Origin of the sequence: Okeania sp. SIO2B3 (genome assembly GCF_010672525.1) — a bacterium.
In the GTDB taxonomy this organism is placed as follows: domain Bacteria; phylum Cyanobacteriota; class Cyanobacteriia; order Cyanobacteriales; family Microcoleaceae; genus Okeania.
On sequence record NZ_JAAHGH010000022.1, the window covers coordinates 1 to 57,671 of the forward strand.

Genomic DNA, 57,671 nt, shown 5'->3' on the forward strand with positions numbered 1-57,671 from the left:
AGCATTCCTGTGCAAAACCCCCTAACTCTAGTTTTCAAGGTGCAAACGCTACAAGTTAGGTAGCTATAGGTTTTTAGAGCGGTTGAATACCTTTGCGCTTTTATAAGTATAACATAAAGTTGCCCTAAAAGGGCAAGGCTTTAAACCCAATTTTTCGGTAAAAGACTTAAACTTTTGCTTTCTTGGAATAGACTGGCTATCTAACCATAATTTATCAAAAATATGTCAACTTTATATAAAGCGATCGGCGAAAAAGTAAAAATTGCTGATTGCTTTGTTTTATCTATGAATGTATTAAGTAGGTATTTCAACAATTAATAATTAATTATTAATTATTAACAGTTATCTCTCCTTAAAAAGAAGATGATTGATGCGGAGCGTGAAAATTTTTTTTCTCTTGGTCGATTGGATCTGGCGCAGGTTTTCTCGCCATCCCACCCTACGGGAAGCTCCAAAGTTCGGCTGCTTTTCTCCTTTAAAGGAGAGACTTTAAAACTTAATTATTTGGTAAAATTATTTGCATAGCAGAATCAAGAAGGAAAAATCTTACATTGTCTGAGTTTTAAGCTTTTTATTTGCCCTAACCTTTCCTTCGACTGATATATATTTACAACTATTGACAAATCCTTTTTACTAAAGCAATTTAAAAAAAACCAATGTATATGTCTAGAGAGAAATTGAGCATGGAAATAATTAGTAGTTAATAACTGCATTTTTAGAAATACAATATATTGCTGGTTTATGATGTACAGACAATCATAATTTTAATGGAAGAATATTGTTATTCTGCCGTTGGACTTCACTTACTTGAAAAGTTTTGTATTTGATGTTCTGCTCCAAATTAGTTGAAAAAAATGAATAATTAATAATTAATAGATTGAATGTATCAGGAAATATAAAAAAGAAAATGGGTAATAGGGAACGGAGGAGTGTTCTTTTCACAGAACTACTTTCTATCTGTCAACTTAGAATTCTGAATACCGATACACTAATGTGTAATTCGGATTTCAATCCTTAGACTCCTTCCTACTTTTATATGAATCTTGAGCCATAATCTTTTAATACTTATTTGATTGGGCAAATAGTCTCTAAAATTTACGCAGTTCCGACTATAGGAGGCTAACTAATAACTGATAACTGTTAACGTTTGCGTAGCATTCCGTAGGAAAGTTCCTCCGGAGGAGGCTAACTGAAATGACCTTCCCTTAAAAACTATAGGATCGAATAAAATGATTTTTTTCTGTTTTTCCTTGATGCGTAGAAGCTTTAAGTCTTAATTATTGGATAATTTTTTTCTTCTAGCAAAAATTCGCGTATTATCTCCTTCTATTTCCTATTACCTCAAACATCTAATTTTCTATTCATATATCAAATGTAAATACTATTTTAGGCGAAAAATATGATATGCTGATCTAAAAATATAATAAACCATACTGGAAAATAGCAATTATACCAACTAACTAACTCTCATACCAAGAATTCTATCTTCTTAAAAATTATAGATGTAATTCACTTGAGAATTAAGTTGAATCAAGTGAACAATTCTCCACAAATTTATATATTTATAGATTTAAAATATTTTGCTTTGCCAAACCTCAAATATTTTTTGCTACATTAAATAGCCATCAACCCCAAGGCTTCCTCTTCAAAACCAACAAAATAAAAGTCTAAGAACCGAAGCCATGCGTCGAAAATCCATTTTAGGGATTATTTTATTCTTCCTAACCCTAGCATTAACTATTTTACATGGGTCACTAATAGATAAATATATACAAAATAATCAATTATCAAATCAGATAAAAGAAGGTACAATACAGCAAATTTATAATTTAGACTTAGAAAATTCTTGCTTTGATATATCCCCAGAATTTCAGTTTATAGAACCCCAAAATTTCCATAATACTCAAACTGTTATTCCTAGAAAAAATCAACCCAGACTGAAAAGTATATCAACTTCCCCACCTCAACCTACCTACGAAGCTATTGATATTTTGTGGATATTACTTTGTTCTGGGTTAGTATTTATCATGCAGCCTGGATTTATGTGTTTAGAGTCAGGACTCACCAGGTCAAAAAATAGCATTAACGTTGCAATTAAAAATTTAACTGATTTTGGTATTTCAGTTACCTGTTTTTGGAGTTTTGGATTTGCCTTTATGTTTGGGGCTTCATCTTCTGGAATAATTGGCCATAGTAAATTTTTCCTGGCAACCGATCTACAAGCTTTTGACGCGGCCTTCTTTTTATTTCAATTAATGTTCTGTGGTACAGCTACGACTATCGTTTCTGGTGCAGTAGCTGAACGGATGAAGTATTCCTCCTATCTATTTGTTGCCTCCCTAGTTTCAGGTTTAGTCTATCCCATATTTGGTCATTGGGTTTGGAATGGAGCTGATATTGGTATATTAACAGGTTGGCTTGGACATAATGGTTTTGTTGACTTTGCAGGTTCGAGTGTTGTCCATAGTATTGGTGGGTGGGTATCTCTGGCAACTTTATTAGTTATTGGTCCTCGAACAGGTAGATTTCCTCCTGGTCGTCCACCAGAAAAAATTCATGGTTCTAATTTACCCCTATCGGTTTTGGGGGCAATGCTGATTTGGTTTGGTTGGTTTGGGTTTAATGGTGGAAGTACCTTGGCATTAAACGAACAAGTAGCAGGAATTATTGTCAATACAATTCTTGCTAGTGCAGCAGGAATGATTATTACTCTTGGTATTACTTGGTATATCAGAGGAATACCCAGTGTTGAGGGACTAATTAATGGTACTCTTTCTGGTTTAGTTGGCATTACAGCAGCTTGTCATGCTGTTACGGCTTTTTCTGCTATTTTGATTGGTATTATTTCTGCCATAGTCACTATGTTGGTAGAGCAAGCTTTAGAAAAAATTCGAGTTGATGATGCTGTTGGAGCTATTCCAGTTCACCTTGGTGCAGGTATTTGGGGAACTTTAGCAGTAGCTTTTTTTGGGAAGGCAGAGGTTTTAGATACTGGTCTTAGTTTTAGCCAACAATTGACAGTTCAGCTATTAGGAATTTTGGCAGCTTTTTTATTAGGATTTTGTTTGGTATATCCAATTTTATTTATTACAAATAAACTTTATTTATTCCGAGTTTCAGAAGCGGATGAAAATATCGGTTTAAATGTTTCGGAGCATCAAGCGAAAACAGAAATATTAGACTTATTTAGAGTAATGGATTCTCAAGCTCGTACACAAGATTTAAGTTTGCGAGTACCTGTAGAACCTTTTACAGAAGTAGGTCAAATTGCCGAGCGCTACAATCAGGTAATGAATGCTTTGGAGGAAGTTACTGCGAGAAATGATGCCATTATTAAAGTGGCGACAGATGCAATTATTACTTTTACTAAACCAGAGCTAGAAATTATTAGTATAAATCCTAGTGGTGAGAAAATTTTTGCCTACAAAAATCAAGATTTAGTAGGGAAGTCTATTTATCAAATATTTGACTTTACTATTAATCCATTAACTTTGGAAAAAATGGATGCCGATTATTTATTAATGGCACCAGAAGAATTAATAGAAGAATCATTAAAACTATGGGTTAATCCCAACTTTATTGCCTATTCTACTCAGGAATTTATAGATTATTGTTATGTATTTGATTTACAAGATATTCAACCGGAAAATTGGCAATTTCCCTTTCCTAGCTTTTTGCATTTACTAGAGGAGAATTTAGTAGATAGTCAAACAGAGTCGGAGACACAAAAAAAAATTAATAAGCAAATTAAATATATAGAATTAATGATATCTAAAATTGCTTATAGTGGAAACCTTTACGAATTAGTTGGTATTCGTGCAGATGGTTCCTTATTTCCGATGGAAATTGCAGTTAGAGAAGCAAAATTTAATCAAAAAACTTTTTACACAGGAACTTTTAGAGATATTACAGATAGAAAGGAATCAGAAATAAAGCTCAAGGAAAATGAGCAAAGATTTCGGAGTTTATCGAGAGCTACCTTTGAAGGAATTATTATCCATGAACAAGAAAAAATTATGGATACAAATATTGCTGCTGCCAATATGTTTGGATATGAATTATCAGAAATGGTGGGTATGAGTGGATGGGAATTAATTGTTCCAGAATACCACGACTTAATAGTTGAAAAAATGACTTCTGGCTCAGAAAAAGCCTATGAAGTAATTGGGGTTAGAAAAGATGGTTCAACTTTTCCTTTAGAAGTTGAGTCTAAGGTTTTTTTATACAGAGGTAATCAAAATGGAGTGGCAGCTTTAAGAGATATTACTGAGCGAAAATTAGCAGAGGCGGCATTACGAGAAAGTGAGGAAAGATTTAGAGCAGTAATGGAACAAGCAGCAGATGCTTTTATTATTCACGATTTAGAAGGAAAAATTATTGATGTAAATCAAAGTACCTGTAAAAGTTTGGGATATTCTCGTCAAGAACTATTGAATTTATATGTAGAAGATATTGAAGAAAATTTTGTCTATCAAGGGTTTCCTAAAAAATGGAAAAATTTGATTCTTGGCAGACCAATGACTATAGAGGGAATTCATCGTCGCAAAAATCGTACAACTTTTCCAGTAGAGATACGTTTAGGTTTATTAAAAGCAGGCAATGGCAAATTAATCTTGGCTCTTTGTCGTGATATAACTGAACGTAAAAAAGCAGAAACAGCTTTGCTCCTAGAACGAGAAAAGTCAGAAAAATTGTTGTTAAATATTTTGCCGAAACCTATTGCTGATAGATTAAAAGAAGGTGATAGTACAATTGCAGAAGGATTTGCAGAAGTTACAGTTTTATTTGCAGATTTAGTAGGGTTTACTGAGTTAGCAGGTCGTGCAACTCCTCAAAGATTAGTTTATTGGTTAAATGAGATTTTTTCCAGGTTTGATTTACTAGCAGAAAAATATGGTTTGGAGAAAATTAAAACTATTGGAGATGCTTATATGGTTGTGGGTGGGTTGCCAGACCCAATGGAAAATCATGCTGAGGCGATCGCTCTAATGGCTATAGATATGTTGCAGGAAGTAGCCCATTTTGCTGATCAACAGGAACAAAACTTTAATATTCGTATTGGTATAAATACTGGCCCAGTCGTCGCTGGTGTTATTGGACGTAAAAAATTTATATACGATTTATGGGGTGATACTGTGAATATTGCTAGTCGTATGGAGTCTCATGGTATACCAGGTGTTATCCAAGTGACAGAAGATACCTATCAGATTTTACAGCACAAATTTTTATTTGCGGAGCGGGGATTGATTGATATTAAAGGCAAAGGTTACATGAAGGCTTATATTTTGCGGGAGAAAAAAAAGTTATAGCAAGGAAAGAGTTGCTTAGGACAGAGATTGATAATGAACCTGAGACGCCAGAAATGCTTTTTCCACTGTTCCCTGTTCCCTCCTTTATAGAACCCCTAAGTGTATCTTTAAATTTTCTCTTTTTTGTCAGTCAGGCGATCGCCAATCATCCAAAAGTAGTTTCACCCCTCAAAATTAGACAAGAAGGGAAAACTATAGATTTAACTTATCACCTCAGTAATTAAAATTATTTATTTTAATCAAACAAGTTCCGATTTTCCCCAAATTATTACAAAATATTTCACGCACTTGCGTTATTTCAGGCATTTGGTATCATAGTTTGTACATAAAGTATTGTGCCAATATTGTATTTAAAAGTAAAAGATTCTGGATTGAATCAAGCTACAAGCAAGTATTTACGTTAATATCATCCAGAATATTTACATTTTTGGCATTGGTGAATAATCTCAAAACGATAAATTTTAGACAAGCAGAAATGCTTAAAGTTTTTATGGCTATTGACAGAGAACAAGTTAATAGAGTAATAAGTTGCGACAGGCTTTTATAGTCCTAAGTTCATAATTTTTCAGTTTCCAGCAACCCTTATAGTTGTTAGGCTGGGTGAAAACGGCTTTCTGTCAGCCTTTGTATTTCAAGAAAAGAACCCATTTGGGTTCTATAATAAAAAATTGTCAGTCATTGTAAAAATTTCTGATTTGTGTGTTATATTAAAATTATGCGGATGTGGCGGAATTGGTAGACGCGCTAGATTTAGGTTCTAGTTTCTTCGGAAGTGGGGGTTCAAGTCCCTTCATCCGCATTTAATTTAAGAAGTAAGAAGGAAAAAGGCAGAAGGCTGAAAAGTCTGAAAAAAAACTTAGATTTCCTCATGTTTAATCTAAGTTGAGAAAAACGAAGCTGCTAATTAATTATAGAAAATTCAGGTACAGAAATAACTCTACGTCACTTTCTAGAAATATCAGACTTAAGACACAGTTAAAGGCATTCCATTATCACTAGATTTGAGCTTCAACAAAAAAGGAACAGCTTTCTTTACCCAAGAATGCACAGGAGTACAGGACTTTGCTGCCTCCCCAAAACAAATGTCTAACATCTCAGTATGAATAACTCCAGGGTTCAAAGGAATAGCGGCCATTCCTGACGGTAACTCTTGGGCTAAAGTACGGGTCAAACCCTCAATTGCCCATTTTGAAGCACAATAAGGTCCCATTTGTGGAGAACTAGAACGTCCCCACCCAGAACTAAAATTAACAATTATTCCACTCTTTCTAGAAATCATAGCAGGGAGAAAATGACGCATCACATTTGCCACACCCTTAATATTAATATCAATTAATTGTGAAAATTCCTCACTATCAACTTCCCAAACAGACCCTGGTTGATTAATTATAGCGGCATTATTTATTAATAAATCTGGCGGTGAATAATTACCTAATGTTTTAGCTGTCCACTCTCGCACAGATTTTTCATCTGCTACATTCACACAAGTAAACTGATGTGGATTACCATATTTAGTAGTTAATGTTTCAACAGCAGATGCAGAACGAGCACAACCGATAATAGTATGGCCTAACCTAATAAATTCATCAGTCATAGCTTTACCTAAACCACGGCTAATCCCTGTAATAACAATGACCTTTTTCATCAGTTATATATATTTTTTACTTAACTATTATTATAATTAAAATCTGTTCTAATTTAAGAAGGAAGAAGTAAGAAGGAAGAAGGAAAAAGTGGATAGGGACTCAAACCTCAACCAATTGTCAAAACCGTGTAGACGGCGGTTCAACAATTAATTATTAATTATTAATTATTAATTATTAATTATTACCGAAAAATTGTGGTTTAAAGCCTCCCCTTTTAAGGGGATAATAAAGAAAAATTTTCATCTCTTTGTCAATCCTCTTCTTTCAAGGAGAGGTAATTATTCATTATTCATTATTCATTATTCATTGTTGAACTCTCTTTGGAAAGAAGAGAATTGATTAAAAGGAATTTTTTTTCTTCTCTTGGTTGATTGGATATGGCGAGGAGACTTCGCCATCCCACCCTACGGAAAGCTGCGCTTTTCATGTCGCGTAGCGAAACGACCGCTTTTTTATCTTTTAAAGGAGAGGCTTTAAACCTTAATTATTTGGTAATTAAACCCAAAACCAAAAGATAACAATAATAAAACCCGATCTTCATTAATGGATAATGGATAATGGATAATTACCTCTGGTTAAAACCGTTACGGAATTGAATATAAGGAATATTCTCTTTTTTTTCCCCTTAAAAGGGGAGGCTTTAGAGCTAATTTATAAAGTAAATATTAATGAGGATAAATGCTTTACAGTGTCATTTCAGTTATCAGTTAGCCTCCTACGGAGGAGCTACGCTAACAGTTATCAGTGAACCTCCTACTTTAGTCGGAGGCTTGAAATACTGAGTTAAATATTTTTTCATCCCCTTAAAAGGGGAGGCTTTAAACCACAATTTTTCGGTAAGGTTTCGACACTATCTAAGCCCCCAGGGCATAATTTTCGACAAACCCATGCTATAAATCAGTTTCAACTCAGTTTACAAATCAGCTCTTAAACCAGAATTATTTAATTATTAATTATTCGGTAATTTAATAATGTTAGCCATTGACAAACAACAATTAGCAGCTTGGGTAGAAACAGCATTAACTCAAACAAAACTAGGTTATTTACCTACTTATATTCCTTCACTTGCTGAAGCTAACCCTAATAATTTTGCCATAGTTTTACAAAGTATTGAAAATCAGATTATCTCATTAGGCAATGTAGAAATAAATTTGTCTCTAATGAGTGCAATTAAACCTTTTTTGCTGTTGTATTTATTATGTGAATTTGGCAGTAATTTTGTCTTTAAAAGAGTAGGAATAGAATCTTCAGAAAAGCCTTTCAATTCTTTAGAACAACTAGAAATTGATGGTGGATGGCCAAGAAATCCAATGATTAATAGTGGAGCGATCGCTTTATCATCGTTACTACCAGGAAATACTTCTGAAGAGCGCTGTGAAAATTTTTGTTCTTGGCTAAACGAGTATGGAAAATGTCAATTATTTTTAGATACAAATATATTAGCTTCTGTTAGGTCTTTACCTAATCAGAATAATCAAGCTATAGCTGAAAAATTGGTAGAAGCGGGTTATATTCAAGACTCGAAAATTGCTCTAGATACTTATAATCAAATCTGTTGTTTATCTGGCACAACCTTTGATTTAGCTAATCTAGGAATGTTGTTAGTAAAATATCCTAATTCTGAATGGAAAAAACACTGTTGTACAGTTAAAGCACTAATGACTACTTGTGGTTTGTATGAAGCATCAAGTTGTTATGCTGTAAAAATAGGAATTCCAATTAAGTCTAGTGTAAGTGGAATTGTTTTGGGAGTAGTTCCTAGTACAGGAATAATTGTTTGTTATAGTCCTCCTCTAGATAAACAAGGAAATTCTGTAGTAGGTTTATTTCTCTTAGAACTAATTTCTCAAAATTTAAATTTAAGTGTCTTTTGCTCAAAAAAATAGTAAGCATTTCCTGCGGAATGCTGCGCAAACAGCAGTCAATTATTAGCTATCAGCTATAAACTTATTATCTTAGAAAGAGAAATTCAAAATTATGTTTGTGCAGCATTCCGCAGAAAAGAAAAAGGTCACTAGCTAACCTTAATAGTCCTGTACGTTCATGCATCTGTTTGCGTCGCATGACAAACGGAAATGCTGAATACTTATAGCTGAATTTATAGCAATGCACTCTGGCATATTTACACATTATTTTTTGTATATCTTTTCGCTTACTGCACTTAATAGCTCTAAGTTGTAAATACCTGAGCGCGCATTGCTATACAAAAAATAAGGTCTTATACCAATTTGATAAATGTTTGCTACATTTTCGCATTGCGGGGGACCCACCCCTAACCCCTCCCAGGAGGGGAAATAGGGGAGTGAGTAGGAACGTTGCATGCAACGTCCGTACAGGGAGAAGTAAAAATAAGCATAATTAACAATAACTAGCTAACAATTATCAAAAAAGTTATTTAGTCTGTGTTAATTACTTAATAATTGAAGTACAACTTAAGTATAGTATTCTTTTTTTGAATTGCTATTAAGCCTCCCCTTTTAAGGAGATAGAAAAGAAAATCCTACACTTCAACTCTCCCTATTTTAGAAGAAAGGTACGAATAATTGATCACTGAATTGACAGTAAGTTTTATCGAATATATCGTGCAGTTAGGCGGGTAAATTATTATTGTCTAAAACCCTAAATTTGATCTCTCATTGAACTGAAAAGACTATATATAAAAATCCTAAATTATTTGTGATAATTTAATTGCTTAAGTGTTTCTCATTCCCTATTCCCTAATTCCCTAAAATCTACAATATCTCACAACTCAAATAAGATTGCTGTATATCGACCAAGTCACTCCAACAACTCCGATCTAGAAAAGTGAAAAAGCTTATAGCTAAGGTGCTAATTGCTTTGTATAACTTATCTAGGCTTGAAAAGCTCATCTTGAGTCGCTCCCTAAGATCATTTTTTCAACAATAAAAACTCTCCAATTATCTTCCTTTGTTTCCTATTCCCTCAAACATTTAACTCACTGTTAATATTTTAAATCTAAATGTTGAAGTAATCTCTGCTTAATTGATTAACTGTCAATATTTTGAGCAATTTATCGGCAAATCTAAGTGGTACAAAATTTATAAGAATTAGAATTAGATTCTATTTCTGGGGATAAAATTCTCACACAACCTTGCTTATAAAGAAACTGGTCGCTATAGCTATATTTGTTCTTGACATTTGCAATGATATTAAACCTGGCCATTATTGCCATTAACTCATATTTTTTTACAGGTTTGCTAATATAACCATTAGCCCCTTGTTTCATTGCCCAATATACATCAACTTCCTCATTTTTACTAGAGCAAAAAATTACAGGTATATTCATTATTGTCGGCTCTGATTTAATTTGACGACAAACTGAATAGCCATTCATTTTTGGCATAATAATGTCTAAAAGTACTAAATCAGGACTTTCTAGTTTGATTTTTTCTAGTGCTTCTAAACCATTACTTGCCAGTATAATATTTAATCCCATTTTGGCAAGAATGTGTGAACCTAGTTTTCTGACAATTTTGCAGTCATCTACTATTAATACTGTTTTTTTAACCATGATTATATAGTGAAGCTAATGTATAGTTACCGAACTTAATTGAAGTGTAGATTTAGCACCCATGAATTGGGTTATTTAATACCAGTGTCAAAAAATATTGCTACAAAGTATGGGGTTGCTAGTAGTCAGTAGTTAGAAGCCATGGATTCATACTATTTCTTTTATATAAGACTAAAATGCCTCTATCATTTACTTAGCAGAGTTCTGTCAACTAGATAATTGTGTTTTGACAGACAGGCATTTTTATATTTGCTTCCTGTTGTCTGAGCAAGTTTATTAACAGTTTTGTACTCACTTCTACTGTAACTATCTTTTTGAAATTTGGTATAATACTTGGATTCCTGACTGTTTTCCCAATTGCAGGAGGTTAAATTAATCAATTCAGTTAATAATGAAATTTTCAACCAAGAGAATATTAAAATTATTAACCTAGTATCATAATTTTTTGGTAGAGCATAAAATTGTATTTACCTGTAATTATAATACACATTATAAGTAGAATATCAGAAGTTTTACCGAAATTTGTGAAGTTATGGTGAAGTTTTCATAGCGAGGAGTTAATTAGCTAGAAAAAATTGAGTATTGAGGCAAAAATTCAAAGTAGTTATACCAATTACCAAAAATAATGCTATACTTAAGTCCAACTTCAATACTTCAGTAATTAGTCGAATTTTATAGCAATTCCCAAGAAAGGTATTTACCTTATCTCCTCAAATCCTATACACCGCTTTTTACTTTGATTTTTTTGAGTATAAGTTTACTTAGGCAGGATTGGTATGAGATTTGAAAATTGTTTCAGCTTTTGTGGTGTGTAAGTCCGGATATAATATCTAATTAAATTTAAAATCAAAAATACTCTCCGTTAAATACATCAAGTTCTCAAGCTTTAGGAAGAAATAAAACAATTAAATTGAGGTGAAAATCACAGTAAGTATTCAGCATTTAGCTATTAGAAGTAAGCCATAAAAATGAAAGACGAATTTAGCACATTAGCCCATATAATTCTTGACTAAAAAATGTAGAGGTTGCCCGATGGGTAGTATCTAGTTTGATGTATAGCAGTGGAAGCAAAGGGCGCGGACATATCAAAAGCTTAAAACTCAGACAACGCCAGATTTTTCCTTTTCCCCTAGATAATTAAACACCTTCTTCCTTCTGCTATAGCACTACGTATTTTGGTATTTGACAATAAATTTTAGTTGTAACCCACATTAAGTAATTAGACCTTTTTGATAATTAGCACCCCAATAGCGTGTTAATTATTTAGGGTTTGCTGAAAAAGTCTTTTAGTAGGGGTAGGAGACAGGAGACAACCCACCCCTCGCCCCTCCCCTTCCCAGGAGGGGGAAACAGGAGAAATGGGAATGAGCGAGGAGACAGGAGCTAAGTTTTGTCCCAAGATTGTTCTGCTTAACTATGGGCCTAAAATACGCTCCTTTTTGAGCGTTTTAGACTGAAACAGGCGCACTTTTTCCAAGCCCAAAAAGGCACTTTTCTTTAGATGTCAATACTTTGAGATTTAATCAGCAAGCCCTATTTATATTTTTACTACGACAGGGGAAAGAATTGATGGATAAAAGTGCAATAATTGATTTTATTTTTGATGATTGGAGATGTCTATTTATGTACTTAAATATCAGGAGATGGGGAGATGGTTCTTCTGGGGGAAAATTTCCACCTTTTTCCCTATTCTATTTCTCGCTCTCCTAACTCCTGACCCCTGATACCAATTCCCAAAACTGTTGCTATACTTGAGAAGTACTTCAGTTGTCAACTAATTAACACAAGAAAAATCACAATGCAAGCTAATTTCAGCTTGCGTTAATGTTAATTATTCTTATGTTTGCCTCCCCTCCACCGGAGGGGGAGGGGTGAGGGGTGAGTCCACTCCCCCACTCCCCTATTTCCCCTCCACCGGAGGGGTTAGGGGTGGGTCCCCTATTCAACAAAATGTAGAAAAGTTTTTGAGAAATGGTATGACTCTTTTGTCAAAAACCTGTACCACCTACAAAGATACTAAATGGGTTCTATAAATTACATTCTTTCTAAAACAGAAATTCCAAGCAAAGATAATCCTAACTTTAGAGTTCTAGCAGTCAAGTCACATAATAATAATCTAGAAGTACGCGAAGGTTCTTCTGAAGTTAAAACTGGGCAATTCTCAAAAAATTGATTAAACTTTCCACTCAATTCATATAAATATTCACAAAGACGATTAGGCAATAATTCAACAGCCACCATATTTAACACTTCATTCAACAATAATAGATGTTTTCCTAACACCAACTCTTGCTCATCTTTCAAGATTATTTTGCCATCCTCTCTCAACTTTTCAAACTCAATTTCTCCCTTCCGAGCAATTCCTTTTACCCGCACATAAGCATATAACAAATAAGGAGCAGTATTTCCATTCAAAGCCAACATTTTATCAAAACTAAAAACATAATTACTATTCCGATTTTGACTCAAATCTGCATATTTCACAGCACTTAAACCAACAACTTTAGCTATATTTTCAATAAACTCATCACTCTCCGAACGACTCTCATCTTTCAGCCTCTTTTCCAAATCATTCCGTGCCCTATTTATAGCCTCATCTAATAAATCTTTTAACCTAACAGTTTCCCCAGAACGAGTCTTTAACTTCTTCCCATCTTCTCCTAATACCAAACCAAAAGAAACATGAACAACATGCACATTTTCTGGAATCCAATTAGCACGTTTTGCCACTTGCCAAACTTGAGAAAAATGATTAGCTTGACCAGCATCCGTAACGTAAATTAATCGCTTTGCACCCTCTTTTTCAATCCGATGACATAAAGCAGCTAAATCAGTAGTTGCATAATTATAACCACCATCAGATTTTTGTACAATTAACGGTAAACGCTCGCCTTCCTTATTACTAAATCCCTCTAAAAATACACATTGAGCACCATTATTTTCCTCCAATAAACTTAACTTATTTAACTCTTCAACAACCCCAGACAACATAGAATTATAAAAAGATTCTCCCCGCTCATTTAACTCAATATCAAGTAAGTCATAAATAACCTGAAATTCCCGGCGAGATTGATTACATAAAAGTTGCCAAGCATAACGACTATCCTCCGCACCAGCTTGCAAATTTACTACTTCTTCTCTCGATTTTTCCTTAAAAATTTCATCCTCATCAAACCTTTTTTTTGCCTGTCGATAAAAAGCAACTAAATCTCCTATATCTAAAACATCAGCAGTTTTTAAAGCTTCCGGAAAAGCTTCTCGTAAATAAGTAATTAACATTCCAAACTGAGTACCCCAGTCTCCCACATGATTTAACCTGAGTACATCATGTCCCTGAAATTCTAGAACCCTTGCCAAAGAATCTCCAATAATTGTTGAACGTAAATGTCCAACGTGCATTTCTTTCGCAATATTGGGACTAGAAAAATCAATGACAACTCGCTGTGGATTTTTTGTAGGGGAAATACTGAGTCGTTCATCTTTGATAATCTGTTGTAAATGAACTTCTATATATTCTGGTTTGAGGGTAATATTTATAAAGCCTGGTCCAGCAATTTCTGGAGGCTTACATATATCGTTAATGTCGAGCTTTTCGATAATTTGACTAGCGATCGCTCTTGGTTTATTCTTTAATTTCTTAGCTAAAGACATTGCTACGTTACATTGATAATCTCCAAATTTGGGATTACTAGCTGGAACGACCATTGGATCTGTATTGGCTAAATCTTGACCAAAAGCAGCAATTATAGCTTTGTCAAATTTACTTTTTAGTTGTTCAAGAATAGAATTAATCATTATGTTTAAGATTTTAAATTTCTATAGATAATAATTTTCTGCTATAAAAAAAAGCACTGATATCCGATCAACTTATCTTAAATATTTAACTAGATAAGGAATTTTGTACTTCATGCTTCTTGGGAACTGCTATATTTGGCATTGGTGATGCGTGGCTATGATTGTGCTTTAATGGCAATTGCCAAACTATTAACTGAAAAGCATTTGATATTTGGCCAAATTTAGGTTTCATAGCTTGATTCACCAAAGCCCTATACTACTATTTAAGTGCTTATGCAAAATTTGTCAGAGTAAGGTAATTTTCAAAAAAGTTTAATTTAGGTTAATTAGGCAGGCAATAATAACTAGATTTAGTATCAGATATATTTTCTGTTCCCAGATTTAGTATTTGATCTATAATAATGTTAAATTAATTGGGCACAAATACTTACCTAATATAATTTATTTCTACTTTGTAGCTAGTTTTTTAACTGTAGTATTAATGTAGTTTTTTTAAGGTATTGGATTCTGAATGTTGAATCTCCAATTGTAAAAATTCAGCTATTAGCAAATAGCATTTCCGTTTGTCATGCTGCGCAAACAGCTTTTGAGCGTAATAATATACTAAGGTTAGCTTGTTACCTTTTTCTTTCCTGGTGAATGCTGCATAAACATCATTTTGAATTCTCCTTCTAAGATAATAAATTAATAGCTGATAGCTGATAGCTGACTGCTGTTTGCGCAGCATTCCGCAGGAAATGTTTACCTCCAATTTAACTTGAAATATTGAGATTAGCAATAATTATCTGATAGTTTTGTGATTTTAATAATAAGTATAAAAAAATGATCGACAGACAATTTTAAGAAATGTTAAAATTATTGACAATCATACTTGAGGACATTAATTATGTTATCTAAGCCAACTTTTGACGATCATTCCCTAAGTGAATCTTTCTATCAAGCACTAATTAATCTCTTCTATGAATCTTTAAGTCTTTCCACTCAATCCTTATTAGGTGAGTGTAGTTTTGGCTTTGCTCCCGACTCTCTTGGAGTCAAAACTTTTTTTATTATCGCTCCTTCTATATTGGAAGCAGATCGACTAATTCAAGATATTGACAGTCTCAAAAATCGAGTAATGTCTTTAATGGGAGGAGTAGGAAAAATTGCTATTTGTGTAAATCCATTGAAAGAAACAGAGGGGACTAATTCTCAAAATTATGAAGAGGAAAAATTTAGAGATTGTGTTGATCAAGCCAGAGAAATTTTACCACAGTATATGATGTGTAAAATTTTTCCTATAGATTTATCGAATCAAAATCTAGACTAATTTTTCCATATAGTTAGATACTTTTGATATCTAAAACTTTTCAAATATTGTTTTTAGTTCAACCTCCGAAATAACTTTACCAGAAGGATTTTTAACTTTAACTTTGCCGTCGAAATAGTTAGTACCTTCATCGTTTCTACCTTCATGGTAGTAACGTGGTAACAAGATATATCTTCCTTGATAGAGAGTTTGATCGGAGGTAATCGTAAATTCTAAATCTTGATTATAAGTGTTCTTTGTATACTGTAAATGTAATCTGGTGATAAATGCTTGTTCGTAGTTCATACCCAACTCATTCAACTCTTGAGAATTTAACGGTATTGTATTACACGGGTCACAAAAACCTGTATCCCAAGCATATTCAATGACTGCAATTTCTTTGTTTGTAGCTTGAATAGTTGAAGTCAACAATTCTCGATAAAATTCGCTAAATTTCGACTCTATGTTTAGTGGTACATCAAAGTTACTAGGAATCACCACATTTTCATAATTACTAACTTCAGCACGACCAGTTTCACTCAAAAAATAAACAATGACATTTTGAGTATCCTCTGAATTAATTTTTCCTAATTGAAAAGGTAACATAATCTGAGGATAATTCTTAACAGTAAACTGAAGAGGTCTTAAATTTTGAAAACCTAGTTTTTCTTGTGCTTCTAAGTTAACCCTTACCACAAAAAAGAAAAGTTTCTTATTAATATAAGGTTTCAGATATTTAGCAGCACCCCGAGGAATTTTATACTGATTATCCCTTAACCAACTTTCCAAAGAATTCGACTCTGTTGCACTTAAAATAACAACATCATATTCTCCCACTGTAAAATTTTCAAGAACTGTTACATTTTGGCGGGGTATAACTAAATTTGAATCTTCCCTACCTCTAAGACCACCTCTAGGACCATTACCTTCAAAAAAATCATATACAACTAATCTAGGAGCAGTAAAATCATCTAAGCGTTGAAAAAGTTTTGGTGAAATAACTCTTACATCTTGCTTTTTTAGTACAACTGGTACTGGTAAAATTAGCGCAAACTCTTCAGGTTCCCCCTTATAATCAAAAGCTAAACTGTAAGTTGTTTGATTATCTTGATGAGGGATCGCCACTTGTGAGCGGTTATTAAACATTTCAGCATCAACTTTTGCCACAAAAAAGCCACAAAAACTTCTGACTTTTTTGACATCTATAGACATACAAACTAATATTAAGCTTCCTACTATAGATAATTTGATAATTTTTTTTAGCCTGAGTTTTAAAAACATACAATCAACAATTAATAATTAATAATTAATAATTAATAATTACCTCTTATTTTCAAGGAGAGGATTGATTCAAAGGAAAATTTTTTCTTGTTTATCCTTTAAATGAGAGGCTTTAAACCTTAATTATTTGGGAAATAAATATAGGATTTTTAAAATTAGTAATATACACAAATTTCGGATATTAGAGAACAGGAAAAACGACAAAGATAGAAACTAATATTCAGTTTCCAGCTCTAGAGAATTTAGTGACTTTTTTCAGTATGACTTAGTAGAATATATTAGCCAAGAAATATTAATCTAGCTTCAGATTCTTTTGACATCAAACAGTCATAGTTTCCATTTCAAATTTTTCCTCTCCCCAAAAATCAGGAAGTTTTCCAACTATTTTTCACCTCCCTTCTCTAGAGATAGAAACTAATATCCAGCTCCCCAAAAATCAGAAAATTTTCCAACTACTTTTCACCTCTCTAAAGATAGAAACTAATATTCAGCTTCCAACTCTAGAAAATTTAGTGATTTTTTTCAGTATGACTGAAGAATATATTAGCCAAGAAATATTAATCTAGCTTCACATACTTTTGACATCAAACAGTCATAGTTTCCATTTCAAATTTTTCCTCTCCCCAAAAATCAGGAAGTTTTCCAACTATTTTTCACCTCCCTTCTCTAGAGATAGAAACTAATATCCAGCTCCCCAAAAATCAGAAAATTTTCCAACTACTTTTCACCTCTCTAAAGATAGAAACTAATATTCAGCTTCCAACTCTAGAAAATTTAGTGATTTTTTTCAGTATGACTGAAGAATATATTAGCCAAGAAATATTAATCTAGCTTCACATACTTTTGACATCAAACAGTCATAGTTTCCATTTCAAATTTTTCCTCTCCCCAAAAATCAGGAAGTTTTCCAACTATTTTTCACCTCCCTTCTCTAGAGATAGAAACTAATATCCAGCTCCCCAAAAATCAGAAAATTTTCCAACTACTTTTCACCTCTCTAAAGATAGAAACTAATATTCAGCTTCCAACTCTAGAAAATTTAGTGATTTTTTTCAGTATGACTGAAGAATATATTAGCCAAGAAATATTAATCTAGCTTCACATACTTTTGACATCAAATAGTCATAGTTTCCATTTCAAATTTTTCCTCTCCCCAAAAATCATAAAATTTCCCAACTATTTTTCACCTCTCTAAAGACAGAAACTAATATTCAGCTTCCAACTCTAGAAAATTTAGTGATTTTTGTCAGTATGACTGAAGAATATATCAGCCAAAAAATATTAATCTAGCTTCACATACTTTTGACATCAAACAGTCATAGTTTCCATTTCAAATTTTTCCTCTCCCCAAAAATCGGCAAATTTCAAGAGTATTTTGGATAAAATAACACCCACTAAATCTTTTCAAGTTGCATAATTCCATATCCTAATATTCTTCATAAATTTATAACTTGTAGCAACCTGAAAATTATCTATTTTATATAAAAATAAGGAATCAGTTATGATAATTGAGGCATTTTTTGAAAGCATAGAATATGCCAGTTATCATATTCATATATACTCGTTTTTTTATTCTTCCCTGTTCCCTGTTCCCTACTTTTGGAGAATAACTATATTTTAGTCAACATTGTTAGAGGATTTTTTTCTGGTTAATAGTTGTATATGATTCAGTATTCCCTCCAACCTACTACCTATTCTTTTTTTTAGATTTACTTAACTATATCAGTCTCTTAATTATCTAGTAGAGAAGGTTAATTATTGACATTTTATAGTTTCAGTTACTCCATTACTCAAGAGTAATAAAACCATAAATGAAGAAAATCCTGATTAAACCCAAGAAATGCTAAATCAGACTTAACATTAACTACGATAATACTAAAATCTAGAAATCAAAACCTAGAACAAACCTAACATGGTACAACTAACACCTAATCCCTCATTTAGTCTAACAATTCGCCTCGAAACTCCTAACCGCACCGGAATGTTGGCCAGCGTTACCCAAGCCATCGCATCAGAAGGAGGTAATATAGGCCACATTAACTTACTAGAGCAAAGTCGCCGAATTACACTCAGAGAAATTACAGTTGATGCCTATAGTACCGAACATTCCGAGAAAATTGTCCAAGCGGTTAAAGCATTAACAGAAATAAAAGTAGTTGATGTCTATGACAGAACCTTCAATTTACATCGTGGTGGTAAAATAACAGTCCAAGGTAAAATACCACTAAAGTCCCAATCTGATCTATCAATGGCCTATACCCCAGGAGTAGGCAGAATATCCAAAGCAATTGCAGAAGACCCCGAACAAATCTATAAACTCACTATTAAACAAAATACAGTAGCCATTGTTACAGATGGTAGTGCAGTTTTAGGATTAGGTAATCTAGGTCCAGGAGGAGCCTTACCAGTAATGGAAGGTAAGGCCATGCTATTTAAAGAATTTGCTGGAGTAGATGCTTTTCCGGTCTGTCTCGCTACTCAAGACACTGATGCTATTATCGAAACAGTTAAAAATATTGCTCCTGTATTTGGAGGAGTAAACTTAGAAGATATTGCTGCCCCTCGTTGTTTTGAAATAGAAGCCAAACTACGCCAAATATTAGACATTCCAGTATTTCACGACGACCAACACGGTACTGCAATAGTTAGTTTAGCTGCATTGATTAATGCTTTAAAATTGGTCAAAAAATCTATAGAAGATATTCGTATTGTAATTAATGGAGCTGGTGCTGCAGGAATAGCGATCGCTCGTTTGTTACGCAAAGCAGGAACCAATAAAATTTGCTTATGTGACTCTAAAGGTATAGTATCAAAAGGTCGTGCAGGTTTAAACCCAGAAAAACAAGAATTTGCTGTTGAGTCTTCAGGTACTCTAGCAGACGCTTTGGTAGGTGCTGATGTATTTTTAGGTGTAAGTGCTCCAGGAGTTGTTACTCCAGAAATGGTCCGTTCTATGGCTAAAGACCCTATAGTATTTGCTATGGCTAATCCTATTCCGGAAATACAACCAGAGTTAATTACAGGGGATGTGGCAGTCATGGCCACAGGCCGCAGTGATTACCCAAATCAAATTAATAATGTTTTGGCATTTCCCGGCATATTTCGCGGTGCCTTAGATTGTCGGGCCACTACTCTCACATCTACAATGTATTTAGAAGCTGCTAGAGCGATCGCCTCATTAGTCAAAGTTTCAGACCTAGACAAAGAAAATATTATTCCTTCGGTCTTTGATACTAGGGTAGCTACTGCTGTTGCAGGTGCAGTTGCCCATGCTGCTCGTCAAGAAGGAGTAACCATTTAAAAGCTTTTGGATCTTTAAAATATAAATATCTTAAGAAGTAAACATAAAAAATGACGGGAGGAAGTACGCAGCGCCTGTTTTAACGGCTGGATGAATAACGACACGCGGGTTTTAACCCGGAGAAAAATTCTGCTATACTAGAAATAGTGAGTAAGAATAAGGTTTGTCGCCATGACATGACCGCGCTTTGCGGTGAAATTCCGGCAGACAGGAGACGGGGAAAATGCTTCCTACGACGGCTGTTTGCGCAGCATTCCGCAGGAAAAGCAAGTAGGCAGCTAGAGCAGCGAGAAGATTGCTCCAACATCTTGAGTAAAACCACTCGTGAAAGCTACAAAAAAAAAGTAAGCTCACAGCTAGAGTATAGTCTATGCCGAGGAGTTTAGGAGTCTGTTGACAGGCTTTAAGTAAATGTGGATTTATATTTGCGGTGGACTAACCACAGAATCTAGGGTGTTTCAACCCCTGGAGATGTCAAATATTGCTATCTTTGCCAAATAGTGAGTTGAGTAGTGAGACCCCAGGGTCTCATTTTTTCTTGAAATTATTTTTTCTGACTATATAGTACCACGTAAATAGGGCGCGGACATTCCTCTATGTTTTATTCTCCACTCCCTTTTCACTCAAATTTATTGTCAAACGCCAAAGAAGGTATACCATTTTGAAAAAAGAATGTTACGAATAATCAGCCTGACTTGTAAGAAATATCTAGCTATTTGTAGCAAACATTTGTCTAATGTATATATATAGCAATCCTAAATCATTTGTGATAATTTTATTGCTTCAGTGTTTCTCATTCCCAGCTTTGGTGTTCCCTATTACTTATTCCCTAAAATCTACAATATCTCACAACTCAAATCAGATTCTTATAAATATAACTGTCTAAAATGAATTGGAGAAGCTCCTTTTCAGGCTGATCGAGACGCACCTTTTTCTAACATTCTTTTTTCAAACTGGCATAAAGTATTATTGATCAAAAAAATTAAAGATATAGAAAAGTTTCAAACATACCTTAATCTGAAAAAATATAAAATATATCAGGGAACAAAGAACAGTGGAAAAACATTTCTCCTGATTCGGATCGTCTTTACTCTATGTCCGCGTCCTATTTGTCTATTGCTATATATCAAAACAAATAAATCAAATCATCAATGACAACTACAAAAAAGATTCGTCGGAAAATTCGCAAAGTTTCAATATTTGAAAGAATCATGGCAATCTTAGTCCTAGTAAATTTTATTCTAGTGCTATTTAACATGACCTATATTACCTTTCGTGATTTTTATTTTGAGCAGATCCCAATGCTCACAAAAATATATGACCCAATAAAAGGAATTGAACCTAACAGAGATACAGAAAAATATTTAACTCACCTTCAAGAGTTGAAAAATCAAATTTCTCAAGGTACTGGTTCTTTAATAGTACAAGAAGAGTTGGCAGAATTACGAGAACTTAGTGCAGAAATGATAGATCAAAATCCTTTTGCAGTTGCTAACAAAAGCGGTTCTTTAGAAAAAATAAAAAATCGGATTAGAGACCGAATTCGTAATCCCGAAGACTCAGCCAAAGAATCATTTAGAACTTTCTGGAGTGAACAATATTTAACACAAAATGAATTAACTGAAGAACTTAAATGGTTTGAAACAGAAATACAACCATTAATTGCTAAAAATTATTATCGTGGTATCGGTGAAAGTGGAGGACTAGCTGATTATTTTGGCATAATTGACTTCCCATTCATCATGATATTTGGTATTGAATTTCTAGCCAGAACATTCTTAATTAGTCGCCGTTATCCTAGTGTAAATTGGCTAGAAGCAACCCTATGGCGTTGGTATGACATTTTTCTACTATTACCATTTCTACAGATTTTACGAATAATTCCTGTAACAATTCGTCTCAATGATGCTCAAATTATAGACCTAGAAACAATCAGGGCACAAGCTAGTCGAGGTTTTCTTGCTTCTATTGCTCAAGAACTAACAGAAGTAGTAATAATGCAAGTAATTAATCAGGTGCAAAAAGATGTCAAAACAGGAGAATTAGCAAAGCAAATATTTTCCTCTCAAGAAAAAACTTATATCGATCTAAATAACATTAATGAAATCGAAGCGATCGCTACTAGATTAGTACAAGTAACTGTTTGTAAAGTCATACCTCAATTACAACCAGATATAGAAGCTTTAATCCGTTACAATGTAGAGAAAATAGTAGAAGAATCACCAGCTTTTCAGAGATTTCAGCAAATACCAGGAGTAGAAAACTTAGCAAACCAACTATCAGAAAGATTAATCAAAGAATTATCCAATCTTGCTACCGAAGGACCGCAAAATGCTTATGAAACAATTAAAATAGCAATGGCAGATCCAGTAGGAACAAAATTATCTAACCAGCTAGTTCAAAACTTCGGTAAAGCACTAAGTACAGAATTACAACAAGAACACACATTAGAAGAACTTCAATCCTTAGTATCAGCCCTTCTTGAAGAAGTAAAAATTAACTATGTGATGCGGATGAGTGACGAAGATATCGAAAAAATTTTAGAGCAAACCAGACAACTACAGCTTAAAGCTAATCAACCCCAAAATAATATAAACTAATACCGTTTCACGGAAGTCAAAAGTTAAAAGTTAAAAGTTAAAAGTTAGATTTAATAGACAGAAAACTTTGAGTTTTCAAGACTTTCAACGGATTATTTGACATAATAACTTTGAAGCTATTTGTGACATCCTTAAAAGTGAAACGGCATAACAAAATTAATTGCAATCGGAGAAAAAATCAACTTGCTGATCAATAAAAAATATGATATAAATAATTACTAGCAGTTTAATAGAACTAATAAGTAGGGAAAACCTATCCCAATTTAAACTTCTATAATAAAGATTGTAAACAAATATAGTCAGATATAGTTAAATATAGTCTTTTGTCTCCAGAAATCTGGGCAACTATTGAGATAATTTAACTTTTGCTTGCTAGAGCTAAAAAACATAGACTATCCAAGACTTATATCTACAAAATTTCCATGTTTTTACGCCATTAATTTGTGTTATTATCACTTATGTCTGCTAAGACCAGAGGATTTTAGCAACGATTATGGAGTGTTTTGCACTCGACTTTTCATAAGCATGAAAACCCCAGAGGGAATCCTAAACTCAATGTGTTTGAGCGGAACATCAGCCTTCTTTGCCAGTATACTTATGGACGGGTGAGCCGGAAAATCGCTTAACCTCACCGATGGAGAGCGTGTCTAGGATTGTCTGGATTTTTAGAAGGTGCATTACTAGATTTTATAATCCCTGGCAATTTCCTGAAAATAGTGTGATGATAGAAGTTGGAAAATAACTGACAACTGAGTATCGCGTTATTTCGCTCCCGACTTTGAGTCATCCCTAATGGTTGCCAAGTCTTGAAAAAGAAAGCGCAAAATAAATACTCATGTGAGTTGGCCATAAATAAGTCAAAAAATAGCGCTTTGGGGATTTTCCTTGAAGCATTGCGAGATACCGCCTGCGTTGATGGTTTTGCTGTCACGTTGCTATGAACGGTTTTCCCGACTTTTGCCGGGAATTGCCGGGCTTGATGTATCTGTAAAGGATTTAAGTTAATGTTAACAGTTGTTAACAGGGAGTGGGTGAAGCCCACTTTTTTTGTTGCATTTGTCCTATGAGTCATCCATTAATACCACAAATCATCAAATTTGCTACCCCTATTGCCGAGTCCCTAGGATTGGAATTAGTAGGAGCAGTATTTCATACAAATCAGCATCCTCCAGTGCTGCGTTTGGACATTCGGAACCTTCATCAAGACACAGGTTTAGATGATTGTGAACGGATGAGCTATGCCATAGAAGAACCACTAGACGCAGCAAATATCATTTCTGAACCATATCTACTAGAAATATCCAGTCCTGGTATTTCTAAATTTTTAGATAATGACCGAGATTTTATTGCCTTTAAAGGGTTTAGCGTTACTGTTAATACCTCCGAACCCTATAAAGGTAAAAATCAATGGACGGGACAACTGGTTGGTCGCGATCAAACAGCAATTTACATTAACCAAAAAGGACGACAAGTAACTATTCCACGCCCTCTAATTATAACTGTTGAATTACAGGAAGGAAAGTAATTAAAAGAGACTAGAAAATATCAAAGGACAAATATTAATTACGGTCTTAAATTTCTTGTTTGATTGCTTGTCAGATTTAGACTTTTTTGAAGAAGGTTGTAGTTAAAAAAATTACCGTGCCATCTCACAATAAATATTAACTTCGGCCTCCTTCTTTACTTGTTGTTTCAATTCTCAAAGTCTCAACTCTCGAAAAAACAAAAAATACTTCACTTGAATACCTAAATTATTAACATCCTAATCTCACCAGGATGAAAAACACTCGCCTCGAAGCACAAAAATTTAGAAAAATAGAGGATAAAAAATTATGTCAATGGTCAATTTGCCTGGTCTTAAAGATATGATCGAAGGTATTAGTAAAGAGCGCAATTTACCAAAACAGGCAGTTCAAACTGCTTTACGTGAAGCTCTATTAAAAGGATATGAACGCTACCGACGCACTCAACGTCTAGATGGAATTCATTTCACAGATGATTACTTTGACAACTTTGAAGTAGAGTTGGATGTAGAAGAAGAAGGATTTCGGGTGTTGGCCACTAAAACCATTGTTGAAGAAGTAACCAATCAAGACCACCACATAGCTCTGCAAGAAGTTATAGAAGTAGCTCCAGAGGCCCAGTTAAATGATACCGTATTCTTAGACGTCACACCAGAACAAAATGAATTTGGTCGCATGGCCGCTATCCAGACCAAACAAGTATTAGCTCAAAAACTACGGGATCAGCAGCGCAAGATGATTCAAGAAGAATTTCAAGATTTAGAAGGCGAAGTTCTTCAAGCCAAAGTCCTAAGATTTGAAAGACAATCAATTATATTATCTGCAAGTAGTGGTTTTGGTAGACCAGAAGTAGAAGCTGAACTACCTAAGCGAGAACAATTACCCAACGATAACTACCGTGCTAATGCCACATTCAAAGTTTATCTCAAGCGAGTATGTGAAGGCTCAACCCGTGGGCCTCAATTACTTGTATCCAGAGCTGATGCTGGTTTAGTAGTTTATTTATTTGCCAATGAAGTCCCAGAAATTGAAGATGAGATAGTCAGAATTGTAGCAGTAGCTAGGGAAGCAAATCCACCATCCCGATATGTTGGCCCTCGGACTAAAATTGCAGTCGATACTCTAGAAAGAGATGTAGATCCTGTCGGAGCGTGCATTGGCGCTAGAGGGTCGAGAATTCAGGTAGTTGTGAATGAACTGAGGGGAGAAAAAATAGATGTGATTCGCTGGTCTCCAGATCCTGCCACTTATATTTCCAATTCTCTGAGTCCAGCTAGAGTAGACGAAGTTCGTTTAATTGATCCAGAGGAAAGGAGAGCCCATATTTTGGTATCTGAGGATCAACTTAGTTTGGCTATAGGTAAGGAAGGACAAAATGTGCGTCTGGCCGCTCGCCTAACTGGCTGGAAAATTGATATTAAGGACACTGATAAATACGATCATGCTGAAGAAGATAGCAAAATTGCAGCGGAAGTTTCTCATCGACAAGCATTAGCTGAACAAGAAGAAGCTGAACAAGCATTAGCTGAACAGGAAGAAGCTAAACAAGCATTAGCTGAACAAGAAGAAAACGATACTGAGGAATTAGAGTTAGAGAGTACAGATTTTGACGATACTGAGGAATTAGAGTTAGAGAGTACAGATTTTGACGATCCAGATAATTATTCTGAAGTTGATGAAGCTGAATATCCTGTGGAATTAACTTAAATGTTAAGGATTATAATTTCAGAGATACAGTTAATTATTTACAATTAAAATCATTTCGGTTTGCCAGTTCAAAAAGCACTTCTTCATAGATTTGTATGGTATTAAAAAAATCAAGCTGTAATACCAAATTCATTTCTAAGTTGCATAGAATAATATTTTAATCAGAGTTGACTGTAGATGAAGACAGACAAGTTAATAAATCAGGACTTACCCATGCAACTCCCTTGAAAACGCCATATGTAGGGGTGTTAACGATAGTTATGCCAAGCAAATGCCATTTGCGTTCCGCAGAGCTGCCAAATTGCGCCCTCACTAGATTTGGTGTCCGTGCGTAAGTCCTGTAAATTTTATAATTCTGTGCAGCTTTACATAAAATTGGTATAAAACCTAAAACCTAAAACCTAATTCTGTGCAACATCACATAAAATTAGTATAAGTTGTTAACTATTGCTAATTAAGAAGTTATCTGGATTTTGCTATACCAGGGGCGATCGATGTTTGTTTGTTAAAAATACTTAGGGTGTTGATAGTGGTCAGTAGTCACCAAGGTAGGTCTTATACCATTTCTCAAAAACTTTTCTACATTTTCTTGAGCAGGAGACCCACCCCTAGCCCCTCCCCCTCCCAGGAGGGGAAGTAGAGGAGTGGGGGAGTGGGGGAGTAAACCAACCCCTAGCCCCTCCCCCTCCCAGGAGGGGAAATAAACATAAGGATAATTAACATTAACTTGACTCAAATTAACAAAAAAATTATTCTACCTGTTTTAATCACTTAATAACTGAAGTGTTACCTAAGTATAGTATTAATGCATGGGAATTGGTATTAAGCATTTCTGGGAATGAGGCTTGATTTTTAGCTCTTTTAGGACTTACGCAGATACGCTATATATAGCGCTCAATACTATTGTCCAATAGTTAATCAACTTTATAGATAGTGCCTTTGCGTAAGTCCTGTCTTTGATACATGATGGGTAAAGTGTCTTACTTCACTTTGATTATTTGTATAGCAGAAGGAAGAAGGAAAGACCGAAAGACCGAAAAATTTTGCGTTGTCTGAGTTTTAAGATTTTGATATATCCCAGCCCTTTCCTTCGAGTGCTATCACATTCTTGATGAAAATTGGTATTGTACCAATTTTCATAATTAACTTATCCACAAACCGCTATGATTACAATTCATTTAATCTACTATCATAGAATTAAATAATTAAAAGCTTTTATTCAGATAAAATGTTGACTTTAGATTGATAAAAGTAACTACTCTTAGTATTAATTTATGCAATAATTTCTTGGCATATATCAAAATTAGATATTTTCAGTAAAATGTCATTATGTTTAATTAATCAATGGGATTTAATGAAGATTAAAATAAAGAACTTTTATGATTATGATATCAAATCCGTCTAATTGCACATATATCAAATTGAGACCAATAGGTCATAGGGAATAATAAAATTTCTAGCAATACTAAACGTTTAAGGGTTTAGCATCCCCTACCAACTACTAACTACTAATACCAAATTCATTTCTAAGTTGCATAGAATAATATTTTAATTAGAGTTGACTGTAAATCCAGATAGACAAGTTAATAAATTTCATAATTCCGCGCCACCGCGCCACCCAATACCTAACACCATTAGGTGTGCAATCTCACATGAAATTGGTATAACTACTGACTTTTGATATAATTTTAAATTTGAAACATCAGAGAATCAAAATTTTTAAGTAAAAACATTAAGAAAAATATCTATAAATATATTAGTTAAAATTTGCTAATTTATTCTGAAAAAAATAACAACTAATTGAGTAAAAATTTAATTAACGAAAAAGTAAAAATGAAGCCAAATTACCGTCGGTGTGTTAGTTGTAAAAAACTTGCTCCTAAAGAAGATTTTTTGCGAGTTATTCGTCTTAAAAAATCTTCTACCATTAAATTAGATCAAGGAGAAGGACGTTCAGCCTACATTTGTCCACAAACAGAATGTTTTCAAATTGCTCGTAAAAAGAATAAATTAGGGCGTTCACTTAAAACTTATGTATCACCAGAAATATATCAAGCATTATGGCAAAGATTGAAAGATTCTTCATCCAAAAATACACAAAATGACCGCTGAAAATATTCGTAGAACAGAATAATATTTGCATTATCCATAAACGAACTCTAAATTACTAAATAAATCAAATACCACAATTAATTTTGTGTATCTTCTCTAGCAGTTAGATATTTCATGTCTAAAATTAATATCTGCCTATAAGTTACTAAACTATAGTGCATTTTAATTTGAGATAGCTGAATCTCTTGTGAAACAGTATGCCCATTTTCAAACTAAATGCTGAATAGCTTAAGACAGCATTCAGACCGCAGAAAAATTATAAATCCTGCTAAGATAGAGATTCCAAGGACAATAAATGTCTGAGGAAACTTAAATTATGATTGAAATAAATATATCTATAAAGTCAAACCCTTGACTTAAGTACCATAAAGATTATCTGTATAAAAAATAACAAAATTTTATGAATAAAATTGCTTAAAACTTTAAACTTATATGTATAATTTTTAACCTATTACCAAAAGATAAAGTCTAGTTAATAAATGGAGCAAGTAGACTTTCAGGGAACTACTCTGAAATACTCATTTCTCCAATCTAAATAGTGATGGGTTTTAACTAAAAATATAAACTTAATCAAGACAGTAGCTAAAAAGTTCATAAACTCAAAGCAGTAAAAATAAAAAAAAAGCTTTTAAGTAGCTAAACTGAGCCTAAAGCTAGTATGATTGTAGTGTAGTCGTTAAATCAACATTATGACAATGTAAAACTATAGATTTGTAAAAAAGAGGGTAGAGTGGATGAACAACGGAAAAGTAAGAATTTACGAATTATCAAAGGAATTGAATTTGGATAACAAAGAGATATTAGCAGTTTGTGAACAACTCAACATATCTGTAAAGAGTCACAGTAGTACTATTACAGAACCAGAAGCAGAACTAATCCGCAAAACAGCAGAAAGCTTACCCCACTCTCCCAGTAGGTCTGCTGTTCCAGAAAAAAGTAACTCTCAAAATCAAGAGTCAACTTCTAATAACGAGGGTAAAAAACAGCAGATATTAGAAATACGCAAACCAAGACCAAAACCATTAGAAGAAAGATCTAAACTCAAAAATCAAACCCAAACCAATAATAATAACGTTCAATTAGTGGCAACTCCTCCAAAACCTCCAGCACCAGAAGCATTAGACCGGCAAATTAAACCTATTAGTAAACCAAGACCAAACCTATCTCCAAAGCTAGAGGGAGAAAAAGGTAAATCTGTATCAGAAGTAGATAAAAACTCTACAGATATAGGTCTGGACATATCATTAGAAAACACTGTCACGGAAGTCCCCCAGTTAGTAGGACCACCTGTAAGACCAGCACCTCCTAGCAGAAATCGAAATCTACAAAGTCCCTCTACAACAAAGCCTAGTCCAAAAAATAAGAAAATAAAGCCCGAAGGTAAAAAAAGAAAAGATAGAGAAGAAAAACCTTCTCAAAAACCTGCAATTATTAATAAAAAGGAAAACAAAGATACTTCTCAAAAAGAAAGTGTAAAACTAGCTATTCCAGGCTCTGAAACTTCAAGTCAGTCAAAACAAAAACATCGAGATAGACCTACAGTTAAAGCAAAGCAAGTTCAAGAATTACCAAAACCTCAGCTTGCACCAAAACCGAGACTAAAAACATCAGTTGATTCTCCAACAGAGACAGATATTGATTTAGATATAACAGAAGAAAAAGAGCCAGAAGAAAAAGTAATAGAATTAGATTATAATGAGATAGAAAAACCAAGACGAAAAATAATATCCCCAACTAAGACTTCATCAGCGAAATTAAAGAAAAGTCCAACTTGGGAAGAAGAAGAAGAAGATCCAAGCGAAATTTCTCAGAAAAATGCAAAAGCTAGTGCCAAAGCTAAACGTCTTCGCCCAAAACCACTGCTGGAAGATGATGATGAAGATTTAGAAGAACTTTTAAATAAGCCAGAACCAGTAACAATGAGCTTATCTTTAGCTCGCCCACCAAAACCAAACAGTAGTCCTGGCAAAACTAAGTCCAATTCTGGTAACAACGCTCCCAGCATCAAAAAGAAATCTAGTAAATCACAGCAATCTGCCAAGTCTGAAATTGCTGAACAAAATCAATCTGTTGAAGCTAAACCTTTAGAAAAGCTAGTAATCAATTCGAGCATGACAGTTCAAGAATTAGCAACAGCTTTGGCAGTAGCAGAAACAGAAATTATTAAAAGACTGTTTATCAAAGGTATAGCAGTCAATATTACAGAAAGCTTAGATATTGCCACCATAGAAATGGTAGCAGAAGAAGAAGGAATTCCTGTAGAAGCCCTAGAAGAAGAATCAGCAGCGAAGAAAACCACTGAAATGCTAGAAGATGCCGATCTAGAAAAGCTGGAACGTCGTCCACCAGTAGTAACAATTATGGGACACGTCGATCATGGAAAAACCAGTCTTCTAGATTCAATCCGTGCAACTAAAGTAGCAGCAGGGGAAGCAGGCGGTATTACTCAACATATTGGAGCTTATCATGTTGATGTTGAACATGAAGGCAAGATGCAACAAGTAGTATTCTTAGATACTCCTGGTCACGAAGCTTTCACTGCAATGCGAGCAAGAGGAACAAGAGTTACAGATGTCGCAGTGCTAGTTGTGGCAGCAGATGATGGGGTACAACCACAGACGATAGAAGCTATTAGCCATGCGAAAGCTGCGGGAGTACCACTTATAGTAGCAATTAACAAGGTCGATAAAGAAGAAGCCAACCCAGATCGTGTTAAGCAAGAATTGATGGAACATGGCTTAGTTCCTGAAGAATGGGGTGGTGACGCTATTATGGTTCCAGTTAGTGCGCTCCAGAAACAGAATTTGGATAGCTTACTAGAAATGATTCTGTTAGTGTCCGAGGTAGAAGACTTACAAGCGAACCCAGAACGTTTGGCCAAAGGCACCATAATTGAAGCTCACTTAGATAAAGCTAGAGGACCAGTAGCTAGTTTGTTAGTACAAAATGGAACTTTGAGAGTAGGAGATATTGTAGTTGCTGGTTCTGTCTACGGAAAAGTGCGGGCAATGATTGACGATCGAGGCAACCGGGTGGAAGAAGCTAGTCCATCCTTTGCGGTAGAAGTTCTTGGTCTCAGAGATGTACCTCAAGCTGGTGATGAGTTTGATGTGTTTGAAAATGAAAAAGATGCTTCATCAATTGCTACAGACAGAGCAGATGCTCAAAGAGAATCCCGTATCATGCGTAGGACAACTCTTGGTGCTGTTTCAGCTCGTGCCCAAGCAGGAGACCTCAAAGAACTAAACTTGATACTCAAAGCAGATGTTCAAGGTTCTCTTGAAGCTATTGTTGCAGCTCTGCGACAACTACCTCAAAGAGAGGTCCAACTAAGGCTATTATTTTCTGGAGCGGGAGAAGTAACAGAAACAGATATTGATTTAGCAGCTGCTAGTGAAGCTGTGATTATTGGCTTTAATACAACTATGGCATCAGGAGCACGTCAAGCAGCGGATGCCGCAGGAGTAGATGTGCGGGAATACAACGTCATATACAAACTCTTGGATGATATTCAAGGAGCAATGGAAGGTCTATTAGACCCTGAGTTAGTAGAGGAGCCATTAGGTGAAGTAGAAGTACGTGCTGTGTTTACGATTAATCGTGGTGCTGTGGCAGGTTGCTATGTACTTTCTGGCAAGGTTATCCGTAACTGTAAGGTGCGAGTACGTCGCAAAGGAGAAGTTATTCACCAAGGTATACTGGACTCACTAAGGCGTATTAAGGATGATGTCAAAGAAGTCAACGCAGGTTATGAATGTGGTATTAGCTTAGACAACTTTAGTAATTGGGCTGAAGGTGATATAGTTGAAAGCTACCAAATGGTAACTAAGCGCCGAAAACTGTCTGTTTAAAATACTCATTATCAGGCAGAAGTAATATCCCTGTTTTGTAACTCTCTGGTTTTTCCTATTATTTGAACTTCCACCGAAAGAAGCTATAGAACCCCAAATTGGTTCTATTTAAAAATAGAGTGGCAGATGGGTGGATGGGGAGATGGGGTATATTGAATTATTTTCAATTTGCCTCTATCCCACGGACGACTCTATGCTTCAAAATTGTCATCAAGGTCAAGATACCACTGATGGGTTCTATAACAAGAAATACAAAGTTTGACGATCAAATTTTGGCAATTTCATAGCTCTCAGGAATTTCTAGAAAGAAAAAAGCTGGCGATCGCCTGATATACAAAAGCTCTATAATTTAGAAATTACCGAATAATTAATAATTAATAATAATTAAATAATTCGCGCCTTGAGGCCTCCCCTTTTAAGCTATCCCTTATAAGGAACTCCTGAAAACCTTGTGGGGAGAAGGGGAGAAGGGAGAAATAGTCAATAAAGCTTGGCAAAACTACTTAACTTATCCAAAATTAATGTACTTTTAAATACATTTTTTCTCAGGAAAAAGCCTTTTGAAAAGAAAAACATAATTTGTCTATAATGTCAAGTGTTATGTCAAGAAAGATCTTTATAAAGCATAGCCTTTTAAAGGGAAAAAAAGCGGTCGTTTGCTTTTGCTTCGCAAAACTGGCGTAACGCAACGCTGACGCGAAACGCGACAGCGGAACGGAGTTCTATCTTCGGAGCTTCCCGTAGAGTGGGATGGCGAGGTCTCCTCGCGGGGTGACCATCGACCAAGAGAAGAAATAATATTTCCTGATATTCAATTCTGTAACGGTTAAAACCCGAGGTCATTATCAATTATCCATGCTCAATTATCAATTAATGAAAAGAGTTTTCGGAGAGTTACAAAAAAGGGTTATATCAAGTCACATTAATTAACCCGCATATAGGGATTTTGTATGGAATATCCCTATGGGTTAAGAAAAGCAATGTTTATTACAATTGTTGAATCAGACATGATATTACTAGCAAATAATTTGAGAAATAGGTAGGCATTAAACCTACCTATCTTAATTTTTAAATAAATTAAAGATGAGGCGTTGCTGATGTGTGGGTATGATTTGTATTTTTGTGTGATTGCTAAACTATTGAATAACAAATATTTGAGATTCTTCCATTTTTATTTTCATACCTTAATTCAGCAACTCCAAAGATTATACCTAAAAGTCAAGATTTGATGACATATATAGTCCTAGACTAATACCTGGTTTGTGAATAGTAAGCTATCTTTAAAGAAGTAGAAGCTATAAATCTCAGGAACTTTATCATTAACTCAGGTAAGTATTATGAATAAATTTAATGTTACCTCTTGGAATAATAATTCAGCCAAAGTAATTACAAAAAATGAATCAGAATCTCGAATGTGGGATGGTTTGAAGCAAGCGATCGCTGTAAGTTCAGGTTTTCAGAGATGGCAATTAGAGCGTCAGATGAATGAAGGTCAGCAGCAAAATATATCCTTAGATCGGCAAGTTAGTATATATTTACGGGAAACTCTAGAAACACTAGCTTATTAATAACAGTAGTCTATATTACAAATCTTCTTTTTCGTTTTTTACAGTAGTTTTTGACTTGATGAGATACAAAGTTTCATTACTTTTAAAGACAGGGAATTGATAGTAAGATTAAGCCGTATCTTAAACCATCCCAAAAAGTGCTGTAATTTTACCAGAATTCTGAGAACAACTCAAATTACAAAACGCCTAGTCCTAAATATATTAGGACTAGGCGTTTTGCTTTTAAAAAAGGTTTTTTATATTTAGGGCCTTTATGTGAACTGACCCCACTTAAATATTTAAGGTCTTTATTTTGAGCCGACCTCAATTTATACTCATGTACTATTTAATAGCAACTTGACAGGGATCGGCGATTTCGTAATGTTTTCTTTATTTTTTTGTATTTTTATAGCAAAATATATATCAATACTACACAATTTAAACTTTTGTTATTTAGATGAAGAGGATCGATTACTGGCCTTTTGCTCCAAACGAAACAGGACAATCATCAGGACTACAATTCCGACTTGTAAAGCAAAATTAGGGAAAGCAGAACCGATATTCTGGCCTGCAATAATTTTTGCTAAAAAAATAAAAGCTCCGATGAAACCAGAAGCTCCGAAAGCTATGTATATAAATTGTCGTAGTCCTCGATAAGGTGCATCCAGTTCACCTTTGAGGCGAGCATATTTTTCTGGGCTAAGTTTAGTTTGAGAAGAGTTATTATTTGAGTTTGGAGTTGACATAGTGTTTTATACCAATTTGATAAATATTTGCTACAAATAACTAGGTTATTTCTTAGGAGTCAGGACTCAGGACTCAGGATGAAAGTAGGAATTATCTGGGGATATTCCAGCATTTTATATTTGCATTGAATTAAAGTAGAAAGTGCGATAACTTTATAACCGGATTTGATCAAAATAATATGGGTCGCGCAACCCTACCTTTTAAGGCGATCAGGTTTTTTGGAGCGAAGCTCAAATCCCCTACTTGCCCTCCACGGTCGGAGTCCGCGGGTGGGTTAACTTCTGAGTGTAATGAAGTGTGTCTTACATTCTGGAGGGGCTGTGTACGGAATTACTTCCGCACAGTAGGGGCCCCGTAGGAGACCTCAGAATTACACACTCGCTTCTGACTTCTGACTTCTGACTTAGTTAAATCACTACTGGATTTATACCTTTTTGACCTAAAAACTTCTCCCTATATATATAGATTTAAGTACTTTTTTTGCCTGATTTTTGTCTAAGTCCTATTAGTAGTTGGTAGTTGGTAGTTAATATTTATAAAACAGAATCAATTCCAGCCAAATATTTACAACTTACTCAATGAATAAAAACCTCTATATTAGAAGTATTAACAATAATTTTTAACTTACCTTTGTAGCAACAACAATATTGTCTGAAGTAAACCAACCACAACACCTAGAATACCTCCCAAATTAACAATAGCTTGCAACTCATTTTTGACAATTACATTGACAGCTACTTCCAAGTCTTCAGGAGAAGTACCCTTAACACGGTCAATAATTACTTGGTCAATATTTAAAATTGGAATTGCTTGAGCCACAATATTTTCTAAATCCCGCTCTAAATAACGTTCTAAAACCAAAGCTAATTCTTGACTCACCAGCTCTAGAGAACTATTCATTATAGATGAAGCTTGTAAACGATTAATAATTAAATCAGCAATATGTTCCCAATCTATAGATAAACTTAAACCTTGGATTAAATCAGCACCGCGTTCTTGCAAGTATAGACGTACACTATCTCGCATTGTATTTCTTAACTGGCGTACTGTAGAAACAGGTAAATTTTGCATGGAAAGATTTTGTAACCATTCCTGAATTCTTTCTCTAACACCTAATGCTCTAATTAATTCTTTTAAGCGTTGATTAGTTAATTCTCTCTCATCTAAACAAAAAGTTCTTAATCTAATTAAAGTATTACGTAGTCCGAACAAATTAGCTACTACCCAATAAGTACCACTAGCTTTTTCGCGAAAGCCTTCATCAATAATTGAAATATTTTGATCCGTGAGAAAATCAATTAAGGTCTGCCTTAATATATCTGGTGGTAGTACAACTTTAAGCAACCAATCTGATAGTTGAATTGCCTGCATTTCTGTTAGCTGAAACTCTAGCAATACTTGGTCAAAAATTTGGTTGAGTTGAGCTTCCAAAAAATCTTCTCTTTTTGCCCAAACTTTGAGAAGTCTTGGTAAAGATTGACCTAATAAATCCCGTAGGATATTTGCTAGAATTTTAGCAGTTTTCTTACTTGTATCGATTTTAAATTGTTCTAAAGACATTTGTAGCAGCCAAAGAATAGCTGCCTCCATTCGCTCCGTTTCCAACAAACGACGTGCTAAATTCTGCAACTCTGAAGGAGTTAACAAAGAACCCATTATAGTATCAGCAACTCGCTTTGCTAAACGTTCTTGGTTAGCAGGAATTAAGCCAGGAGTAAAGGGTAGCTTTTGCCCAAAAGTATAGTAAGGACGATAGGGGCGAAATAGCATTTTAATCGCTATATCATTAGTGAAATACCCAATAATTCCGCCTGCGATTGGTGGTACAAAATAAAGCCAGATATTAAACAACTTTAATTATTTCAGACTATCTACTTTTGAAAAAACTAATAACTAATTATAAGATTATAAGTTGACAAAATTATTTTGTAATTACTAATATTCCCATCATACCCCCAGCAATAGGGTAATGTTTGGCATTGACAAATCCTGCTTGATATGCTATTTTAACTTGCTCTATCCCAGTGGGAAATTTTGTCAGACTTGGACTAATATAAGCATATTCCTTAGTTAACTCCAAATTACGAGCTACAGGAACTACTATTGTATCCAGATACCACTGTTGAAAACTTCTTACTAAAGAAGCACTAGGGCGGTGCATATCCAGAATCGCTGCCTTAGAATTGGGCTTAAGGACTCGATATAACTCTTGTAAACAATGAGGAATATCCAAGACATTACGCAAACCATATCCCATGGTAGCACAATCGAAATAATTATCGGCAAAGGGCAAATTCAAAGCATCTGCTTCTACCCAGTTAATAGGACTAACCTGACCAAATAAAGGTGATTTGCGATTACGAGCGATCGCCAATTGTTGTACAGAAAAATCTAGTCCATACACTAGACCTTGACTACCCGCACATTTGGCCAGCATCCAAGCCAAATCTCCACTACCACAACATAAATCCAAGCAGGTATCACCATCATTAGCTTCGCTCCACATTACAGCCATTTGCTTCCAGATTTTATGTAGTCCCAGACTTAGTGCATCGTTAAGTTGGTCATAAACTGGGGCAATTCTGTTAAATATGGCCTGAACCTCTGTGGAGTTATTAATCATAAGTAGCAGTTTTAATTTTTACATCTTTAATAGTAAGTTTATAGATACTTTTGCTTAATGGCATGAGACAGCTATGCTAAGTGCAGAAGTTATAGCCACTTTAGTAAAGTTGTAGAGAGAAACAGAGCTAGGAACGTAAATTTATCGGAATACAAATATTTGGTTTACCTAAAATTACTTATCAATTAAAATTTATCTTTTCTTTTGCAGGTTTAATACCCCACCGTCAACAGAGGTGCTGAAAATTGTTTGGGGTGATAGGACACGAAGTAAGCGATCGTTGACTATTCAGAAGCAATTTTTCCTTCTGCCTTCTGCCTTCTGCCTTCTTCAAAGTATGCCTGAAGCTATGCAAAACTATTCAAAACCAATGCTAGTAGTTGAGTACAGATATTAATTGTATCAAGTTTTTCTGGACGTATCTTACTGGGTTGTTGCCATTGTAAGGAGATCAAGGCCACAAGTTTTTGCCGATAGGAAATTGGAATGACAATATGAGTATTTATTCCTGAAGTTTGATAATTTGCCACATTAGAAAGCTCAGTATCTGCTGATACGTCCATCACTGCTTGTAACTTTTGAGAGGCGATCGCTTCAATTGCGAGAGGATCGTTAGCCAACCAATTGTCCACTTGGCCTACATTACTGTTAACTCCTTGAATCGAAGTTAGAGCATTATCTTCAATCAATTGCAAAATACATACATCAGAAGAAAAAGCCTCGCTGTAGACAGACGCAATTTTCTCTAAAGCTTGCTCTATTGTCTCAGAATTTTGAGAGATATTAATCACATTGCTCAATAATTCCAATTGAGTTTGAGCTTTTAGCAATTCTTCAGTACGTTGATTCAAAAGTTCATAAGTGTGTGCCGCCTTTTGTACAACTTTTTTTAGTTCATTAGGGTCCCAAGGCTTAGTAATATACTTATATACTTGTCCAGAATTAATTGCTTCCACCAAATCTTCAATATCAGTAAATCCTGTGAGAATAATTCTGATAGTATTAGGAAATTCGGGCAACGTTTTACTTAAGAACTCTGTACCCTTCATTTCTGGCATTCTTTGATCGGAGATAATGACAGCCACCTCTCCCTCTGATGCCAAAATTTCTAAAGCCTGAATCCCACTTTCAGCTTTTAGTACACTAAAATCTCGTCTGAAGGTGCGGTAGAGCAAGTCCAAGTTATCTGGTTCATCATCTACCACTAGCATTTTAGGCTTTTTTCTTTTAGTTAAGCTCATCAGTTGGCTTTTTATGCTATCTAACTGTTGAGGAATTGCTTCCATTCAAACAAACCTCTGCAATTGTAACCCGAAAGTAACATAATACTAATTCAATTTTCGACATCTTCCCCATACTTTTAAAACTTATTTATGCCAAGGATAGGTTAAACACAAAGCTGATGTAATTGGATACTTAAGAGTTTCCTCTTAATTTTATTATCTTATCCAGTCTTAACTAGGCCAGGCATAAGAAAAGCCCAACTTTCATCAGAAGCAATTTGTTTCATGTCCACTTAGTGGCATAATATTAACAGATTGTGGTGTTGTTTTGCGAATAGGCATTATCCATGAAATACTACTTTAACTACATTATCATCTAACAACCGTCTATCTTAAAAGTTGTCAGCATTCAACCGAAACCTTGTATAGCCAAAAATTAGGTGTTGCTGAAATGTAATGGTAAGTAGCTGAAGGTAAAATTGAAAAACTTATGTTTTGCGTTGATACTTAATTTAAAAATCATTACCATTCAGCAACGCCAAAAATTGTTCCACTTGATTTTTGGTCTTATATCCCAGAAATAAATTAACTTATGGCCTTATATCCCTAGCTGATATATTTTTAGGTAGCATGGTCAAAGGCTTATCCATTCATTTAAAATAAAAAAAGTGCGCCCTCAACTATGATCGAAACACCAGAAAATTCCCCTAACTCTCAAGAAAAATCAACAAACCCAGTAGAGATAGAAAACTTAATTGGTTTGCTACGTCGCAAAGAAAGTAATTGGGTAGAGTGGGGACAAGCTTGTGCAAAACTACAAAAAGCTGGATATACTTCCCAGCAAATATTTGAAGCAACAGGATTTGAGCCTGTACAGCAAAATCAGGTGATAGTAGGATCTCAAGTATACACAAGTATTGTCAATGCCAAAACCGAAAAAAATGTGGAGTTGCAAAGTGGAACAGATTTTTTATCACGCTTTGAGAGATCGGGCAGTGATATTCTTTACGAATTGAGAATTTTAACTCAAGAGCAAAGAGTTATAGCAACTGAGTTTATAGTTGAGCATAATCTTGATGTTGATGATGCTAAAGACTTAGCAAAGGCCATTAAGGAATTTGCTCGGATGAGAACAATTCCAGAAGGATTTTCTGATCGCCCTGGAGATATAGTAGCTTATCAATGTTGGAAACTAGCTAGGCAACAAAACGACTTACAGCAACGGTCTCGTCTTATTGCTAAAGGTCTTAAATTAGCTAATTCTCAAACAGCTAGAAAACAACTTGAACAGTTGCTAACTGATTTTACTATTGTTTCCCAGAGACCAGCACCCCGTCTGCCAATTTATCGAATGGAGTCAGAAGAAGAGCTACCCCGTGTTTTACCAGTGGTGGGAAAATTACCCCTTAACACGGAAGATTTAAAAGCTGTACCTATAGTTGAGGAGGTGGGGTCTCATGGAATAGTAAAGTTTTCTGGTGGAACAGGTGCTTGGGTAGGGATACCTGGATGGCGAGTTGTTATGCAAGCAGAAGATCCTGTAGCAGTTATTGAAAATAGCGATCGCTTGCCTACTCCAATACCAGGAGCAACTGAGGAAGTTTTGTTAATTATTGATAGGTCTCAACGTGAATGGCATGAGGATGGTTATTTTATCATAGACCAAGCTGGGAAGATAGAGATGCAGTGCTTTGATGAATTACCTAATATACCTCTACTTGGACGGGTTTTGTTAGTATTAAGACCTAAAAAGATTCTCGATCAAGAATTTGTGAAAGACCTTTTACAATTTGAGGAATAATAGTTCACTGAAAGGGAGCAGGGAGTGGGGAGATGGGGAGATGGGGAGGCACACAAGGATTTGCCACGGATACAGGGATATAGGGATTAATGATGGGGAGATGGTGAAGAAGGAGGCAAATTTCCGCCTTTTTCCCTATTCTATATTCTCTAGCTCCTGACTCGGTTCTCCTGATGACTTACTCCTTTGCCAAAAACCCGTACTGCGGTCTAATAGACATCTCCAAAAATTAAAAATCAAATCAATTCTTATCCATAAATTATCAATTATTTCTTTCTGTTGCCTGTTGCCTGTTGCCTGTTGCCTCTTTTCTGGAGATGTCTAATATTCCAAATTGTTTCTATAGAAGAGTAGAAAAAAAGATTAAATATCGGGACTTTGATATTTTTGAGGGCAAAAATAGCTGAAAAGCATACAGAGCAAGGGAAATATCTCAAAAGGCTCAAATAGCTAAAATCTAGATATATCAAGCAACAAGCTGATTTGACGTTAAATTTTTTCTATGTAAGCTTTTTAGGGAATTTTTCAGGTGTTTTTGAATAAAGTCCCGATATTTACAATATCTCCGTGCTAGAAAATTTTCTACTTAAGGCAGAAAATACAGATTTAATATATAACTACCTGGCGTGAATTTGGTACTATCTAAATGACAAATGCTATATATAAATTTTTGCTCCTGCTTACTTCTTTCTTTATGCACAAATTATGAGCAAAACAACAGATAAAAAGTTTACTCCTCCTCTGATGAATTTACCTTTGGTAGATTCGCCATTTTTTGAAGAAATTTTTAGCCAGTTAACTTTAGACAAAGAAACAAAAAAACTTGTCAAACAATTTGCCGAACAAGGATATATAATCATCGACGACTTAGGCATAGAAAATATTGCAGAAACTACAGACAGAATAGTCAAAGACTTAACTCCCATATATGGAGACAAAGGCAAAGTAGAATCAGCTTGGATTTATCACGACCGAATTCAGGATGCTTGGACATTCAATCAAGATGTCAAAAAAATTGCCACTTCTCCCAAAATTATTAACTTATTAAAAATACTTTATCAGCGAGAACCAATCCCATTTCAAACTTTAAATTTTAAGTTTGGTACTCAACAATCTACTCATAGTGACAGTATACATTTTAGTTCAATGCCAGCTAGATTTATGTGTGGAGTTTGGATAGCTCTTGAAGATATAGATGCAAATAATGGTCCGCTACATTATTATCCTGGCAGTCATAAATTACCAATGTTTGATTTAAACGACTTAGGAATTACAGGTAGTTATCAAAATAAACCTTATGATGTTTATCCTATATATGAAGAGTTTTTACAGTCATTAATTGAACATAATGGTTTAAAAAAAGTAGAACTTTATGTTAAGAAAGGGCAAGCTTTAATTTGGGCTGCAAATTTACTACATGGAGGTAGTCCAGTTTTAGATAAAAACCGCACCAGATATAGTCAAGTAACGCATTATTATTTCTCTGACTGTATGTATTATATTCCTTTACTTTCAGACCCATTTTTACATAGAATTCATCTGAAAGAAGTGAGAAATATTATGACAGAAAAGGTCGTCGATCATATTTATAATGGTGAGAAAATTGAGGTTAATCCCGAACAGTATGAAATAGAAAGATTAAAATATGAACTGTTACAATTTCAAGAGGAATTAGAAAAATTACGACCTATGGCAATGGAATCTCAAGATGAACTGAGTGTATTAAAACCTCAACTTCAAACAGTTGAGTCAGAATTAGAAAAGTTACGTAGTCAGTTATATGATTATCAAACAAAATTTCAATTATCAGAAGCTCAAAATCAGTCAATTGAGACAGAATTAAAAAGACTAAGAACTCAGTTATATCAATCTGAATTATAGTAAATTCAGCAGTCAGCATTCAGCTATTAGCTATCAGCTTCTTATTTTAGAAGGAGAATTCAAAATGTATATTTGCACAGCATTCCGCAGAAAAGAAAAAAGTAACAAACTAACCTTAGTAAGTTAGTTTTGTACATTACAAAACCTGGCAAGAGTAGCATGAACCAGGAAATGCTGAATGTTAATAGTTTAATGCTTACGAATTATAATTCTAGTTTTTCTCAGTTGAGTAATATAATGCCCGGATAATTAGTGATAAAAAAAACTGCCTTCTCCTTAATATCTTAAAACCTCCTCTTATTTCCTCCTGAATACTGACTCGTTAGTCGTTTATTTATAACTGTTCAACCGGGCATGATATTAAATAAATTTCCTAAATTCGTACAAAATTACCGTTAATATGAGAGCGATCGCTAGGTTCTAAATAACCTAAATTATTCATCTTCAGTATAATTTTCTCCTTACTTTCAGCAACTGTTTCTAAGTCAGTTAGACATTCAACTTCAGGATGAGGAGGTGCTTCATAAGGTAAGTCAATGCCAGTAAATTCTTTAATTTTTCCAGCTCTGGCAAGTTGATAAAGTCCTTTTTTATCTCGTGCTTCGCAAACTTTTAAAGGTGCATTCACATATACTTCCATAAAATTACCAATTCTTTTTCTAACCTCAGCCCGAACTTGATTATAAGGAGAAATAGCAGAGACTAAAACAATTACACCATTACGAGTTAAAAGATGAGCTAAAAACCCAATTCTGCGGATATTTTCATCTCGGTCTACTTTACTAAAACCCAAACTTTTACCAAGGTCTTGACGAACAACAGTACTATCAAGAACTTCTACCGTATAACCAAGCGATCGCAACTCTTCTGCCACAGCTAAACTCAGAGTAGTTTTACCAGCACAGCTTAAACCAGTAAACCATACTGTTAGACCAGTTTGATTGATTTTTTCCATTCACAACATACCTATAAAAAACAAAGTTTAAATCCCAAATAAAAATAGGAATTTTAGGAATTTAAAGTTTCATCATTATTCTTGACTTGAAATATTTACTATGATATCATAAATGTTTAGCTTGCCACAAGTTAAAATAGTGTAAAATTTAACATCTCAATCAGTTATCAAAGCCATATTGAAAGAGTAAAAATTATTTTAAATTCCTCATAGCATCACCAATTTAACCCAATGTCGCAAGAATTCCCCATCCCTCTATAGAGTGAGGATGAATTATGACCAGTGGATAATCTGCAGGAGCGACCACTCTCAGCAAATCTTGTGCCATAATAATTTGTTGTCAACCTGAGTTTTTTTGCCCTATCTATTTTGTACAGAGCCATCAAAGTCAGAATCTACCCATCAGCCGAACAATCCCAAAAACTAACTCAAGTTATGGGGTGTGCTAGATGGTGGTGGAATTATGCCTTAAACCTGTGCAATGAAACTTATCAACAAACAGGCAAGAGATTAAGCCAAGTTGCTCTCAATCAAGTTTTGCCCAAACTAAAAAAATCTGAAGAAACTGCATGGTTGAAAGAATGTTATTCTCAAGTTTTGCAGTCAACGACCCTGAACCTAACCAAGGCATTTAAGAACTTTTTTGAAAAAAGGGCTAAGTACCCGAGATTCAAATCTTATCATGGGAAGCAATCCTGTCAATATCCTCAAAACACATCTGTAGTTGACAATGGAGTGAAAATCCCTCAAGTAGGGGTAATTAAAGCCTCAATTCATAGATTGTTTGACGGTCAATTAAAAACTGTAACTATTACTAAAACACCCACAGGAAAGTATTATGCATCATTGTTATTCGACACTGAACAAGAAACTCCTGAGATTGTGTTAACTGGTAAGGTTGTTGGTATAGATCTGGGGTTAAAAGATTTCTGTATTACCCATGATGGAGAAAAAACATCTAAATATGGTAATCCGAGGCACCTCAAGAAACATGAGCGAAACTTAGCAAGAAAACAAGCGAAATTAGCTCGTAAGAAAAAAGGAAGTATTTCAAGACAAAAAGCACGCCAGCTAGTGGCTAGGGTTTACGAACGTATTAGTAATGCCCGTCAAGACTTTCTACATAAATTATCAAGAAAAATCGTCAATGATAATCAGGTAGTGGTCGTTGAGAACTTGAATATCAAGGGTATGGTTTGTAATCATAAGCTAGCTAAAGTAATATCTGATGTCGGATGGGGGATGTTTGTCAATTTCCTTGAGTATAAACTACAACAAAAAGGTGGTTTGTTAATAGAAATTGACAGATGGTTTCCTAGTTCTAAAACTTGCTGTAATTGTCTCTACCAAATGTCAGAAATGCCATTAGAGATGAGAGAGTGGACTTGTCCGAATTGTGGCACACACCATGATAGGGATGAAAATGCCAGCAAGAATATCAGAATAGAAGGCATCAGACAATTATCAGTCTTGGGAACCAGGACTGCTGCTGAAGGAGGGGAAGTAAGACCAAAAGCTGGGCGTAAGTCCGTCTTGAGGCACTCCCCTGTGAGTTCAGAAGCCCCAACTTTAGCGTAGCAAGTTGGGGTAGTTCACTCTCCGCAATTTAACTCATGTAAATGGAAAATATCAGACATCTTCGTAGTTGGTTACGCATATCTCGCCAACCTAAGTATCGTTGGCTTTGGTTTGTAGCTGCAGCACTGATCTATGTAAGTATTCTCCTGTTTCCAATAGCAGGAATAGAAAAAGAGGCAAAAGGAGCTTTAGCAGTATTTGGAGTAACAGCTTTCCTGTGGGCAACGAATACCTTACCAGTAGCAGTCACAGGCTTAATGGTCTTATTTTTAATCCCCCTAAGTGGTAGTATGTCTGCCACAGAAACTTATGCTTATTTCGGCAACAAAGCAGTATTTTTCGTATTAGGAGCATTTATTTTAGCCAGTCCTATTCAACGTTCAGGACTGAGTACCCGTCTAGCACTAACAGTAGTTTCCCGTTTTGGCAAGACCCAGAATACTTTAATTGCCTCTATTTTAATTCTTTCCGCTGTAATGTCTTTTGTGATTAGTTCCTATGCTGTTACGGCAATGTTATTTCCAGTGGTGATAGAAGTTATACAAGCAGCAGGAGCTAAACCCGGTGGACGTTTTGGACTAGCAGCATTCTTAGCTTTAGGGTGGGGTTGCGGTATTGGTGGTATTGCAACTTTACTTGGAGGTGCCAGAGCACCACTAGCATTAGGAGTTCTTCGCAGCACCACTAATGGAGAATACGATGTCAGTTTTGTGGAATGGTTTATCTGGTCTATTCCTTTAGTCATATTACTGTTGACAGTGGCTTATTTTATCTTACTCCAAATAGGAAAAGGTACAGTTGTGTCTTTACCAAACGCCCTAAAATTTCTCAAAATTAGGTCAAAAAGTCTGGGAGGAATTTCACCAAGAGAAATTGGTACATTAGTATTAGTGACAGGGATAGTTTTATTGTGGATTTTTCGAGGAACAGTTTGGGGACTAGATACAATAGCTTTTTTTGGGGTGATGTGTAGCTTCATTTTTGGGTTAGCAAGTTGGCAAGAAGTAGAAGAAGATGTTAACTGGGGTATTTTTTTGATGTATGGTAGTGCTATTGCTCTAAGTGCAGTATTAAGAGATACGGGGGCAGCACAAGCATTAGCAGAGAGCTTATTGGGATCGTGGATTAATTCTGGTTTAATTTGTTTTGTAGCAATGGTGTTGATTATTACCATATTGACAGAAGGAATGAGTAATGCTGCTGCTGTGGCAGTCTTGATGCCAGTTGGACTTGCTTTAGCAGCTAAATATGGCATAGACCCTAGAGCAATGACATTGGGTATTACTCTGCCATCAGGTCTGGCTTTTCTTTTGCCAGTAAGTACCCCAGTAATGGCCATTATTATTGGTAGTGGTTATGTGTCGCCTGCTGAAGCTTTTAAGCGTGGCTTATTGCTAAAATTAGTAGGGACTTTGATATTCTTGGCAATGGCGAAATTTTATTGGCCTTTATTTGGGCTGGGGGTTTGAACAATTAATAATTAATAATTAATAATTAATAATTAATTATTACCTCTCCTTGAAAAGAAGAGGATTGACTAAAAGGAAAATTTTTTCTTGTTTCTCCTTGAAAGGAGAGGCTTTAAACCTTAATTATTCGGTAAGATATGAATATTTGGTTAGTAGTTGCAAATCCCTATGCTTACGATAAAGCAATGGGGAAAGGAATCTCAGAAGCTCAACAAAATCAAGCTAAATTGAGAGTTGTATTTTTTATTAATAATAATTCAATTAATGATGTTATTGGGGAACTGGGACAAACTGGTTGGTTAGGGTCTAATCCTTTGCATAAACTTCAAAACTCTATGTTGGATGGTTATCGCGCTCTAGCTAATGATGTTTTGAAACGGGTAAAACGTAAAGCTAAAGAAAAAGAAGTAGAATTAGACATTCAGGAAGTAATAGAAAGACCTAGTTTAGAAGAATATTTGTTTGAGCTTGTAGAGGAAGATGCAATAAAAATTATTGTTGCTGGTCCTCAGTTACTTACTGCCAAAATTGGCCACTTACCGAGTATAGCAGAGTATATTGAGGAAGATTAGGAACAATATCATTTCAGTTATCAGTTATCAGTTATCAGTTATCAGTTATCAGTTATCAGTACTTCTGCAATAAGGAGGCTTAAAGTCTGGAATATTCTCTTTTTTTATCCCCTGAAAAAGGGAGGCTTGAGAGCAAAATTTTCTGTCATCAATTCTTGTAGTTTGTTATTTATTTGTTTATTGAAGTTCTAAAAATATTTATCTCATCAAGTTAAAAATTGGTGTAGGTAATTTCAGTTATCAGTTATCAGTCATCAGTCATCAGTACCTCTGCAATAAGGAGGCTTGACATAAGGAATATTCTCTTTTTTTATTTCCTTAAAAGGGGAGGCTTGAGACCAAAAATTTTCGGTCAATAATATATTCAAATAATCAGTTATATCAGAAGGAAGAAGGAAAAATCTGGCGTTGTTTTAGTTTTAAGCTTTTGAGATGTCTGCACCCTTTACTTCAACTGCTATATCAAAAAACATAGCTTCTTGCTGATGAATAATCTCCCTCCAGATTTTCTATTACTCACTATTTTAGATAAAATTATTTATCTGAATTGAGCGACAAAATATATATTTTTCTGTTTTTTTTCCTGATTCCTCGCATACAAACAATCTTGACGAAAGAAGTGAATCTGATAGTACAAGTTAAACATAAATTTCAAAGTTTTGAAGAATATTTATCATACAGTAATAATTCAGAAAAACTCTGTAAATTATTTAATGGTGAATTAATTGAAATTCCTCAAGAATCAGGTTTAAATGTTGAAATTGCTACTTTCTTGTTGCTGAAATTTGCCTTACTTTTAGGTCATCGTCAAGTACGGGGTCAAGGATTAGAATTAGAGGTTAGAGGTGAGCCGAAAAACCGTTATCCCGATCTGACTATAATCCGAGAAGAACATATTCAACAATTATTAAAGCGGAATACAATTCGCCTTTCTATGTCTCCTCCTTTATTAGTTGTTGAAGTTGTTAGTCCTGGAGAAATACAAAGAGAGAGAGATTATATTGCGAAGAGAATTCAATATCAAGATTGTGGTATTCCTGAATATTGGATTGTTGACCCTGAAAATCAAACTCTTCTAATATTAGAATTAATTGGCAAAAATTATACAGAAGTCGGTAGTTTTTCTGGTAATGATTTAGTATTATCTCCTAGATTTAGAACGCTTAATTTGAAAGTTTCCGCAATTTTTGATGGTTGAAGAAGGAAGGATTCATTAATTGATAATGGATAATTACCTCTGGTTAAAACCAAGAGAAGAAAACATTTTATTTATAGCGGTTTTCACTCATGTTGACTACAGTAAAAATTATAGATATACCTAAAGTTTAATAAGCTACAGAAATAGTTGTATTCTATGTTAATGAAAACCGCTATAAGCGTCAATCATCTTCTTTTCAAGGAGAGGTAATGATTAATTATTAATTATTAATTAGGGCTTGCTGATTAAATATAAAAGTCTTTACATATCAAAGTTTTAGCCTTTTTAAGTATCAAAAAGTGCGAGGTTTTAAGTGGTAATGGTTCAAAAATGAGCGGATTTTGCTCAAGAGTTGGGCAGAAAAATTAAGGGGCTATTCTTCCTACTATCTCCTCTATAGTTCCCCGTTCCTCCTGTCTTCCCCTCCTGGGAGGGGGAGGGGCGAGGGGTGGGTTGTCTCCTGTCTCCTGTCTCCTACTAAAAGACTTTTTCAGCAAGCCCTAATTATTAATTATTAATTATTAATTATTAAGCCCCCATCCCCGAATATTGTTTTAACCCCTTTCGCCACAACCAACGATTTAATCCCAAAAATATCGCACCCCAACCAAACATTATCAATAACCCACGCCCAATATCCACAGGCAAACCCACTAAGATAGAAGCAGGAAAATAAACTATATAAGGAAACGGAGTCCATAACGCTATTTGATAAACTGACTCTGGAAACACTTCTAATGGAGCAGTTATTCCCGATAAAAACATATAAGGTAAAAACCAAAGCTGTTCAAGGGCGCTAACTCTTTCTATCCAAAAGGCAAATAAAGCCATTGTATATTGAATTAAAAATCGTAATGCAAATGCTATTATTACTACAATTAAAAATAACAAAAAATTGCTCAAACTTGGCAGCCAAAATATCCTGGGATACAGAACAAAAAATAATAATATTAAACCTAATACAAAAGGTCCTCTAGCAAACCTTTCTCCAATATGACCAAAGAAATGATGCCACACCGGATCTATAGGTTGTAATAATTTAGGAGATAATTTCCCCTGAACTACTTCTATTTCAAAATCCCAAATTACCCAAACAGGAGTAATTGAGCGGACAATAAATACAGCTAAGAAATAATGAGAAAACTGCGATTTATCTAATGCAAATTCACCTGCTACTGAAGCTTTTACCCAGACTCCCATCATAATAAAAGGCAAAGAAGATGACAACATCCATAAGAATAATTCGGCTCTATATTCTAACATATAGGCGTAATAAGTAGATAGAAAAACTTTGGCTATTTTGATGATTTTTTTCATGGTTGAAGAAGAAAGAAGGAAGAAGGAAGAAGGAAGAAGGAAAAATATTATAAGTATTATAAGTACTATATTAGGCACAAGCCCAACCAAATGCTACCTGATTTTTATGATATTTGCATTGAGTAATATGACCACAACCAAGGTCTCCAAACATAAAGGGTAAATTATCTTCAGAATCAACCTGAAAAACTAACCGCATTCTTTCACCACAAATCGGACAATTAGGATATTCTATTCCCTGAACCCATAGAGGCCAACCTGCTAATTTATCTCCTTCAATTGGGAAATTATCGAAAAATAATTCATCTAAATTCAAATCTAATTCTGCACCAAATTCTGTTGCTTCTTCATAATTAGGATAATCTTCTAGATATTGCCAATCGACGATTAATTTAGGAGGAAAAAATTCTTGATTTTCAGGAATTTTTACATCTTGTGCTTTTCCTTCTGGCTGAACTATTCTAATTAAATGAATGTCGGAAAATGGTTCCCATCCTTCATAATCGCAATCACAAAGTAGTTCTTCATTAGTGCAATAAAACATCTGTAAAATACCACTACCAAATTCATTTTTTAATGCTTCTGATAGGGTATTAAGGTTTAGCTGAAGAAAGAATTGTAAAGGATTTTGGCAATGGGGACATTTCGGCCATTGTTCATCTTTTCCTAACCAAGGTTTACCTGCAAATTTAGAAGCAGTTAAATCTCCATCTCCATCAATAGTTATTGGTTTCCAAGCGTGACGTTTATAGGGTTGAATTTCTGGGGGAATATTAGTCATAATATTTATTTGTAGAAAGAATTAATCAACTATTTGGAGGATAGTAATTAATTTAAAAAATTGAACGTTTCAGATTATTTATTACATTAGTTCATAAATTAGTAATTTAGCGATCGCCTCACAAGCTAGACCAAAAAAATGCTAACTGATGTTTATGATTTTGACATTGAGTAATATATAGGAAAGAGTTTGCCCACATTTAAAAATACCCTTTATTCAAAAAGTTGAATTATTTCATTGCCATCTCTCTTTAACTATTAGTGCTGGTACATATATTTGGCGCTAAAGCGCAACTACAAACTTACAGAAATTTTGAGGATAATGAGGTACAGTTATCAGACTATTTATTCCTTCCCTGTTCCCCGTTCCCTGTTCCCTGTTCCCTAAAGCAATACAACTTTGTACCTCATCAACTCGGTAACTGCTGTAATAGAATTCGGAAATTTTCCAACTTTTGAATTTTGAATTTTGACTTTTGATTTCAACTATACTTTCCCTGCACGAAAAACTCTACCAATGACCTCCTCAATAGGTGGATCAGTCACCGTTAAATCTTGCACTTCTAATTCTGCCAAAATCTGAGCTACAGTTGCCGTTAAATTTTCCCGCCGCACCAACAAATGTACTGACTGACCTTCCAACATTTCCACCTCCCCATAATTAGATAAATGTTGCTCAAAATTATCTACATCTGTAGACACAGGATTAAGTAATTCTATTTGTACCTCTCGATAAGGAGCAAAGCGATCGAGTAAACCATCTAAACTGCCATCATAAATTAATTGACCTTGATATATCAATAACACGCGCTTACATAAAGCCGTAATATCAGCCATATAATGACTCGTCAACAATACAGTTGCCTGATAACGTTGATTATATTCTTGCAAAAACTCCCGCACTGCCACTTGTGCATTTATATCTAAACCTAAAGTTGGTTCATCCAAAAATAAAACTTTCGGTTGATGCAACAAGGCGGCCATCAACTCTGCCTTCATCCGCTCCCCCAGAGATAATTTTCTGACTGGTTGCTTCAACTTTCCCTCTAGGGACAACATTTCTGTTAATTCCATCAACCGACTATAATACTCTTTGTCAGAAAGACCGTAAACAGCAGCATTAATTTTCAGGGAATCTAACACTGGTAAATCCCAGATTAACTGTTGTTTTTGCCCCATGACTAAAGTAATTTGTTCTAAAAATTTTCTCTTGCGTTCAAAGGGTACATAATCTGCTACCTTAACTATACCGTTAGACGGATGAATTAAACCTGTGAGCATTTTCAGAGTAGTAGTTTTACCAGCGCCATTGGGTCCGAGAAACCCCACTACTTCCCCCGGGTCTATTTCAAATGTAATATCTTCAACTGCCTTAACATATTGGTAGTTGCGACGTATAAAATGACGTAGTGTTCCCTTAATTCCTGGTTCTTTGATGGCTACTGGGTAAATTTTGCTCAGATTTTTAGCGAGTATAATAGACATAACTTTTGAATATTAATTTGAGTTACAGACAACATTTGACATAAATAGAACAGCAAAAAATTTAGCATATTTAGGAGACATACTAAGTTATGGTACTTACTCAAGATTTTTCAGATTCTTTTCCTCGTTTATTGGGAACAAGTGATAATGATAATGAGATTCTCACAGTAGAGCAATCTACTTCTTTTCCTGGGGGAGTATTAGCTCTCAGTGGTGATGATATCATTACTGGTTCATCTGTCAACGACTTAAATTTTGGTGGTAGAGGAGAAGATCAGTTATTTGGAGGGGGTGGTAATGATAGTTTGTATGGTAACAAAGATACAGATTTTCTTGATGGTGGTTTTGGTGATGACATATTGTATGGAGGTAAGGGTGCCGATCTATTAAATGGTGGAGAGGGTAATGATACTCTAATTGGTGATGCTGGTGTTGGTATTTATCAAGGTGGTTTGGGAAGTGATGTGTATGTTTTCAGAACGGAGTTAGCAGGAATAACACAAGATTTAAGTGATATTATTTCTTTATTTCCAGGAATTCCCAGTACTGTTGAATTGCCTAATGCAATTATTACTGATTTTAACTCTACTGAAGATATTATTGGATTAACAGGAGGGATGACAAAATCCGATCTGATATTTGAAGATTTTAATAGTTTTGAGGAGTTTGGGATTAATACAAGTTTGATTTTACCATTTATCGGTGATGAAGTCGAACTGTTAACCAAAGCAGGTATTTCAGAACAGGATTTAGACCCAAATAATGATGGTGTTTTAGAGGGTACTGCGATTAAAATGAGTGGTACAAATCAAATGTTAGGATATGTGTTGAACACAAGTTCGACAGAAATAGCAGCGTTGCCAGAGTCACAGTTTATTAGTGTTAATTTTTAAGGAAATAGATAAAGAATTTAGGGATGTTTTATGGAACATCCCAAACCTACATTCCGCACTTCAAAGCTTAGTATAAAAGGCAAGTAGTTATTAGTCAGTAGGAAATGATGCTTGCTAATTAGGGTTTGCTGAAAAAGTCTTATGGGTGAGGGTAGGAGACAGGAGACAACCCACCCCTAACCCCTCCGGTGGAGGGGAAGACAGCTATACTGGAGAAATGGGAATTATAGAGGAGGTAGGAGGAATTATTGTCAGAGTGATTTTTCTGCCATAATCATCCCAAAATACTAGCGTGCATGGGCTTTTTGAGCTGAAAACAGGCGCACTTTTTAAAGGCCAAAAAACGCACTTACCAATATCAGTCAATGCTTTGATATTTAATCAGCAAGCCCTAATTATCTGGCTCCATCAAGTATTTCTGCTTAATTTATTCAATAGACATCTCCGATAATCAAAAATCAAATCAATTATCGTGCATAAATTATCAATTATATCATGTCCGGTTGAATAGTTATAAATAATAAGGGAGTCCTCAGGAGTCAACCCACCCGCGGGCTTCTCCCAGGAGGGGAGGGGAACAACCGAGTTAGGAGGAAATAAATATTGGAGGAATAGTATTGATAATTTCAGTATTTCTTTGGTACTGTCGGTACCCGGAGTCCTTAAATTTTATTTATAACTGACCCGTCCGAACATGATATTATTTCCCCCTACTCCCTACTCCCTACTCCCTCTTTTCCGGAGAGGTCTAATTTTTATTGGGTTCCCGTCTCAGTTAAATTATAATGATTTATATCATGTTCGGATGATCTCTGATAATAAAGCCAAAATCATTATAGTAGAAGTATTCAGAAGTTATATCAAATCCGTTGGCTTCGGAGTAATATCATGTCCGGATAATTAGTGATCAAAAAAACTTTCTCCTCTTTATTCTTTCTTCTTCTTTCTTCCCTCCTGACTCCTGACTCCTCAGTCGTTTATGTATAAGTATTCAACTGTACATGATATAATATCATGTCCGAATAATTAGTGATGAAAAAACTTATCCTCTTGCTTACAGCGCTTTTGCTCATTGATGAACCACATCTTCACACATCAAACCTTGTAGGGACGTTCCATGGAACGTCCCTACTGTGGTCTACCGTGCAGGAAAACTGCTGTAAACAGTAAATCTTTCTATTTTCCCCTCCTAGGAGGGGAAGGGGCGAGGGGTGGGTCCCCTACTCCCCTACTCCCCTACTCCCCCGCAGGGCTAATTCATTGCCTGGGGAGAATATTCATAAGAAATACATTTAATTGTGCAAATATACAAATCTCCCCATCCCCCCCATCTCCCCATCTCCCCATCTCCCCACATTCCCCTCCTGGGAGGGGCTAGGGGTGGGTACTCCATCCCCCCATCTAATTACACCGATGCTACCGGATTTTATATTACTTCTGCTCACCAAGAAAATGGGTCTGAAGCCTCGCCCATAAGCGGGCGACTTTTTATTGGTTTATTGGTTTATTGGTTTATTGGTGAAAAAGTAGTAAGTATGCTATCATATTATTAGTTTAAATAAAAATTATGAAAGCTAGATTTAAGTATCGTATTTATCCAGCACCGGGACAAAAAGCCAGATTAGCAAAGCTGTTTGGTTGTGTTCGTGTTGTGTGGAATGATAGTCTAGCTTGCTGTCAGGAAAAGTACAGATTAGGAGAAAAGAAACCCACTAATTCTGAGCTACAAAAACTCTTTATTACTCAAGCAAAAAAGACTGAAGACAAAGAATGGTTATCAGAGGTTTCAGTTGTACCATTACAGCAATCACTGAATGATTTAAACCAAGCTTATCAAAACTTTTTCAGTTCGACAAAAGGCCAGAGAAAAGGCCAAGCCATAAAACCTCCCAAATTTAAAACCAGGAAATCAAAACAGACTGCCAGGTTTACCTTGAGAGGGTTTAAAGTACACCAAGATAAAGTTTATTTAGCTAAGATTGGAAAGCTTAAAGTAGCCTGCTATGCGAAAACTACCCAGTGAGCCTAGCTCAGTAACAGTAATCAAAGATTCAGCTAATAGATACTTTCTTAGTTTTGTAGTAGAAATACAACCAGAAACTTTACCAAAAACGGATAATTCAGTAGGTATAGATTTAGGAATTAAAACTTTTGCTACATTAAGTAATGGTCAAAAAATTGATGCACCAAAACCACTAAAGAAACGAATTAAGAAATATCGAAAGTTAAGCAAATCATTATCTAAAAAAACTAAAGGATCTAAAATATATGAAAAAGCTAGGTTGAGGGTAGCTAAATTTTCCTACGGAATGCTGCGCAAACATGCCAAACTGAAAGATACAAGAACTGATTTTCTGCATAAATTATCTACTAAAATAATTAGTGAAAACCAAACAATTGTTTTAGAATATTTGTTTGCGAAGCATTCCGAAGGAAACGTTTCTGGTATGGTGAAAAACCGTAAATTATCCAGAGCAATTTCTGATTTAGGTTGGAGAACTTTCAGAACATTCCTAGAAGGAAAAGCAGAAAAATATGGTCGTAATTTTAGAGTAATTAGTCGTTGGGAACCAACGTCCCAAATATGCTCATGCTGTGGCTTTAAAGGTGGTAAGTTAGACCTTCAGGTGCGAGAATGGGAGTGTCTCAACTGCGGTACAAGACACGATAGAGATGAGAATGCAGCAATAAATATATTAGTCGCGGGCGGGCAGTCCGAGACATTAAACGGACGTGGAGGCAAGCGTAACCCACCCCCATCCCCTCCCGGGAGGGGAGCAAGAGGGGTGGGTGCAGCAGCCTGTGAAACGTTAACCCGCCGAAGAGCTGCAGCTCGGTAGGAATCCCCGTGCCTTTAGGCCGGGGAGGATGTCAAGAATGCACGTTCTCCACAGAAACAATTGCCACTAAGCTGTCTAAAATTAACTGACCAAAAACTTGTTCCATTTCTGTTGCTATACGTCCATACTCTCCTTCATAGGGTGTTGTTTCACCCCGATGCTTAATTAAGGACTGTAGAACTGTTACTGCGTGTTTTTTAAACTGTGTCGCTCGCCAAAACAAAGCAGCAGTTTCCATATCCCAGGCACTCTTTTTCTGGGTACTGCTTTCTAAGATATTAATCAGACTTTTAACATTATCAGTTCTTTCTCCGATTAGCTCAGGGTAATTATAAGCATGATAATCTTCAACATGATGGCAAATCATTAACTGTACTGGGTAAAACAGTGATTCTGTCTGATGCCGAAGACTGTCTACCAGTAAGGAAGAAGCAAAAACACTCTGACCCCATTGTGAAGCAGAAAGACCCGAATCGCGCATCAAGCCATAAAGGTTATTAGCTTCGTCAATGATATTAATGTCTCTAAGATTGTCTGGAGTTACATATCGATCATTAGAGCCGTAGCGAACAATATAATCAGCTTCAGCAGCATACATTTCCAGAAAGGCAAAGCCAGAGCCGCCAGCACCCATTGGTACACTGGCAACAAACATATAGTGTCCCTGGTAACTACCTGTGTAAATAACTATGCCCCAACTGTCGGTATGCAATTGAGCTGAAGGAAAATAACGGTTGACTAGACGCTGAGCGCGCTGAGGATTGGAGCAAACAATACCTGCTGCAGGGAGAGGTTTCTTGATAATTACGTTTTCGGATATGGTGAATTTCATGGGAGTTTCGACTTAGTTAACAATTTGCGATACGGAGCGCGATATAATACGCTAGTTCTCACACGCAAGTAGTAACGATGGTGACGCTTTGTATCTTCTGCACTAATCGCGACTTAAACATTTCTGGCAGTCTATCTATATAGACATAGACCTCAGAAGAAATCCCGCTCCCTAGGCTAAAACGGCGCAGTTAGGGTTTGAGGATTTTTTCTGATGTTGATTGACAAAGACTTAAATGCAGGTATAGACTGTACAGATGCGGTCGGCTCGACCGTGAATGCCTGTGGATGAGTAACCGCCGACGGCCTCACAAGAAGCAGGAAGTAAACAGCCTCCTCCGGAGGAGCTACGCTATCAATTTGTCATGTTATGTGACGCTTTGTGTCAGTTTTATAGAGCAGCAGCAGCAGTACATTAACTTTTCAGGTCGCGGAGCAAAGCGGAAAGCTTCTACGTTAGCAAATGGCCATTTGCTGGCGCATAACTATCGTTAACGTCCCTGTGGTCTACCGAAATGAAAACCGCCGTAAGCGATCATCCGAAAATGATATAATATAATGTAGATGGGTAAATATTACGAAATTTACCCACCCTATTACTTAGGAATATAACTTAGCTACAGAAACAGTAAGTTCTCCGTTATTATCATCAGGATAAGTATCGACAAACAAGGCATACAAAGTAGTCGTTTCCAAGACCTCTAACGTTAGTGTTTCGTGAGACCCATTCAAAGTTGACCAGGTTTGCCCAACCGGAATATTTGTCTTTTTATTCTTCACTTTTCCACCAAAAATCCAAAGTAAAACAAATGGTTCACCAGAGGGACAGATATTAGAACCGTAACAAAATGTACCACTTTTAATCCGCACAATATAAATCCCTGGTTCAAGGGTTTCAGAGACTGCTGTTTCTTGCATTCCCTTAATTTGTGCATCATTTAGTGAATAGCAATTGTTACGACTATGGACAACAAGATGCTGAATTTCACAGTCACCAGGGGTGATGTTGCTTGTTGCGATCGCTGTTTCTTCTTTGCTTCCCGATCTTTGAGAAATTAAATCTGCACCAATAGTTGCTTCACCAGGAAGAATTGTTCCTACTGCCTCAAGATTTTCAGTTTGAGTCAAAACAGTTATTCGCAGTGGGTTAGAACGAGCAATCCTTAGCCACTGCAAATTATCAGTGACATAACCAATCTCTGCTAAATAATCAACATAACTAAGAGAACTAACATTGATAGGTATTTCTTTTTTCTGGATAGACTCCTCACAATCGTATTGTTGTATCTTTTGAGCTTTTTGTGAGTCTATATCAACATCTGTAACATCATAAATCCGCAATTGGTATTGTTGTCCACCTTGTTGTTTGGCTGCATCTTTAGCAGCTTGAGAAACTACTAAATGAACACAAGCACTCTGACGATCGTGAGGCACTATAGTAATCCAACTAGATTTCAATGCTTCCTCTGGAATCGTTGCTGTAGTGGGAGTTGTATCTAACTGTGTACTTTTTACTTCATCACTGTCTACAGTAAAATTAGGTACAGGCATCCGGATACGGTTAGAACGAGCCAATTTTAGCCACTCATCCTCATCGGTGACATAGCCTATTTCTGCCTGGTAATCGCGGTCACTAACAAAAACAGGTACCTGCCTTTGCTGAGTAGATTCCTCACAATCATAGGCTTGTACATTGTATGCTGGCTGTGTATCCAAGTCAATACCTGTAACATCATAAATTCGCAACTGGTATTGTTCTCCCCCCTGTTCCTTCATTGCATTTTTCACAGTTTGAGGAACTTCCCAAGCTACCATCATATTCTCTGGATTATCAGGAGCAATAGTAATTTTACACGGAGGTAATACCCATTTTACTGGTGTTTTACCTAATATTTCTGGTTCTTGTGCTACATTTTTATCTTCATCTACACGATATTCTGATATCCGAACTCGGTTAGAACGAGCCAATGGTAGCCACTGACCATC

At 35.3% G+C, this 57,671-nt stretch carries 37 protein-coding genes and 1 tRNA gene (1 of these 38 running past the window's edge); 22 read left to right on the forward strand and 16 right to left on the reverse strand.

Annotated features, from left to right (window positions below; all coding sequences use genetic code 11):
- Positions 1-1,682: 1,682 nt before the first annotated feature.
- The 3 genes from amt (at position 1,683) to F6K15_RS17415 (ending at position 6,108) form a co-directional block, all read left to right on the forward strand.
- Positions 1,683-5,309 (forward strand): ammonium transporter, encoded by a 3,627-nt coding sequence (amt, locus tag F6K15_RS17405; RefSeq protein ID WP_293062786.1) that lies wholly within the window; start codon positions 1,683-1,685, stop codon positions 5,307-5,309.
- A gap of 53 nt (positions 5,310-5,362) precedes the next feature.
- Positions 5,363-5,533 (forward strand): hypothetical protein, encoded by a 171-nt coding sequence (locus F6K15_RS17410; RefSeq protein WP_287521635.1) that lies wholly within the window; start codon positions 5,363-5,365, stop codon positions 5,531-5,533.
- A gap of 493 nt (positions 5,534-6,026) precedes the next feature.
- Positions 6,027-6,108: transfer RNA gene (locus F6K15_RS17415), tRNA-Leu, on the forward strand.
- A 165-nt stretch (positions 6,109-6,273) separates the two neighbouring features.
- On the opposite strand, the gene F6K15_RS17420 is transcribed toward F6K15_RS17415, so the two are convergent.
- Positions 6,274-6,954, reverse strand: coding sequence for an SDR family oxidoreductase (locus F6K15_RS17420; protein ID WP_293062789.1), 681 nt, complete (start codon positions 6,952-6,954; stop codon positions 6,274-6,276).
- 972 nt (positions 6,955-7,926) lie between these two features.
- Between F6K15_RS17420 and F6K15_RS17425 the strand changes: the two genes are divergently transcribed.
- Positions 7,927-8,841, forward strand: coding sequence for a glutaminase (locus F6K15_RS17425; protein ID WP_293062791.1), 915 nt, complete (start codon positions 7,927-7,929; stop codon positions 8,839-8,841).
- A gap of 1,157 nt (positions 8,842-9,998) precedes the next feature.
- On the opposite strand, the gene F6K15_RS17430 is transcribed toward F6K15_RS17425, so the two are convergent.
- The 3 genes from F6K15_RS17430 to F6K15_RS17440 form a co-directional block, all read right to left on the reverse strand.
- Positions 9,999-10,487 (reverse strand): PleD family two-component system response regulator, encoded by a 489-nt coding sequence (locus tag F6K15_RS17430; RefSeq protein ID WP_293062793.1) that lies wholly within the window; start codon positions 10,485-10,487, stop codon positions 9,999-10,001.
- A gap of 2,034 nt (positions 10,488-12,521) precedes the next feature.
- Complete coding sequence (argS, locus tag F6K15_RS17435; RefSeq protein WP_293062865.1) at positions 12,522-14,279, reverse strand: arginine--tRNA ligase; 1,758 nt, start codon at positions 14,277-14,279, stop codon at positions 12,522-12,524.
- An 88-nt stretch (positions 14,280-14,367) separates the two neighbouring features.
- Positions 14,368-14,514: a hypothetical protein gene (locus F6K15_RS17440; protein WP_293062795.1), complete on the reverse strand. Its 147-nt coding sequence runs from the start codon at positions 14,512-14,514 to the stop codon at positions 14,368-14,370.
- 654 nt (positions 14,515-15,168) lie between these two features.
- Between F6K15_RS17440 and F6K15_RS17445 the strand changes: the two genes are divergently transcribed.
- Entirely contained in the window at positions 15,169-15,591 is a 423-nt protein-coding gene (locus F6K15_RS17445) for a hypothetical protein (RefSeq protein WP_293062797.1), read from the forward strand.
- A 30-nt stretch (positions 15,592-15,621) separates the two neighbouring features.
- Here F6K15_RS17445 and F6K15_RS17450 read toward each other — a convergent pair whose 3' ends face one another.
- A complete protein-coding gene (locus F6K15_RS17450; protein WP_293062798.1) occupies positions 15,622-16,851 on the reverse strand; it encodes a DUF2330 domain-containing protein in 1,230 nt (409 codons plus the stop codon).
- Positions 16,852-18,763: 1,912 nt separating this feature from the next.
- Between F6K15_RS17450 and F6K15_RS17455 the strand changes: the two genes are divergently transcribed.
- The 7 genes from F6K15_RS17455 to F6K15_RS17485 all read left to right on the forward strand — a co-directional run bounded on the left by F6K15_RS17455 (position 18,764) and on the right by F6K15_RS17485 (position 33,513).
- A complete protein-coding gene (locus F6K15_RS17455; protein ID WP_293062799.1) occupies positions 18,764-20,152 on the forward strand; it encodes a malic enzyme-like NAD(P)-binding protein in 1,389 nt (462 codons plus the stop codon).
- 1,301 nt (positions 20,153-21,453) lie between these two features.
- Positions 21,454-22,752, forward strand: coding sequence for a hypothetical protein (locus F6K15_RS17460; protein ID WP_363268165.1), 1,299 nt, complete (start codon positions 21,454-21,456; stop codon positions 22,750-22,752).
- Between the two features lie 1,063 nt (positions 22,753-23,815).
- The gene (gene rimP / locus F6K15_RS17465) at positions 23,816-24,277 is read left to right on the forward strand and encodes a ribosome maturation factor RimP (protein ID WP_293062800.1); all 462 of its coding nucleotides are present in this window, start codon (positions 23,816-23,818) and stop codon (positions 24,275-24,277) included.
- Between the two features lie 307 nt (positions 24,278-24,584).
- The gene (nusA, locus tag F6K15_RS17470) at positions 24,585-25,982 is read left to right on the forward strand and encodes a transcription termination factor NusA (protein ID WP_293062801.1); all 1,398 of its coding nucleotides are present in this window, start codon (positions 24,585-24,587) and stop codon (positions 25,980-25,982) included.
- A 1,833-nt stretch (positions 25,983-27,815) separates the two neighbouring features.
- A complete protein-coding gene (locus tag F6K15_RS17475; protein WP_293062802.1) occupies positions 27,816-28,094 on the forward strand; it encodes a YlxR family protein in 279 nt (92 codons plus the stop codon).
- Positions 28,095-28,828: 734 nt separating this feature from the next.
- Positions 28,829-31,945, forward strand: coding sequence for a translation initiation factor IF-2 (gene infB / locus F6K15_RS17480; RefSeq protein ID WP_293062803.1), 3,117 nt, complete (start codon positions 28,829-28,831; stop codon positions 31,943-31,945).
- Positions 31,946-33,282: 1,337 nt separating this feature from the next.
- On the forward strand, positions 33,283-33,513 hold the full coding sequence (locus F6K15_RS17485; RefSeq protein ID WP_293062876.1) for a hypothetical protein: 231 nt from the start codon (positions 33,283-33,285) through the stop codon (positions 33,511-33,513).
- A 428-nt stretch (positions 33,514-33,941) separates the two neighbouring features.
- Here F6K15_RS17485 and F6K15_RS17490 read toward each other — a convergent pair whose 3' ends face one another.
- The 4 genes from F6K15_RS17490 to F6K15_RS17505 all read right to left on the reverse strand — a co-directional run bounded on the left by F6K15_RS17490 (position 33,942) and on the right by F6K15_RS17505 (position 38,148).
- Complete coding sequence (locus F6K15_RS17490) at positions 33,942-34,238, reverse strand: DUF3493 domain-containing protein (RefSeq protein ID WP_293062804.1); 297 nt, start codon at positions 34,236-34,238, stop codon at positions 33,942-33,944.
- 625 nt (positions 34,239-34,863) lie between these two features.
- Positions 34,864-36,090, reverse strand: a complete 1,227-nt coding sequence (locus F6K15_RS17495) for a DUF445 domain-containing protein (RefSeq protein WP_293062805.1) — start codon at positions 36,088-36,090, stop codon at positions 34,864-34,866.
- A 70-nt stretch (positions 36,091-36,160) separates the two neighbouring features.
- Positions 36,161-36,862, reverse strand: coding sequence for a bifunctional demethylmenaquinone methyltransferase/2-methoxy-6-polyprenyl-1,4-benzoquinol methylase UbiE (ubiE, locus tag F6K15_RS17500; protein ID WP_293062806.1), 702 nt, complete (start codon positions 36,860-36,862; stop codon positions 36,161-36,163).
- A gap of 347 nt (positions 36,863-37,209) precedes the next feature.
- Positions 37,210-38,148, reverse strand: a complete 939-nt coding sequence (locus tag F6K15_RS17505; RefSeq protein WP_293062807.1) for a response regulator — start codon at positions 38,146-38,148, stop codon at positions 37,210-37,212.
- A 619-nt stretch (positions 38,149-38,767) separates the two neighbouring features.
- Between F6K15_RS17505 and F6K15_RS17510 the strand changes: the two genes are divergently transcribed.
- Together F6K15_RS17510 and F6K15_RS17515 are read left to right on the forward strand one after the other, a co-directional pair.
- Positions 38,768-39,886, forward strand: a complete 1,119-nt coding sequence (locus tag F6K15_RS17510; protein ID WP_293062808.1) for a RuBisCO accumulation factor 1 — start codon at positions 38,768-38,770, stop codon at positions 39,884-39,886.
- Positions 39,887-40,591: 705 nt separating this feature from the next.
- The gene (locus tag F6K15_RS17515; protein WP_293062809.1) at positions 40,592-41,767 is read left to right on the forward strand and encodes a phytanoyl-CoA dioxygenase family protein; all 1,176 of its coding nucleotides are present in this window, start codon (positions 40,592-40,594) and stop codon (positions 41,765-41,767) included.
- A gap of 373 nt (positions 41,768-42,140) precedes the next feature.
- On the opposite strand, the gene cysC is transcribed toward F6K15_RS17515, so the two are convergent.
- Positions 42,141-42,722: an adenylyl-sulfate kinase gene (gene cysC / locus F6K15_RS17520; protein WP_375341071.1), complete on the reverse strand. Its 582-nt coding sequence runs from the start codon at positions 42,720-42,722 to the stop codon at positions 42,141-42,143.
- A gap of 366 nt (positions 42,723-43,088) precedes the next feature.
- On the opposite strand from cysC, the gene F6K15_RS17525 reads away from it, so the two are divergent.
- From F6K15_RS17525 to F6K15_RS17540, 4 genes are all read left to right on the forward strand, one after another.
- The gene (locus F6K15_RS17525; RefSeq protein ID WP_293062870.1) at positions 43,089-44,300 is read left to right on the forward strand and encodes an RNA-guided endonuclease TnpB family protein; all 1,212 of its coding nucleotides are present in this window, start codon (positions 43,089-43,091) and stop codon (positions 44,298-44,300) included.
- Positions 44,301-44,341: 41 nt separating this feature from the next.
- Positions 44,342-45,769 (forward strand): DASS family sodium-coupled anion symporter, encoded by a 1,428-nt coding sequence (locus F6K15_RS17530; protein WP_293062810.1) that lies wholly within the window; start codon positions 44,342-44,344, stop codon positions 45,767-45,769.
- A gap of 137 nt (positions 45,770-45,906) precedes the next feature.
- Positions 45,907-46,341, forward strand: coding sequence for a hypothetical protein (locus F6K15_RS17535; RefSeq protein ID WP_293062811.1), 435 nt, complete (start codon positions 45,907-45,909; stop codon positions 46,339-46,341).
- A 628-nt stretch (positions 46,342-46,969) separates the two neighbouring features.
- Positions 46,970-47,539 (forward strand): Uma2 family endonuclease, encoded by a 570-nt coding sequence (locus F6K15_RS17540; RefSeq protein WP_293062872.1) that lies wholly within the window; start codon positions 46,970-46,972, stop codon positions 47,537-47,539.
- A 528-nt stretch (positions 47,540-48,067) separates the two neighbouring features.
- On the opposite strand, the gene F6K15_RS17545 is transcribed toward F6K15_RS17540, so the two are convergent.
- The 3 genes from F6K15_RS17545 to F6K15_RS17555 all read right to left on the reverse strand — a co-directional run bounded on the left by F6K15_RS17545 (position 48,068) and on the right by F6K15_RS17555 (position 51,121).
- The gene (locus F6K15_RS17545) at positions 48,068-48,856 is read right to left on the reverse strand and encodes an ABC-2 family transporter protein (RefSeq protein ID WP_293062812.1); all 789 of its coding nucleotides are present in this window, start codon (positions 48,854-48,856) and stop codon (positions 48,068-48,070) included.
- Between the two features lie 70 nt (positions 48,857-48,926).
- On the reverse strand, positions 48,927-49,637 hold the full coding sequence (locus F6K15_RS17550; protein ID WP_293062814.1) for a DUF1963 domain-containing protein: 711 nt from the start codon (positions 49,635-49,637) through the stop codon (positions 48,927-48,929).
- Positions 49,638-50,122: 485 nt separating this feature from the next.
- Positions 50,123-51,121 carry an ATP-binding cassette domain-containing protein gene (locus F6K15_RS17555; RefSeq protein ID WP_293062815.1) on the reverse strand — a complete coding sequence of 333 codons (999 nt, stop codon included), beginning with the start codon at positions 51,119-51,121 and terminating at the stop codon, positions 50,123-50,125.
- Positions 51,122-51,210: 89 nt separating this feature from the next.
- Here F6K15_RS17555 and F6K15_RS17560 point away from each other — a divergent pair, with 89 nt between their 5' ends.
- Both F6K15_RS17560 and F6K15_RS17565 read left to right on the forward strand, forming a co-directional pair.
- Positions 51,211-52,014 (forward strand): calcium-binding protein, encoded by an 804-nt coding sequence (locus F6K15_RS17560; RefSeq protein WP_293062817.1) that lies wholly within the window; start codon positions 51,211-51,213, stop codon positions 52,012-52,014.
- A 145-nt stretch (positions 52,015-52,159) separates the two neighbouring features.
- Positions 52,160-52,288: a hypothetical protein gene (locus F6K15_RS17565; protein WP_293062819.1), complete on the forward strand. Its 129-nt coding sequence runs from the start codon at positions 52,160-52,162 to the stop codon at positions 52,286-52,288.
- A 978-nt stretch (positions 52,289-53,266) separates the two neighbouring features.
- Here F6K15_RS17565 and F6K15_RS17570 read toward each other — a convergent pair.
- The gene (locus F6K15_RS17570) at positions 53,267-53,407 is read right to left on the reverse strand and encodes a hypothetical protein (protein ID WP_293062821.1); all 141 of its coding nucleotides are present in this window, start codon (positions 53,405-53,407) and stop codon (positions 53,267-53,269) included.
- 174 nt (positions 53,408-53,581) lie between these two features.
- Here F6K15_RS17570 and F6K15_RS38440 point away from each other — a divergent pair, with 174 nt between their 5' ends.
- On the forward strand, positions 53,582-54,037 hold the full coding sequence (locus tag F6K15_RS38440; protein WP_363268173.1) for a helix-turn-helix domain-containing protein: 456 nt from the start codon (positions 53,582-53,584) through the stop codon (positions 54,035-54,037).
- Complete coding sequence (locus F6K15_RS17575) at positions 54,018-54,854, forward strand: RNA-guided endonuclease TnpB family protein (protein WP_363268175.1); 837 nt, start codon at positions 54,018-54,020, stop codon at positions 54,852-54,854. The genes F6K15_RS38440 and F6K15_RS17575 overlap by 20 nt, the downstream gene beginning before the upstream one ends.
- A gap of 31 nt (positions 54,855-54,885) precedes the next feature.
- On the opposite strand, the gene F6K15_RS17580 is transcribed toward F6K15_RS17575, so the two are convergent.
- Positions 54,886-55,686, reverse strand: a complete 801-nt coding sequence (locus tag F6K15_RS17580; protein WP_293062823.1) for a hypothetical protein — start codon at positions 55,684-55,686, stop codon at positions 54,886-54,888.
- Between the two features lie 599 nt (positions 55,687-56,285).
- The coding region annotated (locus F6K15_RS17585) for a DUF4912 domain-containing protein (protein WP_293062825.1) crosses the window boundary (this coding region is incomplete at its 5' end): on the reverse strand, positions 56,286-57,671 show 1,386 of its 2,213 nt. The annotated region continues 827 nt past the right edge of the window.

Coding starts and splice junctions, on each gene's coding strand:
- amt (WP_293062786.1), top strand. CDS start 1,683: ATGCGTCGAAAATCCATTTTAGGGATTATTTTATTCTTCCTAACCCTA.
- F6K15_RS17410 (WP_287521635.1), top strand. CDS start 5,363: ATGCTTTTTCCACTGTTCCCTGTTCCCTCCTTTATAGAACCCCTAAGT.
- F6K15_RS17420 (WP_293062789.1), bottom strand. CDS start 6,954: ATGAAAAAGGTCATTGTTATTACAGGGATTAGCCGTGGTTTAGGTAAA.
- F6K15_RS17425 (WP_293062791.1), top strand. CDS start 7,927: ATGTTAGCCATTGACAAACAACAATTAGCAGCTTGGGTAGAAACAGCA.
- F6K15_RS17430 (WP_293062793.1), bottom strand. CDS start 10,487: ATGGTTAAAAAAACAGTATTAATAGTAGATGACTGCAAAATTGTCAGA.
- F6K15_RS17440 (WP_293062795.1), bottom strand. CDS start 14,514: ATGAAACCTAAATTTGGCCAAATATCAAATGCTTTTCAGTTAATAGTT.
- F6K15_RS17445 (WP_293062797.1), top strand. CDS start 15,169: ATGTTATCTAAGCCAACTTTTGACGATCATTCCCTAAGTGAATCTTTC.
- F6K15_RS17450 (WP_293062798.1), bottom strand. CDS start 16,851: ATGTTTTTAAAACTCAGGCTAAAAAAAATTATCAAATTATCTATAGTA.
- F6K15_RS17455 (WP_293062799.1), top strand. CDS start 18,764: ATGGTACAACTAACACCTAATCCCTCATTTAGTCTAACAATTCGCCTC.
- F6K15_RS17460 (WP_363268165.1), top strand. CDS start 21,454: ATGCTCACAAAAATATATGACCCAATAAAAGGAATTGAACCTAACAGA.
- rimP (WP_293062800.1), top strand. CDS start 23,816: ATGAGTCATCCATTAATACCACAAATCATCAAATTTGCTACCCCTATT.
- nusA (WP_293062801.1), top strand. CDS start 24,585: ATGTCAATGGTCAATTTGCCTGGTCTTAAAGATATGATCGAAGGTATT.
- F6K15_RS17475 (WP_293062802.1), top strand. CDS start 27,816: ATGAAGCCAAATTACCGTCGGTGTGTTAGTTGTAAAAAACTTGCTCCT.
- infB (WP_293062803.1), top strand. CDS start 28,829: ATGAACAACGGAAAAGTAAGAATTTACGAATTATCAAAGGAATTGAAT.
- F6K15_RS17485 (WP_293062876.1), top strand. CDS start 33,283: ATGAATAAATTTAATGTTACCTCTTGGAATAATAATTCAGCCAAAGTA.
- F6K15_RS17490 (WP_293062804.1), bottom strand. CDS start 34,238: ATGTCAACTCCAAACTCAAATAATAACTCTTCTCAAACTAAACTTAGC.
- ubiE (WP_293062806.1), bottom strand. CDS start 36,862: ATGATTAATAACTCCACAGAGGTTCAGGCCATATTTAACAGAATTGCC.
- F6K15_RS17505 (WP_293062807.1), bottom strand. CDS start 38,148: ATGGAAGCAATTCCTCAACAGTTAGATAGCATAAAAAGCCAACTGATG.
- F6K15_RS17510 (WP_293062808.1), top strand. CDS start 38,768: ATGATCGAAACACCAGAAAATTCCCCTAACTCTCAAGAAAAATCAACA.
- F6K15_RS17515 (WP_293062809.1), top strand. CDS start 40,592: ATGAGCAAAACAACAGATAAAAAGTTTACTCCTCCTCTGATGAATTTA.
- cysC (WP_375341071.1), bottom strand. CDS start 42,722: ATGGAAAAAATCAATCAAACTGGTCTAACAGTATGGTTTACTGGTTTA.
- F6K15_RS17530 (WP_293062810.1), top strand. CDS start 44,342: ATGGAAAATATCAGACATCTTCGTAGTTGGTTACGCATATCTCGCCAA.
- F6K15_RS17535 (WP_293062811.1), top strand. CDS start 45,907: ATGAATATTTGGTTAGTAGTTGCAAATCCCTATGCTTACGATAAAGCA.
- F6K15_RS17545 (WP_293062812.1), bottom strand. CDS start 48,856: ATGAAAAAAATCATCAAAATAGCCAAAGTTTTTCTATCTACTTATTAC.
- F6K15_RS17550 (WP_293062814.1), bottom strand. CDS start 49,637: ATGACTAATATTCCCCCAGAAATTCAACCCTATAAACGTCACGCTTGG.
- F6K15_RS17555 (WP_293062815.1), bottom strand. CDS start 51,121: ATGTCTATTATACTCGCTAAAAATCTGAGCAAAATTTACCCAGTAGCC.
- F6K15_RS17560 (WP_293062817.1), top strand. CDS start 51,211: ATGGTACTTACTCAAGATTTTTCAGATTCTTTTCCTCGTTTATTGGGA.
- F6K15_RS17570 (WP_293062821.1), bottom strand. CDS start 53,407: ATGGAGTACCCACCCCTAGCCCCTCCCAGGAGGGGAATGTGGGGAGAT.
- F6K15_RS38440 (WP_363268173.1), top strand. CDS start 53,582: ATGAAAGCTAGATTTAAGTATCGTATTTATCCAGCACCGGGACAAAAA.
- F6K15_RS17575 (WP_363268175.1), top strand. CDS start 54,018: ATGCGAAAACTACCCAGTGAGCCTAGCTCAGTAACAGTAATCAAAGAT.
- F6K15_RS17580 (WP_293062823.1), bottom strand. CDS start 55,686: ATGAAATTCACCATATCCGAAAACGTAATTATCAAGAAACCTCTCCCT.